This window comes from Streptomyces sp. LUP47B, from assembly GCF_001746295.1.
Taxonomy (GTDB): domain Bacteria; phylum Actinomycetota; class Actinomycetes; order Streptomycetales; family Streptomycetaceae; genus Streptomyces.
Genome location: NZ_MJAH01000005.1, coordinates 55,992 through 113,253, shown reverse-complemented (window position 1 = coordinate 113,253; position 57,262 = coordinate 55,992). Strand labels below are relative to the sequence as shown.

Below are 57,262 nucleotides of genomic sequence, written 5' to 3'. Positions count from 1 at the left end.
GCACTTGCCGCTGTTGCGGTTGACGAAGTGGTAGGCGCCGCCGCCCTCGTGCACGGGCAGCCACTGCTGGTTGGCGCCTCCGCCGTAGGCCCAGAGGTGGACAGGAGCGCTGTCGGCGGTGGAGACGTCGGCCACGTCCACGACCTGGCCGGTGTCGTTGCGGTTGTCGATACGGACGTAGCCGTCGCTCGTGGCGGTGAAACTCCACTGCTGGGCCGTGGTGCTGTTGCACGCGTACTGCTGGACGGCGGTGCCGTTGGCGGTGCCGGCCGACCTCGCGTCCAGACAGCGTCCACTTGCCGCGTTCATGACAGTAGAAAAGCCGGTGGGCAGCGCGGTGGCGGCACCGGCAGGCGTGGCGAGGAAGGTCAGGGCAGACGCGGCGGCCACCGTGGCGAGGGTGGCGGCGCCGGATCTGCGGAGGCGCGTGAGGGTGTGCATGCGCAGAGCCCTTCGTGGGGGGTGAGGGTGTCGCGAGGTGTCTGGCTGACCCGTGAACCTAAAGGTATGGACCACTTACGTCAAGGGATGAAGTAAGGTTTGATGGAAGGAGAGTTCGTCGGTCGGCTGTTCTGATTGGATGGCCGTCCGCGGGTACTCGCCGGGCATGAAGCTGCATCTTCCCGGACACAAAGAGCACCACGGCAGCGACGAGGCTGCGGAACGCGAGGTCCCGCCGGCCGAGGAGGTGGGCCCCGGGCCCGCCGTGGAGCGGCGTGCGCCGGACACGCCCTCGCAACTGCCGAAGCCGGCCTGGGGGGCGGTGCTGCGGGGCAGCCTGCGGGAGTTCAAGGACGACGAGCTGACCGACCGGGCCGCCGCGCTGACGTACTACGGCCTGTTGTCACTCTTCCCGGCCCTGCTGGTCCTGGTGTCGATGCTCGGCCTGACCGGCAAGTCCGCCACGGACACGGTGCTGCGCAATCTCAAGCAGTTCACTCCGGGTTCCGCCCGCGACATCATCACTGGGGCCGTCGAGCAGCTGCAGAACAAAGCGGGCGTCGGATCGCTCATGGCGATCGTCGGCATCGTGCTGGCGGTGTGGTCGGCGTCCGGGTACGTGGCCGCGTTCATCCGCGCGGCCAACCGGGTCTACGACATGCCGGAGGGCCGCCCGATCTGGAAGATCCTTCCGGTGCGGGTCGGCCTGACGGTCGTCCTGATGGTGCTCGCCGTCATCAGCGCCCTGATCGTGGTCTTCACCGGCGCTCTGGCCCGCAAGGCGGGCACGGCGATCGGGATCGGCGACACCGCCCTGACGGTGTGGTCGATCGCCAAGTGGCCCGTCCTGGTGGTCCTGGTCACGGTCATGATCGCGCTCCTGTACTGGGGCACGCCGAACGCCAAGGTGAAGGGGTTCCGGTGGATCACACCGGGCAGCTTCCTCGCCCTGGTCATCTGGCTGCTCGCGTCCGCCGGATTCGCGTTCTACGTCGCCAACTTCGCCTCGTACAACAAGACCTACGGCACCATGGCCGGTGTCATCGTCTTCCTGGTCTGGCTGTGGATCAGCAACCTGGCGATTCTCCTGGGTCTGGAGTTCGACGCCGAGACCGTCCGGCAGCGGGCGATCGCCGGCGGCCTGCCGCCCGACAAGGAGCCCTACACGGAGCCGCGTGACACCAGGACGTGGGACGAGCAGGACCTGCGCCGACTGGACGGCTCGGGACCGGCGCACAGCGGGTGACGGGCTGACCCGGACTGCGAGACCGGCGGGACCCGGGAAGCCGGCAAGTCCGTCGGCAACCTCATGACCGCCGGACGTGGCCGGGGCGCCGTCGGCGGTGGAGGAGTCCGAGGAGAGCAGCCAGCCGTGGTGCGGTGGAGTCCGAGGAGAGCAGCCAGCCGTGGTGCGGTGGAGTCCGAGGAGAGCAGCCAGCCGTGGTGCGGTGCCGCCGCCGCGATGGCGGGGTGGGGCGGGTGGAGGGGCCGCGGGCGCGGCGGCCGCCGGACTGGTCGCCCAACCGGCGTCCAACGGCCCTGCGAGCAACTCGCTGACCGGCCCAGGCCCGCGGACCGGATCCCGCACGATGAGGTCGCCGACCGCCCCGACTCGTCCTCGTTCCCCTCCGGGCACACGGCGGCTGCGGTCGCCTTCACCGCCGCCCCCACCTGGCCGGCCGCGGGCGCGTTGCGCGCGGTGCCGACCGCCCTGGTGGCTGTAAAGGGGTGCAGGGCGCCCACCAACCCAGTGATGTCGCCGACGGTGCGGCCGTCAGCCTGGCCGCTGCGCGACCGGCCCCGGCCCCAGAACTCGACGGCCCGGCAGACATGCGGGTGGGGCCAATGCGACGGTCGGCCCGCTCGAACCTGCCGAGCGGGCCGACGCAGCTGTGTGACCGCAGCCCCACACCGCGGACACACACGGGACAAGCCACTCGGGACCGCCGCCGCGGCTCCCCAGGGACCCACCGTGCAGGTAACCCGTATCCCACGGGGCAATCCTGCTGATCGGGGACGTTGACCGGAAAACACGGATCGCCCTACCGTCGTCACAAGATCTGCCGGAACGTTTCGGCATCGGTGAACGAGCGGCCCCTCGCCGCGGAAGCGGAGCGACCCATGGGCCTGCCGTCCACGGACTGGTTGGTGCGTCCCGTCGCGCCGATCGACGAAGCCGGCGCGTCGGCCGTGCTGGCGACCCGGTTCGGGGTACGGGGCACCACCGTGCGGAACCTCGGCAGCCAGCAGGACCGCAACTACGGGGTGCGCGGCGCGGCGGGGGAGTACGTCCTCAAGGTCGCCAACCCCGCCACGCAGACGGCCGAGCTGAGGTCCCAGTGTGACGCCGTGGAACACCTGGCCCGCGCGCTGCCCGGTCTCCGACTGCCCCGGGCACGCCCCGGCACCGACGGTGACGTGGTGCAGCCCTTTCTCGTGGACGGAGCGGCACTCTCCTGTCGGCTGCTGGACTTCGTGCCGGGTGAGCCGATCATGGACAGTCGCTACCTCGCCCCCGCCGTCGTCGCCCGCCTCGGCGAACTCGCCGGGCAGATCGCCGCGGCCCTCGCCGACTTCACCGCACCCGAGACCGACCGCTTCCGGCCGTGGGACCTGCGCAACGCCCTCGAAGTGATCGAGACCCTCGCCCCGCACTGGCCCGACCGGACCCGCGCCGACCGGGTGCTGCGCGCCGCCCGGATCGCGCACGCCCTCGTGGAGCCCCACGCGAAGGACCTGCCGGTCCAGTTCGTGCACGGCGACATCACCGACAACAACGTCGTCTGCGAGACGGCGAGGGACGGTCGGCGGATGCCCGTCGGGGTGATCGACTTCGGGGACCTCGGCACCGGCTGGACCGTGGCGGAACTGGCGGTCACCTGCACCTCCGTCCTGCATCACCACGGGTCCGGACCCGCCTCCGTACTGCCCGCCGTCCGCGCCTTCGACGCCGTACGCCCGCTCGCCGACGGGGAGGTGGCCGCGCTGTGGCCCCTCGTCGTGCTGCGGGCGGCCGTCATGGTGGTCAGTGGGCAGTACGACGTCCTCCAGGACCCCGGCAACGGCTACGCGTCCGCCGCCCTGGACCGGGAGTGGGCCATGTTCGAGTCGGCCGTCTCCGTCCCTGCCGAGGTGATGACGGCCCAGCTGAGGGAGACACTCGGCCGCCCCCAGCCCCCGGTCGCCGTCGTGGCCACGCACCGCATGCTGCCGGATCTGCCCGACGACGTACCGGCACTCGACCTTTCGGCGCAGAGCGACGACCTGCACACGGGCCGGTGGCTGGAGGCCGACGCCGAAGCGGCCCAGGCGTCCGGCCTGGCGGCGGCACGCACCCGGCACGGCGAGTTCCGCCTGACCCGCACCACGATCGACACCGCGCAGGCCCCGGCGACCTGCGCCCTCGGCGTGGACCTGCACCTCGCGGAGCCCTTGACGGTGCACGCGCCCTGGGCGGGCACACTCACCCGGCACCACGACGGCACGCTCGACCTGCGCGGCGAGGGTCCGGTCCTGCGGCTGTACGGGGTCGCCAGCCCGGCCGCATCCGGTCCCGTCGAAGCCGGACAGCCCCTCGGCACAGTCGCCGAACGGGACGGCAGGCACACCCTCGGCCTCCAGCTGTCCACCCTGGCCGACCGGCACCCACCCCGTTTCGCCACCCCCGACCTGGCCGCCGGCTGGCTGGCGGTCAGTCCCGATCCGACCCTGCTGATCACCGGCCGGGACCCGCTGGAGCCGTCCGCCGACAGGGACCTCCTCGCCCGCCGCGACCGCGCCTTCGCCGCCGTGCAGGAGCACTACTACGACGACCCGCCCCGCATCGAACGCGGCTGGCGCCACCACCTCGTCGACGCCCAGGGCCGCGGCTATCTCGACATGCTCAACAACGTGACCGTCCTCGGCCACGGCCACCCCGCGCTGAGCGACGCCGTGCACCGGCAGTGGCGGCGCCTGAACACCAACTCCCGTTTCCACTACGGCTCGGTCGTGGAACTCTCCGAGCGGCTCACCGCGCTCCTGCCCGAGGAACTGGACACCGTCTTCCTCGTCAACAGCGGCTCCGAGGCCGTGGACCTCGCCCTGCGCCTGGCCTGGGCAGCGACCGGACGGCAGGACACGGTCGCGGTCGAGGAGGCGTACCACGGGTGGACGTACGCCAGTGACGCGGTCTCCACCTCGATCGCGGACAACCCGAACGCCCTGTCCTCACGCCCGAGTTGGGTGCATACTGTGGCCGCCCCCAACTCCTACCGGGGCCGCCGGCGGGGTGCCGAGGCGCGACGGTACGGGCCCGAGGCCGCCGCCCGGATCACCGAACTCGCCGAACAGGGCCACCCACCCGCCGCCTTCATCGGCGAGCCCTTCTACGGCAACGCGGGCGGCATCCCCCTTCCGGACGGCTACCTCCGGCAGGTCTACGACGCCACGCGCGCCGTCGGCGGACTGTGCATCGCGGACGAGGTGCAGGTCGGCTACGGCCGACTCGGCACCCACTTCTGGGGGTTCGAGCAGCAGGGCGTCGTACCGGACATCGTGACCGTGGCCAAGGCGATGGGCAACGGGCATCCGCTGGGCGCCGTCATCACCCGGCGGGAGATCGCCGACGCCTACCGCACCCAGGGCTACTTCTTCTCCTCGGCCGGGGGCAGCCCGGTCAGCAGCGTGGTCGGACTCACCGTGCTCGACGTGCTGCGGGACGAGCGGCTCCAGGACAACGCCCTAGAAGTGGGCGGGTACTTGAGGCAGCGGCTGGAGGAACTCGCCGCCCGGCATCCCCTGATCGGTGCGGTGCACGGTTCGGGGCTTTATCTGGGCGTCGAGTTCGTCCGGGACCGTCAGACCCTGGAGCCGGCGACCGAGGAGACGGCGGCGATCTGCGGCCGGTTGCGCGAGCTCGGCGTGATCGTCCAGCCGACCTCGGACCGGCAGTGCGTACTGAAGATCAAGCCGCCGATGTGCCTGACCCGGCACAGCGCCGACGTGTTCGCCGCCGCACTGGACGACGTACTGACCAACGGCTGGTGAGAGCGTCGCGGCCGTCAGCGCCCCGGCACCGCCCCGCTGCTCGCGCGGATCACCAGGTCGACGGGGACGAGTGACTCGGGGTGCGGCGGTTTCACCGAGTCGTCGATCCGGCTCAGCAGGAGCCGCAGGGACCGGGTGCCGATCTCCGCGAAGTCGGTGCGCACGGTGGTCAGCGGCGGCAGCAGATGCGCGGCCTCGGGGATGTCGTCGTAGCCCACCACGCTGATCTCGCCCGGCACCGAGCGGCCCGCCTCGTGGAAGGCGTGCAGGACGCCGAGGGCCATCTGGTCGTTGGACACGAACACCGCGGTGACGTCCGTACGCCGGGCCAGCCGGCGCCCCAGGTGGTAGCCGGAGTCGGCGCTCCAGTCGCCGAACAACGGCTCGGGGATCCGCGCCCCGGCCGCCTCCAGAGTGGAGCGCCAGCTCGCCAGCCGGTGATCCGCGGAGGTCCAGCCGCTCGGCCCCGCGATGTGCCAGACGGTCGGGTGGCCGAGCCCCAGCAGATGCTCGGTGGCCTTGCGGGCGCCCTTGCGGGAGTCGCCGGTGAGCCGCTCGGTCTCCGGGTCGAAGCCGTTCTCCAGCACCACCAGCGGGGTGTCGAACCGGGTGTCCGCCAGAGCATGGCCCACCCACAGCTGCGGGGCGATGGCGATCACACCGTCCGCGCCCTCGGCCGAGAGCCGGTCGACGGCCTCGACGACCGTGTCGTGCTCGGCCGTGTCCAGGGAGATGGAGCTGAGCAGGTAACCGGCCTCCTGGGCGGCGGTGTTGATCGCGGTCAGGATCGCGGACGGTCCGTAGCGCGCCGCGTCGAAGGTGATGACCCCGAGCATCCGGGTCCGCCCGCTGGCCAGCGACCGGGCGCTGCGGCTGGGCCGGTAGCCGAGGGTCCGCATGGCCGTCAGGACCGCCTCGCGGGTCTCGGGGCGGACGGACGGATGCTCGTTGAGCACACGGGAGACGGTCTGCTTGGAGACACCGGCCAGCCGGGCCACGTCGTCCATCACCGGGCGCGAGCCGGCGAAGTTGCGTCGGCTGCGCCCCTTCGGGACGGCTCCCTCGGCGGCGCTTGGGGTCATGGTGGCGGTTTCCTCGACGTGTGGTGGCGGTGGCACGGCGGTCCCGGCCCGCCCCGGGAGCACAGCATAGGCGGGCCGGTCCCGGGGATCCGGGGGGCGGCACCGGGCTCCGGGGCAGGTCAGCCCGCCCGGACCGACCAGGTGTGCCTGGTGATCCACTCGGCGTGGGTGACGGCGGCCGTCTCCCGCTCACCGCGCGCCTGCTCCGGCAGATGTACCGGCGCCCCGGCGTGCAGGGGCAGCACCCGCAGTCGCAGACCCTCGGCCCGCAGGGCGTCGGCGGGCAGCCGGTCCAGGCCGATGTCCCAGACCCCTCCCGAGCAGAACTGGTCGGCGACGAGCGTGTCCCCCACGTACGCCCGCCCCACGTCCCCGCTCCAGTGCAGCCGCAGCAGTGTCCCGGGCGGCAGTGCGTCCGGCACCTCGACGCGGTACTCGGCGGCCACGGTGTCGAAGTACTTGTCGGCGGGAGCGCTCGCCCGGCCCTGGACCCCGGTGACGGTCTCGGGGGCGGGCCCGGCGGCCCGGACGAGGGTGACCTCCGCGGCGGAGCTCTCGCCCGCCGGCGCCTTTGGGACCGCGTAACGGGTGAACACCCCGTCCACGACCGCCTCCGCCGTCACCCCGTCCACCACGGGCGCCCGCTCGGGTGCGGGCAGCACGGCGAACGACGTCGCCGTCCCCGAACCGTGCAGCCGTACCTCGTCCCGGTCGAAGACCACACCGTCACCGCACAGCACCAGCCGCTCGGCACCCCAGGCCTCGCCCCGGTAGGCGGTTCGAGCCGTCGCCGCGTCCAGCACCAGCAGGCCGACCCGCCGGCCGTCGGCGGTGTCCACCTCCACCAGGGCGTCGGTGCCGGGACGCAGCCCGGTCACCAGCAGCCGGTCGCCGACCGGGGTGACGTCGCCGGTGGGCGTGCGCAGAGCCGACACCGTGGCGGTGTCCAGGGCGAGTTCGGGCGCGATGCCGTCCGTAGCGGCCAGCACCAGGACCGTACGGCCGTCGACGTCGACCGTGCACACCGGCTGGGCGGTGGCCCACTCCAGCCGCAGACCGGCCACCTCGAGACGCAGCGGCCAGCAGAAGTACGCGCCGCTCGGAACCGTGACAGGCACGCTGGGCAGGGTCAATTCGCCGCGGCTGGAAGGGAATTCGACCGTGAACGACGTCTCCGGGTGCTCCGGGAGCTGTTCGTGCGGCTGGTGGTTGTTGACGAACAGGAAGCCCGAGGCGCCGTCACCGCGCACCGCCCAGCGCAGGGTGTCCCGGTCGAACTGCCCCTCCGGCCGCCGCTCGGGCAGCGCCGACTCCATGGGGGCGATCAGGTGCCCGAAGTCGGCCAACATAAGGTGCTGGAGCCGGAGTTCGTGGTAGGTCCGCCGATACTGGCCGTACTCGCCGAGCGGTGCCTGGAAGTCGTACGTCAGGACGGGCAGGTCGTTCGGATAGCCGGTGACGTGCGACTCCTGAAGGGTGCTGAGCTCACCCGCGGGGTTGGTGCCGCCGTGGAACATGTAGTAGCCCTGCCAGACCGAGCCGCAGCCGATCTTGGTGAGGCCGAGTGCGCCGATGTCGTCGGGATCGACGTAGGGCCGACGGTGGTACGACACGGCCATGCCGCCGCCCAACTCGCAGGTGGCCCAGGGAAATCGGTCCGCGAAGGCGTCGGGCTCGCTGCCCCGCACACTGACCGGGCGCAGGTCGGATCCGATGCCCTCGTCGTCGCGCTGGTGGGTGAAGAAGAAGTGCTTGCGGCAGGTGTCGGGCCAGCCGCCGTCGGCCTCGGTCCAGAAGGCCTCGGTGTAGCCGCCGTAGAGCGGAAGCAGTTCGTCCGGCGGGAGTCGGACACCGCCCCAGGCGGTCGACGTCCACAGGGGTGCGCTCAGGCCGGCCTCCTGGGCCAGCCGCTTCAGCGTCAGCAGGTGGCCGGGCTGGTCGTAGAGCTCGTTCTCGATCTGGATCGCCACGATCGGGCCGCCGTGGGCCCGGTCGAGACCGCTCAACTGCTCGGCGATCGCCGCGAACCAGGGGCCTACGGCGTCCAGGTACACCGGGTCGTCGGTGCGGGGGGCGCAGTCGCGGGCCAGGACCCAGTCGGGCAGGCCGCCGTTACGGACCTCCGCGTGCGACCAGGGGCCGACGCGGGGGATGAAGTCCAGGTCGTGGCGGGCGCACAGCTCGGCGAAGCGGCGCAGGTCACGGTCGCCGTCGAAGCGGACGCGGCCCTCGATCTCCTCGTGGTGGATCCAGATGAGGTAACTGGCGACGGCGGTGACACCGCCCGCCTTCATCTTCAGCAGCTCCTCCTCCCACTCCGCGGCGGGGTAGCGGGAGTAGTGGAACTCACCGGAGACCGGGAACCAGGGCCGGCCGCCACGGGTGAGCCAACGGCTGGTCACCTCGATCGGGTCGGGCACCCCCGGGGCGTCCGCGAAGGGCAGGTGCCCGGTCGGCGGAGGCCCGGCGGGGGAGGGGACGCGCAGGTGGTGGGCCATCAGTCGATCTCCGGTCCGAGGTCGGGCGTGCCGGTGAGCTGGGCGTGGGTGCCGGTGGTGGCGTGCAGCTCCAGCAGGACCAGTTCGTTGGTGCCGGGGCGCAGGACGGGCGCGGGCACGTACAGGGTGTGCTGGGGGCCCCGGTTCCAGTAGCGGCCGAGATGGAACCCGTTGACCCAGGCCTGGCCCTTGGTCCAGCCGGGCAGGGCGAGGAAGGTGTCGGCCGGGGTGTCCACCTCGAAGGTGCCCCGGTGGAAGGCGGGTACGGCGTCCGTGGTCGCCTCGGACGCGCCGAACGGCACGGCGGCCAGGTCGTCCAGGGGCACGGCCCGGCACTCCCAGCCGTCCAGTGCGGCGCCTCGGAAGGACACCGGGCCGAGCAGCCCCTTGGGTGCCCCGATGCGCGGCCCGTAGTTGACGCCGCCCATGTTCTCCACGAGGACTTCGAGGACGGCACCGGCGTGCGGCACCCGCACGGACAGCGTCTCGTCGTGCCGTTCCCGCTCCAGTACGCCGACGCAGGCGCCGTCCACGAAGACCTGCGCGCGGTCGCCGACCCCGCCCGGGAAGTGCAGCAGACCGTCGCCCGAGCCGGGAAGCGCGGTGCGGTAGAGCACGTAACCGGTGTGCACACCCAGTTCGTTCATCGTCACCGGCGCCTCGGTACTCGTCGACGACAGCCCGCGGACGTACGGCAGCAGCGGCGCCCGGTGATCCAAGTACACGTCGGTGACCGGGAGTTTGGGGGCGGGTGAGGGCGCGGGCTCCTCGGGCGTGGCCGTGTGCCGGGCGATCACCTCGCGGAACGCGTGGTACTTGGGACCGGGGTCACCGCTCTCGGTGAGCGGGGCGTCGTAGTCGTAGGACGTGACGGTGGGCTGGTAGGCGTGTTTGTGGTTGGCGCCGTTGGTGAAGCCGAAGTTGGTGCCGCCGTGGAACATGTAGATGTTGACCGAGGCCCCCGCCGCCAGCAGCCGGTCCAGGTCGGCCGCGGCGTCGGCCGCCGGCCGTACATGGTGCGGACCGCCCCAGTGGTCGAACCAGCCGATCCAGAACTCCGAGCACATCAGCGGGCCTTGGGGCTGGTGGGCGCGGAGCGCGGCCAGGTGCTCCTCGACCCGGCTGCCGAAGGTGACCGTGGCGAGCGTGCCCGGGAGAGTGCCGGCCGCCAGGTGCTTGGCGTTGGCCTGGTCGCAGGTGTACAGCAGCTCCTCGACACCGCGCTCGCGCAGGGCCTCGTGGACATGCTTGAGATACGCGGTGTCGTCGCCGTACGCCCCGTACTCGTTCTCCACCTGTACGGCGATCACCGGGCCGCCGTGCGCGGCCATGAACGGCCTTAGCGCGGGCAGCAGTTGGTCGAGGTAGCCGTCGAACGCCGCTGTGAAACGGGGGTCGCTGCTGCGCAGCCGGATACCGGGGTCCGCGAGCAGCCAGGCGGGCAGACCGCCGTCGTCCCACTCGGCGCAGATGAACGGCCCCGGGCGCAGCAGGACCTGCAGACCCTCCTCCTGGGCTAGGCGCAGCCAGCGGGGCAGATCGAGGAAGCCGTCCAGGACCAGGGTGCCGGGTTCGGGCTCGTGGAGGTTCCACGGCAGATACGTCTCGATCGTGTTGAGACCCATCAGACGGGCCTTGCGCAGCCGGTCGGCCCACTGGTCGGGATGGATCCGGAAGTAGTGCATGGCCCCGGAGATGATCCGGAACGGCTCGCCGTGCAGGAGGAAACCGTTGGAGGACGTCGTCAGAGCGGGCATGCGGGGCATCCCTTCGAGTCAGCGGGAGTTCAGCGGGTCCGGGTGGTGCGGACGAGCCAGAGCGTGGCGGCGAGACACAGCGCGGAGACACCGCTCAGCAGCAGCGGAACGGCCCGGATGCCGGACCATTCGATGGCCTTGCCCAGCGCCGGGCCGGCCGCCACACCGCCGATCATCGAGGCGGCGATGACCAGCGCGCCGGCGCGTCGGGCGCCGGGGGTGGCCCGGTGCAGCCAGGGCAGACCGGTGGGGAAGATCGGCGCGATGAACAGACCCACACCGGCATACGCGTACGGCGCCAACCCCCGTACGGACGCGAGCAGAAGGCAGACCGTCATACCCGCGCAGGACACGGTGATGATGGCCTGCGCCGAGAACCGCAGCGCGATGGGGGCGACCAGGAAGCGGCCCACCGTCATCATCAGCCAGTAGACGGAGGTGGCGGTCGCGGCCACCCCGGCGCCGTATCCCACGGTCTGCAGATGGGTGGGCTCCCAGCCGCCGACACCGGCCTCGATGCCCACGTGCAGGACGTAGAGGGCGACGAACACGCAGAGCACCGAGGCCAGGCTGCGGCCGAGAGCGCCGGGGGAGTCGGGAGCGGTGCCGGACGGCTGGGGCGCCCGGTTCCGTACGCCCTTCAGGCACAGCAGCAACGGCAGGTTGACGAGCGCGAAGCCGAGGAAGACCGCCGGATAGTGACCGGCACCCACCACGCCGATCAGTACCGGGCCGAGGATCGCGCCCACGCCGAAGTGCGCGTTGAGAATGTTCAGCATCGCGGTGGAACGGTGGCCGAAGCCGACCGCGAACAGCTGGTTCAGGCCGTAGTCGATGCCGCCGAAGCCGAGACCGGCGAGCAGCGCGGCGGCCAGGGCGGTGGGCCAGTTCGGCGCGAGTGCGAAACCCGCCGCGCCGAGTGCCATCAGCAGGTACGAGGCGCCCAGGATCCGCCGGTTGCCGATCCGGCCGAAGAGCCGGTCGAACAGCAGGACCCCGGCGACCCCGCCGACGAAATGGGCGCTGAGACCGAGTCCGGCTCCCGAGGGAGACAGCCCGAACTCCTCGCGGAACGCGGGGATCGCCGGGCCGTACAGCGCCTGGAGCGCGCCGATGAGCACGAAGCCGACGCAGGAGGCGACCACGGCGGCCGGGCTGAAGACCGGAGCGCGCGCGGGCGCCAGTGTGGAGGACATGGACACCGATGTTACCGGTAACATGCAGACCGTCAAGATCCCCGGACGAATGGAGAGCGGAGATGGGTTGGACTGGTGGTCCAGTGCCTGGACTGCTAGTCTAGTGTCGGAGGTGGGAGGACGCGATGGAGGCCGAGCGGGACGCGATCATCGCCGCGCTCACGTCGGTCGTCGACGGGATCGCGGCGACCTTCGGGCCGGTGTGCGAGGTCGTGCTGCACGACTACCGCAGACCGGAGAACTCCGTGGTGGCCATCGCCGGCTCGGTGACCGGGCGCAAGGTCGGCGGGGCCATGAGTGAGATCGGCATGCGCATGGTCGCCCGTGGCGACGAGGCGGCCGACGAGCTGAACTACGTCACCCGGACCGACGCCGGCAAGCTGGTCAAGTCGTCGACGATGCTGCTGCGGGACTCCTCGGGCGCGGTCTTCGGCGCGTTGTGCGTCAATGTCGACGTCACCGCGGCGAGCGAGGTCCACGCCCTGCTGGGAGCCCTGGCCGGGATCGGCGCGGCGCCCGAGGAGCCTCCCGTCACCACCTTCGGCGACGACATCGACTCCGTCGTCGACGTCATGCTCGACGCGCACCGGCATCAGTCGTGGGCGCTGCTCGACCGCACCGGACGCCTGGACCTGTTCCGCAGCCTGGACGAACGGGGCGTGTTCGCGGTGCGGCGGGCGATCGAGCAGGTGGCCGGACGGCTCGGGATCTCGCGCGCCTCCGCCTACAGCTACCTCTCCCAGTCCCGGAAACAGGCGAACACTGGAGGGCACTCGTGACGACCACCACCCCGCCGGTCACCCTGGACGACGTCCGGGACGCGGCAACCCGGCTCAAAGGCGTCGCACACCGCACACCGGTGCTGCGCTCACGGACCCTCGACGCGCTGGTCGGCGCCGAGGTCTCCCTCAAGTGCGAGAACTTCCAGCGGGTCGGCGCCTTCAAGTTCCGCGGCGCCTACAACGCGGCCTCCCGGCTGACCCCGGAGCAACTGGCCCGGGGCATCGCCGCCTACTCCTCGGGGAACCACGCCCAGGCCGTCGCCCTGGCCGCCCGCGAGCTCGGCACCACCGCGGTGATCGTCATGCCCGAGGACGCCCCACCCTCCAAGCGGGCGGCCACCGAGGGCTACGGCGCCGAGGTCGTCACGTACGACCGCTACACCGGCGACCGCGAGGCCATCGCCGAGGCCCTGGGAGCCGAGCGGGGCCTGGCACTCATCCCCCCGTACGAACACCCGCACGTGATGGCGGGACAGGGCACGGCCGCCCTCGAACTCCTGGAGGAGACGGGCGAGTTGGGCGCGCTGCTCACGCCGATCGGTGGTGGCGGACTGATGGCGGGGAGCGCGACCGCCGCCAAGGGGCTGCACCCGGGGATCCGCATGGTCGGCGTGGAACCGGAGGCCGGCGACGACACCAAGCGGTCCCTGGAGGCGGGGCGGCGTGTCAGCATCGCGGTACCGAAGACCATCGCCGACGGACAGGCCCTGCACACACCGGGCGAGCTGACCTTCTCGGTCAACCGACGGCTGGTCGACGAGATCGTGCTGGTCTCCGACGACGAGATCCGCGGCGCCATGCGGTTCGCCTTCGAGCGGTTGAAGATCGTCGTCGAGCCGAGCGGCGCCACCCCGCTGGCCGCCCTGCTCAGCGGCCGGATGAGCGCCCTCCCGGACCGGATCGGTGTGATCGTCTCCGGCGGAAATGTCGACGCGGAGCGCTTCGCGCGGCTCTGCGCGGGCGGCGCGTGAGCGGGCGAGGTCTTTTGGGGCGTCCTCACTCGAATGGCAGGCCGCACTGGACAGGCGGACGATGGAGTGGTGGGGCTGGGCCGCCGCCGGCGCCGCCCGGGAAGGGCGGGAGACGGAGACCGGCCCCGGCCGTGCCGTAACACGGCCGGAAGGGAGAGTCGTCATGTTTGAGGTGAAGACGCTCGACAAGCCGGACGAGCGCCGCGATTTCCCGCGTGGCCACCTCGAAGCGGTCCACATGAGCGGGCTGGACTTCGCCGTGGGCACCTTCGAACCGGGCTGGCGCTGGTCCGAGTCCGTGGCACCCATCGCCGGCACCAAGAGCTGCCAGGTCCACCACAACGGCTATGTCGTCCAGGGCCGCATGCGCATCACCATGGACGAAGGCGGCGAGGGCGAACTGGGCCCCGGCGACATCTTCGTGGTGACACCCGGGCACGACGCCTGGGTCGTCGGCGACGAGCAGTGCGTGGTCTACGACTTCGCGGGCGACATGGCGAAGGACTACGCGAAGGGCAAGTGAGGCACACCCGTTGCGTACCGTCGCCTCTCACACCGTGACGACGACCTTCGCGCGTGCGTGCTCCACCTCCAGATGCCGGATGGCCTCGGCCGCCTCGCTGAGCGGGTAGTTCCGCTCGACGGCCGGGGCGATCTTTCCTGTCCAGTCATAGGCGTTCACCGAGGCCGCGTGCACCCGGACGAGCACCTCGTCGGCGACCGGCACCGGCTGCTCGACCTCTAGGCCTCGCCTTGCCATCGGAAACTGATCGGTCTACTCTGTCCGCGTAGGTAAACCGATCGGTTTCTCGACGTTTCTGGAGACTCGCATGACCACCATCGAAGGTTCCGTCGTCCTCGTCACGGGCGGCAGCCGCGGCATCGGCCGGGCCCTGGTGTCCGCCCTGTACGAGCGCGGCGCGAAGAAGGTGTACGCCACCGCCCGCGACCCGCGGACCGTCACGCACCCCGACGCCGTCCCGCTGGCGCTCGAGGTGAGTGACGAGGCCTCCGTCGCGGCCGCCGCCGAACAGGCCCAGGACGTCACCCTGCTGATCAACAACGCCGGCGCGTCCGTGAAGGCGAGCTTCCTGGACGCCCCCGTGGAGGACGTCCGCCGCGAGTTCGAGACCAACTTCTACGGCCCGCTCCTCGTCACCCGGGCCTTCGTCCCCATCATCGAGCGCAACGGCGGCGGCCACATCCTGAACGTCCACTCGGTGCTGTCGTGGCTCGGCATCGCCGGCTCCTACAGCGCGTCCAAGGCCGCCCTGTGGTCGCAGACCAACTCCCTGCGCCTGGAGCTGAAGCCGCGCGGCATCGAGGTCACCGGCCTGCATGTCGGGTACGTCGACACGGACCTGACCGCGAAGATCGACGCCCCGAAGGTCACCCCCGAGAGCGTGGCCGTACAGGCCCTCGACGGCATCGAGTCCGGCGCCTACGAGGTGCTCGCCGACGACCTGACCCGGCAGGTGAAGGCAGGACTCGCCGCCGATCTCGCGGCGCTGTACCCGCAGTTGGCGGCCTGACCCACGTGCACGTGCGCGGGACGGCCCGCCTTCTTCCGGGCCGCAGGGCTCGGGCCCGGCGCGGCCGGTCCTGGGGGGCGTGTCGCCGGCCGCGGCCATGGCCGTGAGTTCGCCGGCACCGCCCTCGGGTCAGATCGGCAGCAGTCGTCCCACCAGCGCGCTGAGTTGCCGGACATTGCGGCACTCGTGCATCTCCACCGACTCGGCGTACTCGTACGCCGCCGAGTCGCCCGTCCCCCACTGCGCACGCGCCTCCGGGTTCAACCAGTAGACGCGGCGCGCCCGTTCGGTGATCTCCCGTACGGCGGGCAGGTTCGGGTCGCTCATGTTGGTGCGGGCGTCACCGAGCACGAACACCGTCGTGCGGGGGCTCAGCGCATCGCCGTACCGCGACGCGAACTCGCCGACCGCCACGCCGTAGTCGCTGCTGCCGTGCCACCCCGTCAGCGTGGCCTCGGCCCGGATACGGGCGCCGAGTCCCTCCGGGTCGGCCGCGCCGTGTTCGAGGAGCCGGGTGATCTCGTCGAGCCGGTTGACGAAGGCGAACACCCGCACCTTGCTGAACTGATCGTGCAGCGCCTGCACCAGCAGCATCGTGAAGTCCGAGAACCCCGACACCGAGCCCGACACGTCGCACAGCAGCACCAGTTCGGGCCGGGCCGGCCTGCGTCGCCGCAGGACCGGTTTCATCGGCACCCCGCCCGTGGACAACGAACCGCGCAGGGTCCGCCGTAGATCGATACTGCCTCGCGCGGCACGGCGCCGACGGGCCGCGAGCCGGGTGGCGAGCTTGCGGGCCAACGGCTGCACCGTGCGCCGCAGTTCGGCCAGCCGGTCCTTCCCGGCGAACAGGAAGTCGACCCGGTCCGTCGTCGGGGCCACCGCCCGCCGGGCGATCTCGTCCCGGCCCCGCCGCTCGGCGACCCGCCGCCGGGCCTCCGCCGCCACCAGCGCGCGGAACGCCTCGATGCGCCGCCGGAGCTCGTCCTCCAGCAACCGGTCCGTGAACCCGGACATGCCCTGCCGGCCCCGGACGTCGTCGCGGACACGCGCGAGCAGCGTCTGCGGGCGCAGCCGGTCGAGGACCTGGTACGACGACCAGCCGTCCGACGCGGGCGAGTTGCCGTATCCGCCGAACCCGTCGACCGCCTCCACCGCCAGCCGGGCCATCAGGGCCTCGTCGTTCGCGGCGAGGGCCTTGGCGAGGCGGTCACGCAGGTCGTCCCGGTCCCCGGCGGTCCCTTCGGGGGCGCCGACGCCCCGGGGGAAGTACAGGTCGAAGACCGGGTCGAACACCTGCCGCTGGGCCGTGCCGTGCAGCAGGGTCGCCGCCAGTCCCTCCCGCAGCAGCTCCCGGTCCACGAGACCCAGCGCAGCCACCGCCCGGGCCGCGTCCACGGTCTCGCCCGTCCCGATGCGGACGCCGTGCGCACGCAGGGCGCCGACGAGGGAGGTGAGCCGCTCGGCGGTGCTCACACCGCGTCCAGGTCGAGCTTGGCCCCCGCCTTGAGGATGTCGTCCTGATGCTTGAGCAGCACACCCAGACTGTCCCGTACGACCGTCTCGTCGAGGTGGTCCGCGCCGAGCGCGAGCAGCGTGCGCGCCCAGTCGATGGTCTCCGCGACCGAGGGCACCTTGCGCAGGTCCATGGCCCTGAGCGCCCCCACGACCCGGACCACGGACCTCGCCAGCGCCTCGTCCAGGTCCGGCACCCGCAGCCGTACGATCCGCCGCTCCAGCTCCTCCTCGGGGAACCCGATGTGCAGGAACAGACAGCGGCGGCGCAGGGCCTCCGACAGCTCGCGGCTGGCGTTGGAGGTGAGGACGACGAAGGGACGGCGGGACGCGGTGATCGTGCCGAGCTCGGGGACCGTGACCTGGAAGTCGCTGAGCACCTCGAGGAGCAGGCCCTCGACCTCGACGTCCGCCTTGTCGGTCTCGTCGATCAGCAGCACCGTGGGCTCGTCGCCGCGGATCGCCGTGAGCAGGGGCCGGGAGAGCAGGAACTCCTCGCTGAAGATGTCCGTGCGCGCCTCGTCCCAGGTCTCGTCGCGCCCCGCGCTGATCCGCAGGAGCTGCTTGGCGTGGTTCCACTCGTACAGCGCCCGGGACTCGTCCACACCCTCGTAGCACTGCAAACGGACCAGCCGGGCCCGCGCGACCTCGGCCACCGCTTTGGCCAGCTCCGTCTTTCCGACCCCGGCTGGGCCCTCGACCAGGAGCGGCTTGCCGAGGCGGTCGGCGAGGAAGACGGTGGTCGCGACCGCGGGCGAGGCGAGGTAGCCGGTCTCGGCGAGGCGTGCGGAGACGTCGTCGACGGATGTGAACAGCAACGGGTCCTCCTGCGTGGCGCGAACTCGTGTTCGTCAACTATCTAAGCGCTTGTTCACCTCTTCTGTCACGTGGTCCGAGGGAAGGTGGACCCGGCCGGAGCGCAGCGAGAAGGGGCGTCACCGAAGCGACGCCCCCTGACCGGTGCTCCTCACGCCGCCGACCCCACCGCCTCCACCGCCGGAGTGCGCAGCACCCTGCGGGCCGTGACCAGACCGGTCCCGATCGTCGCGGCCGCCGCGATCGACGCCACCGCCAGCCAGATGCCGAGACCCTGGTGGGGCAGCACCGAGTCGCTGCGCACCACCGTGAACGGAATGATCCCGGCCAGCGCCGCCACCGTGCCGAAGCACAGCCCGACGGCCGTGAGGACCAGCCCTTCCACGCCCACCGTGCCCAGCACCTGCCCCGGCGTCGCCCCGGCGAGGCGCTGCTGCCCGAACTCCCGTCCGCGGTAGGTCGTCGCCGCGTACAGCGAGTTGACCAGCATCACGCAGACGAACACCACGATGATGCCGACGACCGTGAGGTTCAGTGTCTGAAGGTTCTTCGCGTCGACGGTCCTGACCGCGCCCGAGGCCCTCATGGCGTCGCTCTCCACACCCTGCATGTAGAGCGTGGCGACGGACACCGCCGTGAACAGGATCAGCGACATCAGGATCCCGGAGAGGTGGTCCGCCCGCCGGCGCAGGTTCCGCACGGCCAGCCAGCCGCTCGAGCCGGTCAGCGGCAACCGGTCCAGGACACCCTTCAGCAGCCGCGGCGCCAGCAGCGCGAACCCCACGGACAGCAGGATCGCCCCGTACGCCGGTGTCGCCATGAGCGCCTCGTCCGTCGCGGAGAAGGCGAAGGTGGAGGTCACCGACACGGCACCGATGCCGAGAGCCGCGTACGCGAGGACCGTCCGCGCCCGGCCGCGCCGTCGACGGGTGCGCGTGGCCCGCCGTACGGCGAGGAAGGCGGCGCCCGCCGCGGCGACCAGCGTGATGTCGACACCCGACAGCAACGCGACGGGGCCGAAGGAGTGGTCGACAGAGCCGGCGACCTGCCCGCTGTCCTGGAAGGCGTTCAGCAGGGCCCGTCCGCCGAGCATCGCCGGACCGATGGCCAGCACCGCACCGATCAGGGCGACGGCCACGGCCTCACCCACGACCATCCGCCTGATCTGCCCCGGAGTCGCCCCCGAGCAGCGCAGCAGCTCCAACTCACCCGCCCGCTGGCGGACGTTGACCGTCAGCGTCGAGGCCACGGCGAAGAACACCAGGAGGGCGCCGTAGCCGCCGACGACACTCGCCGACGTGGTCAGCGTGTCCGAGCTCACCTGGTCCACGCCCGGCCGGCCCGCCGTGTCGTACAGCGAGTTGAACGTCATGATGATCCCCGCGCCCAGGAAGGCGGCCAGCAGTGTCGCGAGGAACCGTCCGGGCCGTTGCCCTATCGACCGCATCGCCAGCATGAACATCGCTCACACCCCCGCTGTCACGTCGTCGCCCAGGTGCGCGAGGCGCTCGGCCACCGCGTCCGGTGTCGGTGCGTTCATCCGGCCCGCGATCCGGCCGTCGGCCAGGAACACCATGGAGTCGGCGTAGGAGGCGGCGACCGGGTCGTGGGTCACCATCACCACGGTCCGGCCGTGCACCCGCACCGCCTCCTGGAGCAGCCGCAGCACATCCCGCGCGCTGCGGGTGTCCAGGGCGCCCGTCGGCTCGTCCGCGAAGATCACCCGAGGGTCCGTGACCAGCGCGCGGGCGATGGCGACCCGCTGCCTCTGACCGCCGGAGAGCTGGTCGGGGCGATGGCCGAGGCGGTCGCCGAGCCCGACGGAGGTGAGGACCTCCTCCGCCCTCCTGCGGTCGACCTTTCGGCCCGCGAGCTTCAGCGGCAGCACCGTGTTCTGCGCGACCGTCAGCGTCTCCAGCAGGTTGTACTGCTGGAACACGAACCCGACCCGCCCGCGCCGGAACCTCGTCAGCTCCGCCTCGCCGCCGCCCGTCAGTTCCGTGCCGTCCACGCGCACGATCCCGCTGTCCGGCCGGTCGAGACCGGCCGCGCACTGCAGCAGCGTGGACTTGCCGGACCCCGACGGCCCCATCACCGCGGTGAAGGTGCCCCGTGCGAGGCTCAGAGTGACCCCGTCCAGGGCGGTCACGGCACTGTCGTCGGTGCCGTAGGTCCTGGTGACCTTCACCAGCCGCAGCGCCTCGGCGGCGGGTCCCGTGTCGTGCGTGCGTCGTGAGCCTGTGCGAAACATCGTCGTCCCCCTTCGTCCGGCACGCCGTGTGCCTCGCTCATGAAGCTACGGAGCCGCGGGCCGGGACACATGGGGCACAGAACCCGTCTTCCGGGGTGTAGTCAGTGACACCCCCGCGCGGATACGGCAGGGTTGATCGCCATGACCGACGGAACAGCCTGGCTCGCCGAGCCCCAGTCCATCGCCTACGGCGGCTACAGCGTGGTGATCGCCCCCGACCTCGAGTCGGAGTCGCTGGCGAGAAGGATCGCCGAGACGGCCCCGGGGCGATACCGGCCCCGCCCCATCGGGGAGTTGACCAGCCGCCAGGTGCAGGACCTGCTGGAGGGCCTCTACGGAGGAGTCCGCGAGGGCATCGCCCTGCGCCACGGCGAACTCGACGAATGGTCCTACGTCATCAAGTACGGCGGCTGGCAGGGCAGGTTCGGCTCCGTCGGCCGACCCGTCGACCGGGGCGGGCTGCACGTCTTCCACCTGGAGTACGAGGAGGAGAACGGCAAGCCGGTGCCGCCGCGTTTCACCTACCGCCACGACGAGAACCTGATGTGCGAGTTCAACCTGCACCTCGACGGCAGCTGGGCGCACGGCAGTCCCGAGGGCGACCCCGAGGTGGTCGCCGCCGTCCAGGAGCGGCTCACCGCCGCCGGACTGCCCGACGACGACCTGGACCGCCGTACCGTGCACAGGGCCTGCCTGGAGGTCGTTCAGCGGCACTTCGGCCTCACGCTGCCGCGCGAGCGGATTCTGGAGGACACCCTGCCGACGCTCCTGCTGACCGCTCCGTGACCCTCGAAGGCCTGCGGTGGCCTGCGTTGTCAGTGGGGCGCTGTACGTTTTTGGGCATGGGGATCTATCTGGTGAGCGTGGGTGCGCGGGAGTGGTTCGACGCGGACGAGGAGGAGGGCCGGGGGGCCGTCGCCGCGGGGCTGAACGAGGAACTGCGCCGCCGGGGGCTGCCGCCGTACGGGTCCGTGCCCGAGGAAACGGAGTTCGTCCGTGGGTCGGGGCTGCAGTTCGAGGAGAAGCTGGTGCCGTCCATGGACGGCCTCGTGCGGCTGGCGCGTGACCATCTGGCGATCTCCGAGCCTGAGGCCCTCCTCGACTGGTCGGTGCTGGTGCCGGTTTCGCTCGACGTGGAGGTCGAACTGCCCGTCGAGTCCTCCTATTCGGACACCACGGTGATCGCCGGAGCCCCGCAGATCCTCGGTCTCGCGCGACGGCTGGCCGAGGCCGTGCGCCTGCCCGTCGACGAGATACCCGAAGCCTGCGACAACCTCGACCTCACCACGTGGTTCCTCGACGGCGAGGCGAAGCGGGTCGCGGCCACCCGGCCCGGACCGTGGGGCGAGGACCTGGACGCCGCGTTCTATGTGGCGCTCTATCTGCGCGCCGCCCAGCACTCGCTGCGGCGGGGGTGTCCGATCGTCTACTGCTGAGGTCACCCCGGCTGTGCAGCAGAAATTGATACAACTCCGAACAGCCGAAGGGACAACGGCATGACCGACGGAGTCGACAGCACCAACCCGGCCGCCGACCGTACCGCCGTGGAGGGCCTCACGGTGGAGCACCGCACCAATCCGCTCGGCGTGGACGCGGCCCGCCCGAGATTCGGCTGGCGCACCGTGTCCCGGGTCCGTGGCCGGCGTCAGACGGCGTACCGCCTCCTGGTCGCGTCCACCCCCGACCGCCTGGCCGACGGCCGCGTGGACGTCTGGGACAGCGGCCGGGTCGACTCGGCGGACTCGGTGGCCGTGCGCTACGCGGGCCCCGGGCTGCGCGCCTCGACCCGCTACCACTGGACGGTCCAGGTCTGGGACGAGAACGACCGCAGGCTCCCCGAGGCCCCGACCGCGCGCTTCGAGACCGGCCTGCTCAGCACCGACGGCGTGACCGGCTGGGACGGCGCGAAGTGGATCAGCATGGCGGGCAAGGCGCCGAACAGCGAAGGCTCGCCGCTCCTGAGAAGGCAGACGGACCTGAAAGCCGGCCGCGTACGCGAGGCCCGGCTCCACATCTCCGCGCTCGGCGTGTACGACGCCTACGTCAACGGCAGCCGGGTCACCGTGCCCCAGGACGGCTCCACCACCCACGAACTCCTCACTCCCGGCTGGACCAACTACGACACCACCGTCAGCTACTTCACCTACGACGTGACGGGTCTGGTGGTGGGGAAGCCGCAGGTCACCCTCGCGGCTGTGCTGGGCAACGGCTGGTTCAACGGCCGCGTCTCCGCCAACAGCGTCTACTACTCCGAGGACGGCGACCGCCTCGCGCTCAAGGCCAAGCTCCTGATCCGTTATGAGGACGGCTCGACCCAGACCGTCGTGACCGCGCCCGGCGACGACTGGAGGGCCACGGACACCGGCCCCTACCGCGCCGACGACATCTACGACGGCCAGACCTACGACGCCCGCAGGGAACTGCCCGGCTGGACCGCCAGCGGCTTCGACGCCTCTACCTGGTCCGGCGTCCAGGAGCACGACTTCACCACCCGGTTCCCCGAGTCCCGCCTGGTCGCCTACCCCGGCGAGTCGGCCCGGCTGATGCCCGCATGGGACCGCAGGCCGCGGTCGATCACCGTCTACACCGGCGGCGGCGCATTCGTCCCCGACCCCGCCCGCACGGTCACCGATCCCACCCTGGCCGCCACCGCCCACACCACCCTGCACCCCGGCGACACCGCCGTGATCGACCTCGGCCAGAACCTGGTCGGCGTCCCCCGCTACACCCTCCGCGGTCCCGCGGGCGCCGAAGTGGCCTTCGCGCCGGGAGAGATGCTCAACGACGCCGGCGCGGGAGCGGACGGCCCGGAGGGTTCCGTCTACCGGGCCAACCTCCGTACCGCCAAGGCCACCAGCACGTACATCCTCAAGGGCGACCCGAAGGGCGAGACCCACCAGGACTCCCTGACCTTCTACGGCTTCCGCTACGTCTCCGTCACCACGACCGCCACCGTCACCCTCACCGAACTGACCGGCAGGGTCGCCACCTCCGCCCTCCGCGACATCGGCACCGTCGAAACGGACGACGCCGACGTCAACCAGCTGATCAGCAATGTCCGTTGGGGCCAGCGCGGCAACTACCTCTGGGTGCCCACCGACTGCCCGCAGCGCGACGAACGCTGCGGCTGGACCGGTGACACCCAGCTCTTCGCCCAGACCGGCCTCTACAACACCGACGCGGTCGCTTTCCTGAGCCACTTCCAGGACATCCTGATCGACTCGCAGCGCACCTATGGCGCGGACGGCGCCCAGTTCACCTGGATCGCGCCCGGCGCCCGGTTCAACGAGCCGGTCCCGGCGAGCGGTTGGGCGGACTGCGGGGTAGTCGTCCCCTGGACCGTGTGGCAGATGAGCGGCGACACCACCCTCGTCGACCGCAGCTGGGACGCGATGACGGCCTACATGGACTGGATCCGAGCGCGCACCGGAGACACCTACGCCGGACAGGGCGCGATCTTCGGCGACTGGCTGGCGTTCCAGGTGACCAGCACCCAGCTCATCAGCGACGTCTACTACGGCTACAGCGCCCGGCTCATGGCGGACATGGCCCGCGCCACCGGCCGCTCCGGCGAGGCCCACGCCTACGAGGAGCTCTTCTCCCACATCAAGCGGGCGTTCATCACCAAGTACCTGAGCACCGAGGGCGGCCGCCTCACCGTGCGTTCCAGCCTCGGCTCCCCGCCGCCGTGGACCCCGGGCGGCAGCCCCACCCGGACCGAGGACGACAGCCAGACCGCGCTGCTCTGGGTCCTCAAACTCGGCCTGTACGACACCGAGGACCAGCGGCGCGCCGTCGTCGAGCTCCTCGTCCAGAACATCGGCAACAGCGCCGCCTACAAGGCCGCCCACCCCGACAGCACCCGTGTCGGATACGCCGAGAACACCCTCTCCGTCGGCTTCCTCGGCGTGAACGTCCTGGCCCCCGTCCTCACCCAGGAGGGCCAGGTGGAGCTCGCGTACAAGGTGTTGCACCAGGACGCGATGCCGTCCTGGCTGTACTCGGTGAAGAACGGCGCGACGACGGTCTGGGAGCGTTGGAACTCGTACTCCGAGGAGGACGGCTTCGGGCCAGTCGAGATGAACTCGTTCAACCACTACTCCTACGGCGCGATCATGGAATGGATGTACGAGAGCATGGCCGGCATCGCCAGGGACCCGGCCCACCCGGGCTTCAAGCACTTCCACCTGCGGCCCCACCTCGACCCGACCGGCAGGATCACCCGGGTCTCCGGCTCGTACCGGTCGCCGTACGGCGAGATCGTCAGCGCATGGGCGGTGCGGGAGAGCGAGTTCGGGCACCGGGTCGCGGTGCCCGCCAACAGCACCGCGACCCTGCACATCCCCACGAGCGACCCCGACTCCGTGCGCGAGAGCCGCACACCCCTGTCACGCGTCAAGGGGGTGACGTACCTGGGCTTCGAGGACGGCACGGCGTCCTTCGAACTCCCCTCCGGGCGCTACGAGTTGACCTCAGCGCTCACCTGAGTGTCCACCAGCACCACCTCGAGGGTGCGCGGACCGTGCACCCCCTCGACCCGGTCCAGTTCGATGTCACTGGTCGCCGAGGGGCCCGAGATCCAGGTCAACGGGCTTACCGGGTCGAGGCGTTCGAGGGCCTGCGGCACGGAGGAGACGACCTGGTCGGGGACCCGTACGACACAGATGTGATGGTCCGGGACGAGGGTGATGCGGCGGCGGCCCTGGTCCGGGCCGCCGTCCAGCACGATGGTGCCGGTCTCGGCGACGGCCACCGCGCACGCCGTGACCACGCTGTCGATCCGGTCCAGCTCGTGCGGGGTGGTCTCGACCAGGTCCGGGACCTGCTCGGTGTCGGCCTCCGCCAGCCACGACCGCTCCAGCCCGGGCGGTACGAGGACCGTCTTCGAACCCCGCGCCGCCAGCATCCCGGCGAGCGTCGCCGGCAGGTCGGCCGCCGTGCAGCGGTGCACGATCGCCCGGTAGTCGGCGAGGTTCTCGGCCAGCAGTTCCACCGTCTCCTCGACGCTCCGGTCACCGTGCTCGCGCAGATACGCGCGCTCGATCGGGGTGTCCTCGCTCGGGGCATCGGCCAGCGCGCGCCGCACCCGGCCCAGGATCCGTTCCCTGCTGCTCACTTGCCGCCCTCCTTGCCGCCGCCTGTGCGCTGCCACCAGTCGCGGAAGGGTTCCGCGGGCACGGCAGGCAGATCCCGGGTGCCGCTCCACGCCTTGCCGGGACCCGGCAGAGTGCGCGGATGCAGGCGCCGGGTGCGTGAGGCCAGCCGCTGGCTGGTGCGCAGGGCGCCCGGGTGGGCGAACGCCCAGCGGGCCGCCCGCATCGCCGCCCGCTCGGCCGCGTGTCCCTTGGCGGGCTTGAGCACCACCTTGTTGCCCTCGCGGGTCACCGGCCCGCCCTCCACGATCCGCTCCCGCAGATGCACCAGCACCTCGGGGATGTCGATGGCGACCGGGCAGACCTCGTAGCAGGCCCCGCAGAGACTCGACGCATACGGCAGCGAGGCGTCGATCTCGCTTGCCGTACCCCGGAGTTGGGGGCTGAGGATCGCGCCGATCGGGCCGGGGTAGACCGAGCCGTAGGCGTGGCCGCCGGCCCGCTCGTACACCGGGCAGACGTTCAGGCACGCGGAGCAGCGGATGCAGCGCAGGGCCTGGCGGCCGACCTCGTCGGCGAGGGTGTCGGAGCGCCCGTTGTCGAGCAGCACCAGATGGAAGTTCTGCGGCCCGTCCTCGTCGGTGGTGCCGGTCCACGTGGACGTGTACGGGTTCATGCGCTCGGCGGTCGAGGAGCGCGGGAGCGTCTGGAGGAAGACCTCCAGGTCCTGCCAGCTCGGCACGATCTTCTCGATGCCGACGACCGAGATCAGCGTCTCGGGCAGGGTCAGACACATCCGGCCGTTGCCCTCGGACTCCACGACCACCAGGGTGCCGGTGTCGGCGACCATGAAGTTGGCGCCGGAGATGCCGACCTTGGCGCGCAGGAACTTCTCCCGCAGGTGCAGCCGTGCGGCCTCCGCCAGTTCGGCGGGCGTGTCGGTGAGGCCCTCGGGGGCCGGGCGGCCCCACTCGCTCATCTCCCGCTCGAAGATGTCCCGGATCTCGCCCCGGTTGCGGTGGATGGCCGGGACGAGGATGTGCGAGGGCCGGTCCTTGCCCAACTGCACGATCAGCTCGGCGAGATCGGTCTCGTAGGCCCGGATGCCCGCGGCCTCCAGGGCCTCGTTGAGCCCGATCTCCTGCGTGGCCATGGACTTGACCTTGACGACCTCGGACTCGCCGGTCATCTTGACGAGCCTGGTCACGATCTCGTTGGCCTCGTCGGCGTCGGCGGCCCAGTGGACGGTGCCGCCCGCCGCCGTGACCGACTCCTCCAACTGCACGAGATAGCGGTCGAGATGACGCAGCGTGTGGTCCTTGATCTGCTTGCCCGCCTCGCGCAGCTGGGCCCAGTCGGAGACCTCGGCGACGGCCTTCTCCCGCTTGGCGCGGATCGTGTGTGTGGCGTGGCGCAGATTGCCGCGCAGCGTTTGGTTGTTGACCGCCTCGTGCGCGGCTTTGGGAAAGGCCGGCATTCCTACGAACGTTCCGCTCATACGGCCGGTTCCTCCTCCGTGCTCGCCAGGATCTCCGCGATGTGCACCGGCCGCATGGCCGACTCCAGCCGGCCCATGGTGCCCCCGATGTGCATGAGGCACGAGTTGTCGGCGGCGCACAGCACCTCCGCGCCCGTCGACTCGGCGTTGCGCACCTTGTCCGCGCCCATCGCCGCCGAGACGTCGGCGTTCTTCAGCGCGAAGGTGCCCCCGAAGCCGCAGCACTCGTCGGCGCCCGGAAGCTCCTTGAGTTCAAGCCCCTTGACTGCCTGGAGCAGCCGCAGGGGCCGGTCCCCGAGCCCGAGGCTCCGCAGTCCGTGACAGGTCGGGTGGTACGTCACCGTGTGCGGGTAGTACGCCCCGACGTCCGTCACCCCCAGCACGTCCACCAGGAACTCCGTCAGCTCGTAGGTCTTCGGCACCACCGGCGCGAGAGTGGTCGCGAGGCTTTCCCCGCGCCCCTCGGCCCGGGCCCGCTCACCCATCCGCGGATACAGCTCCCGCACCATCGCCCCGCACGACCCGGACGGCGTCACGATCGCCTCGTAGTCCCGGAAGACATCGGAGAAATGCCGGACCAGCGGTTCCGCCTCATGCCGGTAGCCGGTGTTGTAGTGCGCCTGCCCGCAGCAGGTCTGGGACATCGGGAAGTCGACGTCGACGCCCAGCCTGGTCAGCAGTTTCACCACGGCGCGCCCGGTGTCCGGATAGAGCGTGTCATTGACACAGGTCAGGAACAGGGCGACACGCATCGCGGCTCCTTGTGGTCGATCATCGGATGAGTGAAGCGTAGTCCGGCGTTCAAGTCCGGGGGAGACCCCGGTCAGTCCCCGGCGAGCCGGGCCTGTGCCTCGCGCCAGCGCGCGGCGTCGCCCCGCGGTTCGTACCGTGTGAGCGGCTGGGTCCGGTTGAGCAGCTCGCGCCCGCCCGCGAGGTCACCCACGAGGCCGTGCGTCCGCGCCTGGACCAGGACGTTGCCGAGCGCGGCCGCCTCGGTCGGCCCCGCCACCACCGGCAGCCCGCAGGCGTCGGCGGTCAGCTGGCACAGCAGGGCGTTGCGGGTCCCGCCGCCGACGACGTGTACGACGTCGACGGGATGGCCCGCCAGCCGCTGCGCGTCGTCGACGGCCTTGCGGTGGGCCAGAGCGAGCGAGTCGAGGATGCAGCGCGTGACCTCGGCGGGGGAGACGGGCACCGGCTGCCCCGAGGCACGGCACGCCTCGGCGATCCGCTCCGGCATTCGGCCCGGCGCGAGGAACACCGCGTCCCCCGCGTCCACCACCGACCGCAGCGCCGGCACCTTGGCCGCCTCCAGCAGCAGCTCGCCCAGGTCCGGGTCGCCCCAGGCCCGTACGCACTCCTGGAGCAGCCACAGCCCCATGATGTTCCGCAGATACCGGACCGTGCCGTCGAGCCCCAGCTCGTTGGTGAAGTTGGCGGCCCGGCTCTCCTCGGTCAGCACCGGAGCGTCGAGCTCCAAGCCCGCGAGGGACCAGGTGCCGGTGCAGATGTAGGCGAACCGCTCGCCGGACGCGGGCACGGCGGCCACCGCGGAGGCGGTGTCGTGCGACCCGACGGCCGTCACGGGCACGGGCCCGCGCAGTCCGGTCTCCTCCAGAACCCCGGGCCGCAGCAGCCCGGCCGGATCACCCGGCTGCCGGAGCGGCGCGAACAGCTCCAGGTCGATCCCGACCCGCTCGGCGATGTCGTACGACCACGCCCGGGTCCGGGGATCGATCAGCTGGGTGGTCGAGGCGTTGGTCAGCTCGGTGCCCTGCTCGCCGGTCAGCCAGTAGGTGAGCAGGTCGGGGATGAGCAACAGGCGCCGCGCGCCCACGAGTCGGTCGGCCACGAGCTGGTACAGCGTGTTGAACGGCGCGTACTGGAGCCCGGTCGCCGCGTAGAGCTCCGGCGCGGGCACGGTCGCCCACACCTTCTGCGCGACCCCTTCGGTACGGGAGTCCCGGTAGTGCACCGGGTTGCCGAGCAGCGCCCCGCCGGCGTCCAGCAGCCCGTAGTCCACGGCCCAGCTGTCGATGCCGACGGAGTCGAGTCCTCCACCGCAGTGGGCACCGGCGGCCCGCAGCCCGTCCAGGACACCCCCGTACAGCGAGAGGATGTCCCAGCGCAGGCCCTCCGGGACCCGCACCGGCCGGTTCACGAACCGGTGTGCCTCGGTCAGCTCCAGGCTGTCGGGGCCGACGCGGCCGACCATGACACGTCCGCTGGACGCGCCGAGGTCGACCGCGGCGTACGACTTCACGGACGCGCTCATCGCAGGAAGGCGGCCGCGACGCCGGCGTCGACGGGGACGTGCAGACCGGTGGTGTGGGTCAACTCCCCACCGGTCAGGGCGAAGACGGCATTGGCGACATGCTCGGGGAGCACCTCGCGCTTGAGGATGGTCCGCTGCGCGTAGAACTCGCCCAGCTTCTCCTCCTCCACGCCGTACACGGCGGCCCGCTTGGCGCCCCACCCACCGGCGAAGATGCCGGAGCCACGCACCACACCATCGGGGTTGACGCCGTTGACGCGGATGCCGTGCTCGCCCAGCTCGGCGGCCAGCAGCCGCACCTGGTGGGCCTGGTCGGCCTTGGTGGCGGAGTAGGCGATGTTGTTGGGCCCGGCGAAGACGGCGTTCTTGGAGGCGATGTAGACGATGTCGCCGCCCAGCTTCTGCGCGATCATCACCCGGGCCGCCTCGCGCGACACCAGGAAGGAACCGCGCGCCATGATGTCGTGCTGGAGGTCCCAGTCCTTGGCGGAGGTCTCCAGGAGCGGCTTGGAGATGGAGATGCCCGCGTTGTTCACGACGAGGTCCACCCCGCCGAAGGCCAGCACCGCGGCGCGGAACGACGCGGCGATCTGCTCCTCGGACGTGACGTCGACGGTGACGGCGACGGCCTTGTCGGGCCCGCCGAGCTCCTCGGCGACCGCGGAGGCGTTCTCGGCGTTGAGGTCCGCGACGACGACACAGGCCCCCTCGGCGACCAGACGCTGCGCGATGGCCTTGCCGATACCGCTGCCGGCGCCCGTCACCAGCGCCACGCGCGTCGCGAGCGGCTTGGGCTTCGGCATCCGCTGGAGCTTGGCCTCCTCGAGGGCCCAGTACTCGATGCGGAACTTCTCGGACTCCTCGATGGGCGCGTACGCCGAGACGGCCTCGGCGCCCCGCATCACGTTGATCGCGTTGACGTAGAACTCACCCGCGACCCGGGCGGTCTGCTTGTCCTTGCCGAAGGAGAACATGCCGACACCGGGGATGAGCACGATCGCCGGGTCGGCGCCGCGCATGGCGGGGGAGTCGGGCAGCGCGTGCCGCTGATAGTAGGCGGCGTACGCCTCGCGGTACTCGGCGTGCAGGACGTCGAGCCGCGCGATGGCCTCCTCCAGCGGGACGGTCGGCGGCAGGTCCAGGACGAGCGGCCGCACCTTGGTCCGCAGGAAGTGATCGGGGCAGGAGGTTCCGAGCGCGGCGAGCCGGGGGTGCTCGGCGCGGGCCAGGAACTCAAGGACGGCCTCGGAGTCGTTGAAGTGCCCGACCTGCGGCTTGTCCTGGGAGGCGACGGCGCGGACATACGGCGCGAGGGCGGCCGCCCGCTCCCGCCGGTCGGCCTCGGGAAGGGCGCCGTAGCCCTCGATGAGGGGCCCGAAGGGTTCGGCCCTGCCGTGCTCCTCCAGGAACTTCTCGGCGGTCCGGATGATGTGCAGGGAGTTCCGCTCGCACTCCTCGGCGGTGTCACCCCAGGCGGTGATCCCGTGGCCGCCGAGGACGACACCGATCGCCTGCGGATTGGCGGCCTTGATGGCGGCGATGTCCAGCCCCAGCTGGAAACCGGGCCGCCGCCACGGCACCCAGGCGACGGTGTCGCCGAAGCACTCGGCGGTCAGCTTCTCCCCGTCGGCGGCACAGGCCAGCGCGATACCGGAGTCCGGGTGCAGATGATCGACATGGGCGGCCTCGACCAGCCCGTGCATGGCGGTGTCGATGGACGGAGCCGCTCCGCCCTTGCCGTGCAGGCAGTAGTCGAACGCGGCGACCATCTCGTCCTCGCGCTCGACACCCGGGTACACGTCGACGAGCGCCCGCATCCGGTCCAGCCGCAACACGGCCAGCCCCGCCTCGGTGAGCGTCCCGAGGTCACCCCCGGACCCCTTGACCCACATCAGCTCGACATCACCACCGGTGACGGGATCGGTGTCGGTCCCCTTGGCGGACGCGTTGCCGCCGGCGTAGTTGGTGTTACGGGGATCAGAGCCAAGCCGACGGGACCGGGCGAGGAGAGCGGCGGCTTCTGGGTGGATTGCCATGAACGTTCGTTCCTTCTTGAGAGAGGGGGGTGTTCCTACCTAGGGGCGCGGGGAACTGCGCGACCAGCCACATACGGCCCGCCCCCCGCAACGACACAGATCCCGGCAGACGCTTACGCCCCCCACCCGGCCTGCTCCCCACCAACCCGCTCGGCCACGATCTTCTCGGCCCACCCGGATCGCCGATACGCAGCCATGGGGTTGGCGTCCAGCCCCATCTCCTCACGGACCTCCGCAAGAAGCGGCCGCGCATCCGTGTTGTAGGCATCCATCAGCACGGCGTTGGCCTCAAGAACGTCACCCTCGCGCTGAGCCACGCCAAGCGCGTCCCGGTCGACCAGGAGCGCCTTGGCGGTCGCTTCCTGGACGTTCATCACCGACCGGATGATCGCCGGAATCTTCGCCTCGATGTTGTGGCACTGGTCGAGCATGAAGGCGACGTCGGGCGTATACCCACCGCCACGGATGACCTCGTACATGATCCGGAACAGCTGGAACGGATCGGCCGCCCCCACCATGAGGTCGTCGTCGGCGTAGAACCGCGAGTTGAAGTCGAACCCCCCGAGCTTCCCCTCCCGCAGCAGCGTGGCGACGATGAACTCGATGTTCGTGCCGGGAGCGTGGTGCCCGGTGTCGACGACGACCTGCGCCTTGGGACCGAGCTTCAGACAGTGCGCGTACGCCGTCCCCCAGTCCGGCACGTCCGTCGCGTAGAAGGCCGGCTCGAAGAACTTGTACTCGAGCAGCATCCGCTGCCCGTCACCCAGACGGTCGTACACCTCGGAGAGGCCTTCGGACAGCCGGTCCTGCCGAGCCCGCAGATCATCCTGACCGGGATAGTTCGTGCCATCGGCGAACCACAGCTTCAGGTCCTGGGACCCGGTCGCGTCCATGATGTCGACGCACTCGAGCAGGTGATCAAGAGCCTTCCGTCGCACAGAGGCGTCCGGATGACAGATGCTGCCCAGCTTGTAGTCGTCGTCCTGGAACGTGTTGGAGTTGATGGCGCCCAGCTTCACGCCCCGCTCCTCGGCGAACTTCGCCAGCGCGGCGTAGTCCTCGACCTTGTCCCAGGGGATGTGCAGGGCGACGGTCGGGGCCACCCCGGTGAACGCGTGGACCTGCGCCGCGTCCTCCAGCTTCTCCTGCGGAGTACGCGGTACGCCCTGCTGGGCGAAGACCTTGAAGCGGGTTCCGGAGTTCCCGTACGCCCACGACGGCGTCTCGACTGCCTGGGTCTTGAGAGCGGCCTTCACCGCGGCGAGCTCGGTCACTTGAGGGCTCCTGTGACGTCGGGTCCGAAGGGCTTGAGAACAGCTTCACTGTGAAACGATTCAAGAGGCGAAAGTATGGGGACCTCGAAGGGGTGTCAACCCCTGCGGCCAAGGCTGTTGCCCGTGACCCCGCCGTGACCTGAGTCCATCGAAACATTTTCGACACGAACCCATTGACGTGACATGCGCTCCGTGTCTAACGTCCCGGCAACCAAGTTGAAACCTTTCACGACGCCGTAAGGGTCGTCCCGCCGGCGTCGTCGAGGAGCCCCCAATGACCCACCCGTCCACCACGGGTCCGGCCCCGGTTCTCGCGCTCAGGGACATTTCGAAGTCCTTCGGCGCGGTTCGCGCCCTGCGGGACGTCTCCCTGGAGCTGTTTCCCGGGGAGGTACACGCCCTCGCCGGCGAGAACGGCGCGGGCAAGTCGACCCTCATCAAGACCCTCGCGGGAGTGCACCGGCCGGACAGCGGCCAGGTAGTGCTCGACGGCGAGCCGGTCCTCTTCCACGGTCCCGGTGACGCCCGCGACGCCGGCATCGCCGTGATCTACCAGGAGCCCACGCTCTTTCCCGACCTGTCGATCGCCGAGAACATCTTCATGGGCCGCCAGCCCCGGCGCGCCCTCGGCCGGATCGACCACAAGGCCACGCACGCCGCGACCCTGGCTCTGATGCAGCGTCTCGGGGTCGAGCTCGACCCCGACCGCCCGGCGCGCGGCCTGTCCATCGCCGACCAGCAGATCGTCGAGATCGCCAAGGCGCTGTCCTTCGAGGCCCGGGTCCTGATCATGGACGAGCCGACCGCCGCCCTCACCGGCAGCGAGGTGGCCCGCCTCTTCGGCGTCGTCAAGGCGCTGCGTGAGCAGGGCGCCGCCGTCCTGTTCATCTCGCACCGCCTGGAGGAGATCTTCCGGATCTGCCAGCGGGTCACCACCCTGCGCGACGGCGCCTGGATCGCCAGCGAGCCGATCGAGGGCATGACCGAGGACGATCTCGTCCGCCGTATGGTCGGCCGCGACCTCGACGAGCTGTACCCCAAGCAGGACGTACGCGCCGGAGAGGTCGCGCTCACGGTGAGCAGGCTGACCCGCGAGGGCGTCTTCACCGACGTCTCCTTCGAGGTCAGGAAGGGCGAGATCGTCGGCCTCGCCGGGCTCGTCGGAGCGGGCCGTACCGAAGTCGCCCGAGCCGTTTTCGGCATCGACCGCTGGGACGCCGGACAGGTTTCCGTGGACGGCAAGACCCTCGTCAACGGCGCCCCCTCCACCGCGATGGCCGCAGGACTCGCCCTGGTCCCCGAGGACCGGCGTGCCCAGGGCCTCGTGATGGACATGTCCATCGAGCGCAACATCGGCCTCACCGGACTCCGTACGACCGTCAAGGCGGGCCTCATGGACCGCGGTGCCGAACGCAGCCGTTCCCTCGACTGGGCCGTCAAGCTCCAGGTGAAGTACGCCCGGATCGCCGACACCGTCAACACCCTGTCGGGCGGCAACCAACAGAAGGTCGTCCTCGCCAAGTGGCTGGCCACCGGCCCCAAGGTGCTCATCGTCGACGAGCCGACCCGCGGCATCGACGTCGGCACCAAGGCCGAGGTGCACCGGCTGCTCAGCGAACTGGCCGCCGACGGGGTGGCCATCCTGATGATCTCCTCCGACCTGCCCGAGATCCTCGGCATGGCCGACCGCGTGCTCGTGATGCACGAGGGCCGCCTCACCGCCGAGATCCCGCGCTCCGACGCCACCGAGGAAACCGTGATGGCCGCAGCCACCGGGAGGGCCGCCGCATGACGGTCACCACCCCCCAGCAGGCCCCTCCCGCCGAGGTGCCGAAGGCCGGTGCCACCCGGCTCGTCGACCGCGTCTTCAAGATGCGCGAACTCGCCATCCTGCTCGTCTTCCTGGTGATGATCGTCGTCACCCAGATCGGGAACAGCGACTTCCTCACCGAGCAGGGCATCAAGGACCTGCTGCTGAACGCCACCATCCTGGTCCTGGTCGCCACCGGCCAGTCGCTGGTCGTCATCACGAGGAACGTCGACCTCTCGGTCGGCTCCACCCTCGGGATCAGCGCCTTCGCCGCCGGCAACTACCTCCAGGGCGGCGGGAACCCCGTCGTGGCGATCGGGCTCGCGGTCCTGTTCGGCATCGGCTTCGGCCTGCTCAACGGCCTCCTCGTCAGCCTCGGCCAGGTGCCCGCGCTCGTGGTCACCCTCGGCACGCTCTACATCATCCGGGGCATCGACTCCATCTGGGTCGGCTCCCGCCAGATCACGGCGGCCGACCTCCCGGACAGCTTCGTGAACTTCGGCTCCGGCGGCATCTCCGCGGTGCCCTACCTGGCCCTGATCGCGCTGGCGGTCCTCATCGCCACCGCCTACTACCTCAAGCACTTCGGCAGCGGACGCGAGCTGTACGCGCTCGGCTCCAACCCCGAGGCCGCACGGCTCGCCGGCATCCCGGTGCGCAAGCGGATCCTGGCCGCGTACACCTTCTGCGGCGGCCTCGCCGGTCTCGCCGGCGCCCTGTACCTGGCCCGGTTCGGCAACGTCGACTCGGGCACCGGAACCGGCTACGAACTGACCGTCGTCAGCGCGGTCGTGGTCGGCGGTGTCGTCTTCACCGGCGGCTCCGGCAGCGTCTACGGCGCGGCTCTCGGCGCCCTGCTGCTGACCTCCATCAACAGTGTGCTGCCCGCCCTCGGCGTCAGCTCGGTCTGGGTGCTCGCCATCAACGGCATCCTGCTCATCCTCGCCATCGCGGTCGACCGGATCGTCGCGCTGCGCGTGGCCTCCGCCCTGAAGAAGAGGAACGCCCGCCATGCCTGACTCCCTGACGCGTGCGATCCGCTGGGACACGGTCGTCGGTGCGCTGCTCATCGTCGTGCTCCTGCTGTCCTTCGGTACGGTCGACGGCTTCGGCAACGCCCTCAACCTGTCCTTCCTGATCGGCAACACCCTGCCGATCGCGCTGATCGCCCTGCCGATGACCATGCTCGTGGTCTCCGGCGAGATCGACCTCTCCGTCGCCTCCACCGCGGGTCTGTCCGGCGCGGTCATGGGCGCCCTGTGGAACCAAGGTCTGACGATCGAGGTGATCATCCCGATCTGCCTGCTGCTCGGAGTGGCGTGCGGACTGGTCAACGGTCTGCTCGTCACCCGGCTGGGCCTGCCCTCCCTCGCCGTCACCATCGGCACCCTCGCCGCCTACCGGGGCATCGCACAGATCGTGCTCGGCTCCGACGCGGTCACCGACTTCCCCACCCAGTACCTGGACTTCGCGGCGGGCCGGGTCGGGGACACGTTCATCCCGCAGGCCTTCCTGCCCTTCCTCGTCCTGCTCGCGATCGCCGTGGTCGTCCTGCACGCCACGCCGTTCGGACGGTCGGTGTTCGCGACCGGCGCGAGCGAGGAGGCGGCGCGGTTCGCGGGCATCCGGGTCAAGCGCCAGAAGCTGATCCTGTTCACGGTGACGGGCCTGATGGCCTCCCTCACCGGCATCTTCTGGGCCCTGCACTACGCCAGCGCCCGCTACGACAACGCCACCGGGCTCGAACTCTCCGTCGTGGCAGCCGTCCTACTGGGCGGCATCGACTTCGACGGCGGCAAGGGCACGCTCGGCGGTGCGATCGCGGGAGTCTTCCTGCTCGGCGCCCTGCAGAACGTGATGAGCCTCCAGGACGTCTCCGCCCAGTCCCAGATCGTCGTCACCGGCGTTCTCCTCGTCCTCTCCGTGCTCGGCCCCCGGGTCGCACGGCAGATCTCGGTTGCGAGGGCCGGCCGCCGAGCCGCGTAAACGCTCCGCTGGAAAGGCCGTCCCCAAACCTGCGGGCCGTCTGTGGCTGGTCGCGCAGTTCCCCGCGCCCCTGAGGGGCGCAACCGTTCACCTCCGTCACAAAGGACCCGACATGCGCAAGTCATCCCTCCGCCGTTCCTGCGCGGCCCTCGCCGCCGGCACCTCCCTCGCCCTCGCGCTCACCGCGTGCGGCGGCACCACCAAGAAGGACGTGCAGGACGAGGGCGCCTCGGCCGCCTCGACCGCCAAGGCCGACCCGAACGCGGCCACCAAGAAGGGCCTGACCGTCGGCTTCCTGCCCAAGCAGGTCAACAACCCCTACTTCACCTCCGCCGACAAGGGCGGCGAGGCGGCCCTGACGGACCTGGGCTCGAAGTACAAGGAGGTCGGCCCGTCCAGCGCCACCGACACCGCAGGGCAGGTCTCCTACGTCAACACGCTCACCCAGCAGCAGGTGAACGCGATGGCCGTGTCCGCGCAGGACCCGGGCGCCCTGTGCACCGCCCTCAAGCAGGCCATGAAGAACGACATCAAGGTCGTCACCTACGACTCCGACACCAAGGCCGACTGCCGCAACGCCTTCGTGTCGCAGGCCTCCGCCGAGGACCTGGGCCGCACCGAGGTCCAGCTGCTCGCCGAGCAGATCGGCTACAAGGGCGAGATCGCGATCCTGTCCGCCGCGCAGACGGCGACGAACCAGAACACCTGGATCGACTTCATGAAGGACGAGCTGAAGGACCCCAAGTACAAGAACATCAAGCTCGTCAAGGTCGCCTACGGCAATGACGACGCCCAGCAGTCCTTCCAGCAGACGCAGGGCCTGCTCCAGGAGTACCCGAACCTGAAGGGGATCATCTCCCCGACCACCGTCGGCATCAAGGCCGCCGCCCAGTACCTCTCCGGCTCCAAGTACAAGGGCAAGGTCAAGCTGACCGGCCTCGGCACCCCCAACGACATGCGCAAGTACGTCAAGAACGGCACCGTCGAGGGATTCGAGCTGTGGGACCCGTCCAAGCTCGGCGCGCTGGCCGCCCAGACCGCCGTCGCCCTGGTCTCCGGCCAGATCACCGGCAAGGAGGGCGAGACCTTCAAGGCCGGCGACACCACGTACACCATCGGCAAGGACGGCGTGATCAACCTCGGCAAGCCGACCGTGTTCACCGCCAAGAACATCGACCAGTTCAACTTCTAGTTGCGGAGCGGTACTTCATGCAGCGCGTCTGTTTCCTTCTCAAGGTCCGTCAGGACAAGCTCGCCGAGTACCGCGAACGACACGCCGCCGTGTGGCCGGAGATGCTGGACGCACTCTCGGCCACCGGCTGGCACAACTACTCGCTCTTCCTGCGCGACGACGGCCTGCTCGTCGGCTACCTGGAGACCGAGGACTTCGAGGCCGCCAAGGCCGGTATGGAAGCCACCGAGGTCAACGCCCGCTGGCAGGCCGAGATGGGCGAGTTCTTCGAGTCCCTCGACGGAGCCCGCCCCGACGAGGCGATGAAACCGCTCACCGAGGTGTTCCACCTCGCCTGAAAACTCCCCATCAGGACCGCAGGAGCCGCACCATGAAAAGACGCACGCTGCTCGCAGGTGCCATCGTGTCCGCCATGTCCACCACCGCGCTCACCGGCGGCACCGCCCGCGCCGCCGACCCCGGCCCCTCCGTCACCCGGACCGGCACCACCACGCTCGACAGCCAGGCCGTGTTCTTCGTCTCCTACGACGGCCTCGTCAACAACAACTCGTTCCAGAAGAACGGCCTGCTGACCTACAAGGGCTATCAGTACGCCGTCTGGTACACCGCCGACAAGAACGCCGTCGTCGGCCGCCGCGTCCTCGGTGGGAGCACCTGGTCCACCGTCCAGGTCGGACACACCCTCAAGACCAGCGACTCCCACAACGTCATCTCCATGGGCGTCTCCAAGGTGGACGGCCGCCTCCACCTCAACATGGACTCGCACAGCGACGGCTTCACCTACGTCAAGTCGGTCGCCGGCCTCCTGGACAACCCGTCAGGACTGAGCTGGACCACGGCCCGGTTCGGCGCACCCCAGTCCACGCTGGACGGCGTGGCCCTCACCTCGCAGTTCACCTACCCGCAGTTCGTCTCCACCCCGGACGGCAAGCTCCAGCTCAGCTACCGGCGCGGGATATCCGGCAACGGCCGCAACGCCCTCGCGGAATACGACGGTTCGGCCTGGACCGACCTCGGCGAGTGGTCCGCCTCCACCGGCACCTACACCAGCGAGCACGGCTCCTCGACGGCCCGCAACATGTACCTGCACGGCATCGACTACGACAAGAACGGCCGGCTGCACTCCTTCTTCACCTGGCGCGAGCAGAACGGCGCCGTGATGTGCTCGAGCGGCGGCATCACCAACCACGACACCGGCTACGTCTACTCCGACGACCGCGGCCGCACCTGGCGCAACAACGCCGGCACCGTCGTCGGCACCACCGGCGGCTCCGACAAGGTCGCCGTCACCGACAGCGGCCTGGTCATCGACGCGCTGAACCCGGACCACTCCCTGATGAACCAGGAGAGCCAGGCCACGGACTCCTCGGGCCTGCCGCACGCGATCATCTCGTACGTCCCCGGCCGCTTCGGTCAGTGCACCACGAACTACGTCTCCGACCGCACCGCCAACGGCCGCGCCTTCCACGTCCGCAAGAACGCCTCGGGCACCTGGCAGAAGACCGAGATACCGGTCGTGCTCGGCTCCAGCCAGCGCACCAAACTCATCCTGGACAAGTACGACAACGCCTACGCGATCTTCCCGTTCGGCCGGATCGCGGGTGCCTCCAAGGCGTCCGGGTACACCGACTGGAAGATCCTCTTCGACGGCAGCGGCCTCAACGCCTTCGGCGAGGTCGTGATCGACGAGCTGCGGGTCGCGCAGGACAACGTGCTGTCGTTCATGTACCAGGAGAAGTCCAGCGGTACGACTCCCTCGGCGCTCCACGTCGTCGACTTCGCACTGCCTGCCTGATCGTGACCGGTCCGGGGGCGACCCGACGATAATGTGAAGGTCGTCCTGTCGCCCCCCGTCTCCCTGGAGGTCCCTGCCCGATGGCCCAGTCGGTGGGTATCAAGGACGTCGCCCGCGCCGCCGGAGTCTCCGTCGGCACGGTCTCGAACGTCATCAATCGTCCGGACTCCGTCGCCACCGAGACCCGGGCGCGCGTCCTGTCCGCGATAGACCGGCTCGGCTATGTCCGCAGCGAGTCCGCGCGTCAGCTGCGCGCGGGCCGCAGCCGGATCATGGGTCTGCTCGTCCTCGACATGGGCAACCCCTTCTTCGTCGACGTCGCGCGCGGCGCCGAGCGGGCCGCCCGCGAGGACGGCCTGGGCGTGATGGTCTGCAACAGCGCCCAGAGCGCGAGCGAGGAGGCGGAGTACCTGTCCCTCTTCGCGGAGCAGCGGGTCCGGGGCGTCCTGCTCACCCCGACCGACGCCTCCGGCCGCAACATCGACTCCTTCCGCCGCCACGGCATCCCCTTCGTCCTCGTCGACCGGGTCGCCGAGGGCACCACCGAGTGCTCGGTCTCCGTCGACGACGTCGCCGGCGGCGCCCTGGCCGTCCGCCACCTCGTGGACGCCGGCCACCGCTCCATCGCCTACGTCAGCGGCCCGCCCGGCCTCAACCAGGTCCGCGACCGCCGCACCGGTGCCCTCAACGCTCTCGCCGAGGCGGGCCTGGGCCCCGAGAACCTGCGCGAGCTGCCCACCGAACGGCTCGACGTGGCCGCGGGCCGGGACGCCGGCGCCCGTCTCCTCGGCCTCGCCGCCCGCCCGACCGCCGTGTTCTGCGCCAACGACCTGCTCGCCCTCGGCGTCCTGCAGGCCATGTACGCGGCGGGGATCACGGTGCCCGACGACCTAGCAATCGTCGGCTACGACGACATCGAGTTCGCCGCCGCCGCGGCCGTCCCCCTCACGTCGGTCCGGCAGCCCGCCGTCACCATGGGCGCCCTGGCCGCCGAACTGCTCCTGGAGGAGTCGGAGGCGGAGACCACCGGCAAGCGGCACGACCACCGCCGGGTGGTGCTCCAGCCCGAACTGGTGGTGCGGCGCTCCAGCCTGGCGGCCCGCTGACCCGTGAGTCAGTAAGATTTCATGATCGAAGGGGTCGGACGACGGACGAACATGTGCTGAACTGGGACGCGTCCACAGAATGTCCGTCCGTCCCGGGAGCCCTGTTGACCGCGACCTACCGCCAGCCCGGTATCGTCCTCACCGACCGCCGCTTCACCGTCCCCCTCGACCACGACGACCCGGCCGGGGAGACGATCGAGCTCTACGCCCGCGAGGCCGTCGCGAGCGACAAGGTGGGCCAGAACCTGCCGTGGCTGGTCTATCTCCAGGGCGGACCTGGCTTCGGGGCGAACCGTTTCGTCGGCAAGGGGGCCTGGTTCGGCCGGGCCCTGAAGGAGTACCGCGTCCTCCTGCTCGACCAGCGCGGCACCGGCCACTCCACCCCCGCCAACCGCCAGACGCTCCCGCTGCGTGGCGGCCCCGCCGAACAGGCCGACTACCTGGCCCGCTTCCGTGCCGACTCCATCGTCCGCGACTGCGAGGCGATCCGCGCCCAGGTGACCGGCGGCGCTCCCTGGACCGTCCTCGGGCAGAGCTTCGGCGGTTTCTGCGCCACGACCTATCTGTCCCTCGCCCCCGAGGGCCTCGCCGCCGCCCTCATCACCGGCGGTCTGCCCTCCCTCGACGGCCACGCCGACGACGTCTACCGGGCCGCCTACCCGCGCGTGGAGCGCAAGGTCGCCGCGCACTACGCCCGCTATCCGCAGGACGTCGAGCGGGCGCGCCGTATCGCCGACCATCTCCTCACCCGCGACGTCACCCTGCCGAACGGCTACCGCCTGACCGTCGAGGCCTTCCAGTCCCTCGGCATCCTCCTCGGTGGCGGCGAGGGCAGTCACCGCCTGCACTTCCTGCTGGAGCACGCCTTCGTCCGCACCCCGCAGGGCCCGGAGCTCTCCGACGCGTTCCAGGAAGAGGTCCAGGGCCTCCTCTCCTACGCGGCCCACCCGCTCTACGCCCTCGTCCACGAGGCCACCTACGGCCAGGACGAGCGCCCCACCGCATGGTCGGCCGAACGGGTACGCACCGAGTTCCCGCAGTTCGACGCGGCCAAGACCCTCGCGGGCGACGAGCCGTTGCTCTTCACCGGCGAGTCCATCCACCCCTGGCTGTTCGACTGCGACCCGGCCCTGCGCCCGCTGCGCGGGACCGCCGAGCTCCTCGCCGCCCGCACGGACTGGCGGCCCCTGTACGACTCGGCCCGCCTCGCCGTCAACGAAGTCCCGGTCGCCGCCGCCGTCTACCACGACGACATGTACGTGGATACGGCCCACTCCCTCGAGACCGCCCGCGCGATCCGCGGTCTGCGCACCTGGGTGACGGACGAGTTCGAGCACGACGGAGTCCGCGCGGGCGGCCCCCGCGTGCTGGACCGATTGCTCGCCCTCGCCCGCGACGAGGCCTGACGCCGGACGGCCCGTGGCGGCGACATGCCCCACTCTCGATTCCGGCATAAGGTTCATTTCGACCATGGGTCGACGCCGGAGTCGAGAGGACGTCAGTAGATGAGCACACCGTCACCCCACGGACGGTCCCGGATCGCCGCCCTCGCCGTGGCCCTCGCCGCCGCGAGCGCGCTCACCCTGACGGCATGCGACGACGACTCCGGCGGCTCGTCGACGTCCTCCGCCACGCCCACGGCCCCCGACACCGCCTCCTTCTCCGGCAACGCCGCCTCCGCGCTCGCGTCCGTCGAGGCCTCGGTGCGGGCCGAGGCCTCGAAGCGGGCCGCGTCCGCCTCGGCTGCCGCCTCCTCCTTCGAGGCCTCCGTCTCCGCGGAGGTGGAGCGAGCCAACAAGGCCGCGCGGACCGAACTCGCCAAGGTCGACGGACAGGGCAACGCGATGTCCGACGTCACCATGAGCGGCAAGCCGCGCTCCGAGACCGGCGGTCTGCTCGCCGTCGTCGTCACCATCACCAACAAGACCGACAAGACGGCCTCGTACGCCGCCCAGGTCGACTTCCTCGACTCGGCGGGCAAGGTGGTGGAGACCCGGTACGTCGGCGCGGAGGACCTGAAGCCGGGGGAGAAGGCCCAGCCCGTCGCCGTCAGCCGCAAGCCCACCGAGCCGGTGCTGACGCCCAAGCTGGCGAAGGCGCAACGGTACTGACTCAGGCGGCCGTGGCCAGCGCGCCGGGTGTGCGGTGCGGGCTCACGACCCGTCCGTCCGGCAGGAGTTCACCGGTGTCGTCGAAGACGATGGTGCCGTTGCACAGCAGGCTCCAGCCCTGTTCGGGATGGGCCGAGACGATCACCGCGGTGTGGTGACAGGGGCTGTCGGCGGTGGGGCACGGGGGCTGGTGACTGCACATGACGTCTCCTCGATGCGTTCGGCTCCTGCCTCGGTTTTGCCGATGTCTCTGTGGTAGCCGAGCTTGTTTTCCGTTGGATGAGGAGACCCCCACATCGCCGGAAACTCGGCGGTGAGTTCTCGTCAGGTCTGCCGGTCGCCGGGGCCGTTAGGCTGGCGGCGATGCAAGAACAACTGATCGACCTCAGTGGCGACTGCGCGCGGTGCTTCGGCCTGTGCTGTGTCGCCCTGCCTTTCACCGCCTCCGCGGACTTCGCCCGTGACAAGCCGGCCGGCACTCCCTGTCCGAACCTCCAGGACGACCACCGGTGCGGCATCCACGCGAAGCTGCGCGTCGAGGGCTACACCGGATGCACGGTCTACGACTGCTTCGGCGCGGGACAGAAGGTCTCGCAGGTCACCTTCGGCGGCCGGGACTGGCGTGCCGGCCCGCGCGAGGACGCCCGCCGCATGTTCGACGTCTTCCCCGTCGTGCGTCAGCTGCACGAACTGCTCTGGTACCTCAACGAGGCGCTCACCCTGCCCGCCGCCCGCCCGGTCCACGCCGACCTGCGCCGTCTGCTGGAGCGGACCGACGCGCTCACCCGGGGGACCACCGACGAACTCGCCGCGCTGGACGTCCCCGCGCACCGGCAGGAGGTCAACGTCCTCCTGCTGCGGACCAGCGAACTGGTGCGAGCGGGCATGGGCGGCAAGAAGAAGAACCGCCGGGGCGCGGACCTGATGGGCGCCCGGCTCAAGGGCGCCGACCTGCGCGGAGCGAGCCTTCGCGGCGCCTACCTCATCGCGGCCGACCTCACCGGCGCCGATCTGCGCGGCGCGGATCTGATCGGTGCCGATCTGCGCGACGCCGACCTGACGGGCGCGGACCTGACCGGCGCCTTCTTCCTCACCCAGCCCCAGCTGAACGCGGCCCGGGGCAGCGCCGGCACCCGGCTGCCGGACTCAGTCACCCGCCCGGGTCACTGGACAGCGTGACTCCGTGGTGGCCGGGGCCTCGTCGGGATCCGCCACGGGGGCGGCCGCAGCGGCACCGCCCGACCGCCGTTCCAGGTGCAGCCGCAGCCCCTCCGGCATCAGCGTCAGCCGCTCGGTCACGCTGAGCCGGTAGCCGGGGTCGGCCCGCAGCTCGTAGCGGCGCAGCAGCAGACCGAGCACCAGCGTGGCCTCGTGGAGCGCGAACTGCCGCCCGATGCAGGCCCGGGCCCCGGTGCCGAACGGCTTGAAGACATGCGCGGGACGCGAGCGTACGGCCTTGGGGTCGAAGCGGTCCGGGTCGAACCGCTCGGCGTCGGCGCCCCACACCTCGGGGTCGCGCTGCAGCATCGGCGTGAGCACCAGCGTCCACGCCCCGCGGCGCATCGGGTGCCGCCCGGCCAGCACGGTGTCCTGGAGGGCCTCCCGGGCGAACGCGGGTGCCGTGGGCCACAGCCGCAGCGACTCGTCCAGCACCCGGCGCACATACCGCAGCTTCGCCACCTGGTCGTACCCCGGCACGGCGGCCGAGCCCCAGACACGGTCCACCTCGGCACGCGCGCGTGCCGCGACCTCGGGGTGTCGGGAGAGGTAGTGCAGGGCGAAGGAGAGCGCGCCCGAGGTCGTCTCGTGACCGGCCACCAGGAAGGTGATGACCTGCCGGCGGACGTTCTCCGGCGAGAGCCGCTCACCGGTCTCCGGGTGGGCCGTCTCCAGCATCCGGTCCAGCAGGTCACCGTCCCCGCCCGCCGCGCGCCGGGCCCGGACCAGGTCGTCGACCATGCGGTTGAGGTAGGCGATGTCGTCCGCGTTGCGCCGCGCGGCACGCCGTAGAAGAGCCGGGAAGGGCACGGAGTTGAGGCGCTGCGCGTAGGTCAGCGTGCCCACCATCGCCGTCACGAAGGGGTGCGGCCGGTCCCGCTCGAAGGAGCCGAAGTCATGGCCGAACCCGGTCCGCGCGATGGTCTCCAGGGTCAGCTTGGTCATGTCACCGGGGACGTCCACCGACCGGCCCGCCGCCTGCTCGCGGTCCCAGTGGTCCGTCAGCCGCCCGGCGACGTCCAGCATCATCGGGTGGTAGGCCTCCATCGCCTCGCGGGTGAAGCCCGGTGCCAGCACGTCGTGGGCCAGCTGCCAGTTCGGCTCGTGGTTGTACGCGGTGAACAGCCCGTCGCCGGCGACCGGCCGCAGGTTGGCGACTCCCAGACCGACATGTTTCGCGAACCGCGACTCGTCCGCCAGATCCGCCACCAGCTCGGCACCCCAGACGAACACGAACTCCCGGTTGAACGCCTTGCGCCGGTAGATCGGCCCCAATTGGCGGGCGAAGCGCAGGGAGTCCTGGAGCGGGGTCGCCCGGTTGACGCCGAGGACGTCACCGAGCAGGGGGATCCGGCGCGGCGGGTGCGGAATGCGGTGCAGCTCCGGCCAGCCCAGCTCGGCGCTGCGGAAACCCCTTGGCTCCGCAGCCCTTGTCGTCGTCTCCGCCATGACGAGATCTCCCTTGATCCAGCGGCAGGTGAGCGCGTTGTACGTGGGTTCAATAACGCGCCTCAGTCTGATCCCGTTGTTGAACCGACGTCAAGTAAAGTGCGGGCATGGCCGGGAGGCAGGGCGAGCGCGCGCGCCGCAGGCTCAGCACCGAGGAGCGCCGGGAGCAGCTGCTGTCGGTGGGGGCGAGGCTGTTCTCGGAGAGCCCGTACGACGAGGTGTGGATCGAGCAGGTCGCGGAGATCGCCGGGGTCTCGCGCGGGCTGCTCTACCACTACTTCCCGACGAAGCGGGACTTCTTCGCGGCGGTCGTCGAGCGCGAGAGCGGGCGGATGCTGGCCATGACCGCGGCCGTGCCCGGCATCCCGGTGCGCGAGCAGCTCACCGCGGGGCTGGACACCTATCTGGAGTACGTGTCGGCGCACGCGCACGGCTACCGCGCCTTTCACCGTGCCGACGCCGCCGGGGACCAGTCCGTCCGCAAGGTCTACCAGCGGGCGCTGGCCGCGCAGGAGCGGCAGATCCTGGCGGCCCTGGCCGCCGATCCGGAGTTCGGGGACCAGGCCGAGGAGCGCCCCGACCTGCGGTTGGCCGTCCGTGGCTGGCTGGCCTTCACCACGGCCGTATGTCTGGAGTGGCTGAGGGGCTCGGACCTCTCCCGCGAGCAGGTGCGCGATCTGTGCGCACGGGCCCTGCTCGGCGTTCTCAGGCCCTGACCGGGATACGCACGTTCGTCACGCTTCCCCTGGTTGGCTTCGCCGCCGATCTTCGATAGGTTAGGCAAGGCTTACCTTGGGAGGCAATGGATGGGTGACAGCCAAACCTGGACGGCCGCGCCTTCCGCGGCGGAACACGCCCGGTCGGTGCTCGCTGCCTCGTGGTCCTGCGCGGTGACCGCCGAGGGCGGCCGCGAGGAGTTCGTCGGCGCGCACACCGTCGGCGAGGACGGGCGGGTGACGCTGGACGTGCCCGAGGACAGCACCCTGGCCGCGGCCGCGATCTGCGCGCCCCGCGGCGAGCCGTCCGCCGTCCTGGAGTTCGCCGACGTGGCGCCCGTTCCCCTGCGCAGCCGTATCCGTGCCCGGCTGTGGATCGCCGGCTGGTTCGTCCCCGGGGACGGCCGGCTGGAGTTCAAGGCCACGCGCGTGGTGCTGCGCCGGCCGTCCGGCGCGGTGGTCGTCGACCTCGACGAGTTCGCCGCCGCCCAGCCCGATCCGCTCGCCACGGCCGAGGCCCGGCTGCTCACCCACCTCGCCGACTGCCACCCCGACGCGGTCGAGCGGCTCACCCGGCTCGTCGACGCCGACAGCCTGCACGGCGCGGTCCGCGTCCAGCCCCTCGCCGTGGACCGGCACGGACTGACCCTGCGCATCGAGCGCGCCCGCGCCCACGGCGACGTACGCCTGCCCTTCCACGCGCCCGCCGACGACGTGGCTCGGCTGACCGAGCGCATGCACGTCCTGCTGAACCAGGCGAGCGCCGCGTCCTGCCCGCGTGCCCTACAGCGGCAGCGCACAGACCGCGACGGGTGAGGCGAACTGCCGACCGGCGGCCCGCAGGGCACCGCTCGTCATGTCCACGTGGAACACGCTGACGCTGCTGGACCTCTGATTCGCCGTGAACAGCAGTGTCCCGTCCGGCGAGAAGGCGATCTGCCGCGGGAAGTCACCGTTCACCGCCACCGTGTCGAGCAGCCGGAGCCGGGCGCCGTCCGCCTCCACCGCGTATCGCGTGAGGCTGTTGTGGCCCCGGTTGGCGAGATAGGCGTACGAGCCGTTCGCGGTGACCAGCAGCTGCGCCGGGTAGTTCGTGCCCGAGCCCGTACCCGTGGACTGCGCCGCCCCGACGGAGAGGCGGCCGGTCGGGCGGTCGTAGGCGCAGACCGCCACCGTGTTGTCGTTCTCGTTGGCCAGGTAGGCGTACCGCCCCCCGGGGTGGAAGGTGAGATGGCGCGGTCCGGCCCCGGGCCGGGTGCGCGCCCGGGAGACCTCCGTGAGCGCGCCGGTCCGTTCGTTCAGGCGATAGCTGTAGACGGTGTCCGTGCCCAGGTCGACGGCGAGCACATGTCCGCCGTCGGGACTGGTGAGGAACTGGTGGGCGTGCGGACCGTCCTGGCCGGGCCCCGGCGCCGGACTGGAGTGCGTGACCGTGTCCCTGCGCTCGCCGAGCGCTCCCGAGGAGTCGATCGGATGCACGGCCACACTGCCGGAGCCGTAGTTCGCGCTGAGCAGCCAGCGGCCGCCCGGATGTACCGAGAGATGGCACGGCCCCGCCCCGCCGGTGCCGCGGCTCCCCAGGACCTTGCGGTCGGACAGGCGCACGGCGGTCACGGCACCGGCGTCCTGCTCGGCGACCGCGTACAGCGTGCGGCCGTCGGGGTGCAGCGCGAGATACGACGGGTTGGTGACACCGGTGATCGTCCCGGCGCCGGTGATACGCCCGCTGTCCGGGTCGTACCTGGCGACGCCGATGCCGTTGCCGCCGCCCTCGGCGGAGGTGTAGGTGCCGAGGTAGAGGGGCCGGGGGCCGGTAGGAGCCGGAGCGGACGGCGCTTTCGTCACGCTCGGCGAGACCGTCCCGAGGGAGCCGGGAGTCCGTGCGGGCACGGCCTCCGACGACGATCCGGACGACGTCGAGCAGCCGACGAGTCCCGAGGCGGCTCCCGCGAGAACGCCGACGAAGCCGCGCCTGCTGCAGCCGCCGTTCGCACTGGCCATCCCTGCGCACCCCGGGTGATCGATCGTCGCGGTCGAGACAGCCACCTTCACCCGGATCGCGCGCCCCGTGCAACCCGAGCCCGCGCAACCCCCTACCAGTCGCCGTCCTCGACCGGCTTGCCCGGTGCGTCCCCCAGCTTCTTGACCTGATGCGATCCCGGCGGCTGCCAGGGCTCGTGATCGTCCCCGAGCCAGTCGCCGACCGGCTTCACGCCCTCCAGCGGATCCGTCGGGGCGAGGTCCTCCGCATCCTGGTCGTAGTAGTCGAACCAGGGCAGCCCCGCGTTGGTGTACGCGGCGCGGTCCACCGGCGAGGGCGGGGGAGCCTCGCCGGTGATGCGGCGCCACTCGGGCGGTGTCACCAGGTGCACGAACACCCGGCCGGCCGGGGTGTCCGCCCAGTCCGACAGCGGCCGGTCGTCCCGGTAGACCTCCTGGCGCATGGAACCGCCGACGCCGAGTCCCATGGCCGGAGCGCTGCGGGGCGCCCCCGCCGGAGCGGGAGGCGCGGCCATCGCGATGGGCACGGCAGCGCCGTAGCCCGTGGCGGACCTGCTCACCGACCGCAGCCGCCGCTGCGCCTCCCGCCATTCGGTCAGCCGCTCCTCGACCAGCGGGAAGGACTGCAGCTGGACGCCGCCCCAGACCTCCTCGCCCGTGACCTGCCCCTCGACGGTCGCGCCCAGCCCGAGCGGCACGGCGACGAACTGGCGGACCGTCCCCTTGCCGGAGTTGATGCCGTCCAGCCACGGCTGGCGGGGCAGCACCACGTAGTTCTGCGGGTCACGGGTGAGCCGGTCGCTCCAGGGCTTCCCGGAAACCGCGCACACCTTGCCCACGCCGACCTGGAGGGCGGCGGGTTCGGTGGTGCTGCCGAAGCTCAGCCACATCGCCTCCCGCAGATACACCGGCAGCATCACCCCGCCGCGGGCCCGCCACTGCTCCGGCACGGTGTCGGGGTAGTCGGAGACGCGGCGCACCGGGAACTCGCCGAGCCCCGGCGGCAGCGGATGCGTACCCGTCTCGGGCAGCCGCAGGGTGCGGATGAACCGCACCGCCGCACCGCCCGGCAGCCGCAGTGTGTTCCCGTCGATCCGCACGCTCGTGCCGGTCATCGGCCCGCCCCCCTGTGTCTCGATGCGCCTGTCTCACCTGGAACGACGGGAGAGCACCGGGCGGTTCCCGCGCCACCGCTCCTGGAGCCGGGTCAGCTTCGGCATCCGCTCGCGTTGCTCGCGGGCGGCCCGGTCCAGCTCCTCCAGCAGGCGGCGGGAGCGGTGCTCGGTGTCGAGCTCGTCGAGGATGCGGTTGACCTCGGTGAGGACGGCGCCGTGCAGCTGCCAGTGACGGGAGTCGCGCTGGATCTCCTCCAGCAGCAGCTGGGCCAGTTTGTCGCGGGTCGCCGTGGCCTGGCGCAGCTCGGCGGTGAGCCGGGCCTCCGCGGACTCGGCGCTCACGCTGACATGGGTGGTGACCAGAACCGCGAAGCTGACCACGGCGTCGCCGATCTCGGACAGCAACTGCTCCACCGTCCGGCCGGTCTCGGGCCCGAACAGCGGCTCGGGATCCTGTCCCTCGTCGATCGCGTAGGGCTCGTCGGCGAAGGGGTCGCGTTCCTTCGCGAGGTCGGTGAGGGTGCGGGCGAGGACCCGCAGCACGACCGTGCAGATCTCCAGGGTGTCCAGGCCGGTGCGCAGCACCACCCGGTGCAGCAGCCCCTCCTTCACCCTGGGGTTCAGTTTGAGACTGTCCTCGGCCTGCCGGAGGGCCGCGTCCACCTCGACGATGTCGTGGTCGAGCTCGCGCGCCTCGTACAGCCGGGCCGTCGCCAGCTCCACGGGCGTACGGCCCGCGGCCTCCTCGCCCATCCGCAGCATCAGCTTCCGCACCCGGCGGGCCAGCCCCTCGATCGACTCTCCCGCCTCGCCCACCCACACCGGGGGAGCGAGCAGCAGATTGAAAGCGAGGCCGACGACCGCGCCGATCAGCGTCTCCACCACGCGCGCCCAGGCGGTGTCCCCGACGGTCGTCACCCCGAGCACCAGCATCGCGCTGATCGCCACCTCGGGCACGAACTCCTCGACCCGCACCAGTCGTCCGACCACCAGTGACGCCACGATCAGCAGCGCCAGGCTCCACCAGGTCAGACCCACCAGCAGACTGAAGGCGATGGCGACGAGGACACCGGTCACCACCGAGTTCACCCGGCGGATGCCGGTGGTGAGCGTGGAGTAGAGGGTGACCTGCACGACCAGCAGCGCGGTCAGGGGAGCCGTGAGCGGCGCCGCTTCGGGGCTGAGCCGCAGCGCGATGACGTACGCGATCGTCGCCGCGCCCGCCGACCGCAGCGTCTGCACGACGACAGGATCCCGGTGCCGCTTCACAAACCGCACCAGGGACGCCGTCCACTCACGTACATCTAGCATCCTCAGTGTGTTCCTCTTCCACGTAGGCGTCCGGTGCACTCCTTGCGGACCGTAACTGTCCGCAAGTGTGCCCACATTGTGGGGTGCGGCCGGTTGACGGCAAGCGGCCAGGGTGGTGACGGCGGACACCCGGCACGACCTCGGGCGATGGCGGGGGAAATCCCCGGCGCCGGGGGTGGACCGGGTGAGGGACCGCGATTACGCGCTCGATCTGCGGACCGCCGGGTACCGGCGCGCGCGTGGCTCCGCCGGGCCCGCCCTACCTAGGAGGCGGCCCGGCTGCGGGACCGGTAACCGGCGATCTTCGCGAGGTTGCCGCAGCGGTCCATCGAGCACCAGCGGCGGCGGCGGGCCTGCGAGTCGTCCAGGAACAACAGGGAACAGTGCGGGTTCTCGCACTCCTTGACCCGCTCCAGCAGCGGGCCCCGCACCAGGAGTACGGCGTCCCGCGCCACCGTCGCCAGGGCCGCGCGGGCCGGACTGCGCGCCGTCCAGCGGACCGGACCCAGCTGGGGCGCGAGATCCGGCAGGGCGGCGACCGTGTTGACCCGCTCCACGTCGGCCGGGTCAGGTTCCCGGCCCGCCATCGCCGCGCGCACCAGGCCGTACAGCGCCTCGCGCAGGAGGCGGGCGTCCGTCAGGTCCCGAGCGGTGACCCGCACCGCACCCTCGTCGGTGGCCAGCTCCGCCTCCGTGAACCAGCGTGCGAGAGCCGCGGTGTCGGGGAGTCGCTCCAGCGGCGTGGCGTGCCGTTTGCCGAGGGTGGCCGCGAAGTCCAGACAGGGGCGGCCGCCGATGAACGGGAACGCGAGCGCGGGGTCGGCGGGGGCGGGGCTGCCGGTCATGCGCCGAGCGTACACCGGTTGATGGGGTGTCGGGCCGGTACGCCAACCCGCTTGACACCGGTTCATGGGGTGTCGGATGGTGACACCACTTCAACCGGTGTCAGTCGTCCGGGTGGCCGGGCAGAGAGCAGGTGCGGTATGCGTGCGGTGCGGATCGACAGGTTCGGCGGACCGGAGGTACTGGTGCCGGTCGACGTCCCCGACCCGGTGCCGGGCCCCGGAGAGGTGCTGATGCGGATCGCCGCGGCCGGGGTGAACCGGGCGGACGCCCTTCTCCGCGCGGGCCTCTACCACCGGGCCGGACACCCGCCGCTCATCCCGGGCGCCGAGGCGGCGGGGATCGTCGTGGAGGTGGGAGAGGGGGTGACAGACTTCGCGCCCGGACAGCGGGTCATGGCCCTGGACGGCGGCAAGTCCTCAGGTTTCTACGCCGAGTTGGCGACGGTGCCCGCCTCCCAGGTGGTCGGGCTCCCCGACGGCGTGGACCTGGCCCGGGCGGCCGCCCTGCCGATCGCCTGGCTCAGCGCCTGGTACTGCGTGCGGCACCTCGCCCGTGTCTCCAAGGACGACACGGTCGTGGTGAAGGCGGCGGCGAGCGGTGTCGGCACCGCCGCCGTGCAGATCGCCGCCGAGACGGGCGCGCGGGTCCTCGCCCTCGCCGGCTCGGCAGACAAGGCCGCCTGGGCCGGGGAGTTCGGCGCCGACGTCACCGTCGACACCTCCGCCTTCCCCGACGACGCCGAGGTCGAGGAGGTGCTCCGGCTCACCGACGGCCGCGGCGCCGACGTGGTCCTCGACACCGTCGGCGGCCGGGCCTTCGGGCGCAGTCTGCGTGAAGTGGGCCACGGCGGCCGGGTCGTGGCCCTCGCCAACGTCGCCCTGGAACCGAGCACCGTCGACACCCGCGACTTCTATCCCAAGAACGCCTCGATCCTCGGTTTCCAGCTCACCAACCTCCAGATCCACGGCTACGACCCGCGCCCCGACCTGCGGGAACTGGCAGACCGGGTCGCCGCCGGCGGCTATCGCGTGCCGATCGAGACCGTCGTACCCCTGGAAGAGGCGCGAACTGCCCACGAGCGGCTGGAACGGCGTGACAACCGCGGCAAGATCGTGCTCTCGACCGGGCCGGAATCCACCAAATGAGATGCGGCCGCCCTCCCCGCCAGGTGATCATCCGATGAGTCGTGGGTGAGTCGCGAGGGAGGAGACGCCGGTGAATCCAGTGGAGTCGGCACGAGCACGGGCGGCGCTGAACCATGTGGCGGCCGTCTCGGAGGGGCCGGCCGTCGCCCCGGACGTGCGCATCACGCTGAACTTCCATCCGGATCGCATGGCGCGCGGCCTGCCTCTCCTGGAGGCCCTGGCCCGGGACGGCGCCTATCACTCACAGTTCGTCACCGGCACGAGCAACGGCGGGCTGACCGCGCACCCCGGCGGCGACCGCTGGCGCTGGGAGAGCCGGATCTTCGGCGGCGCCTACGACGACGCGGACGCCCATGACCGGCCCGTGTACGGCGCGTTGAACTTCCGTCGTCAAGTGGTGGGCGCGGCCCCGCGGTTCGGCTCCTCGCACTTCCGGCTGACCGGCGAGCCGTCGGCCCGCGCCACCTTCTGCTACCCCGACAGCGCCGCCGAGCCGGTCCACTTCGGGGTCGCCGCGGGCATGTCCCTGATCGCCCTCGCGGAGGCGGACGAGCAGGACGCCCTCGACGACTACATCGAGGCCCAGGTGCACGGCGGCGTGGACCTGGCCCGCGATGTGGAGGCCCTGGTCCTGGACGCGAGCTACCGGAACACGCCCGTCGAGGCGGCGGCACACCTGCTGTCCGTCCCCGTCGAGTGGCACCCCGGCTACCGGATCACCGTCGCGGAGCTGCACCGCCACGCCCACTACCGCGGGCAGGAGTACGCCGACCTGGGCGCGAGCATCGCCGAGGACGGCCTGGTGGACCCGCGCATCATCGGCGACGCCGCCCGGACGGGCCGCTACGAACTCCAGCACCTGAAGATGGTCTGGCACACACTGGCCCGCTTCGGGGCGCCGGGGGCGACGGCTCATGCGGGGGAGGCCGCGGGGGGCGGGACGCCTGCGGTGAGCACTCCGAGCGGGTAGGCCCGCGAATGGACCCCGGGGTGCGGGACGCGTTCCGTACCCTGTTCCGGGAACACATGACCGACGGCGACCGGACGGCTGCCGAGCGGAGAGATGGGGGCGGGACGTTGGTGGACTCCTGGGAATGGGCCCGACGGGTACTGGAGGGCGCGGGTCTCGACCCCGGCCGCCTCGTCGGGCTGCGGCCGCTGAGCGGCGGCACGTACAACGCCGTCGAGGAGCTCCTGCTGACCGACGGCACCCGGTACGTCCTCAAGGTCCCGCCCGCGTCCACCGTCCCCGGTCTGCGCTACGAGCGTGAACTCCTCGTCTCCGAGGCGGAGTTCTACCGCGCCGCAGCCGTGGCCGAGGTCGCGGCCCCGCACGTCGTGGCCCTCGGTGAGGACGCCGCCGTACCCCATCTGCTGATGACCGCGTGTCCCGGCGAGCCCTGGGACGGCTCCGTTACCGAGGCCGAACGGACGCCGCTGCGAAGGGAGTTGGGCCGCCAGGTGGCCAGGCTGCACACGGTGACCGGGCCGGGCTTCGGCTACCCGTCCGGTGCTCTCGGCCCGCTCGCCCCCGACTGGCGAACCGCGTTCACGGCCATGATCGAGGCCGTCCTGGACGACGCCCGGGACTACGGAGCACGACTGCCTCGCTCCGTCGACCAGGTGGCGAGCACCCTGAGCGCCGGCTTTCCCGCCCTCGACGAGGTCACGGTCCCGGCCCTGGTCCACTTCGACCTGTGGGACGGGAACATCCTGCTGGACCGCCGGGCGGACGGGGAACTCCGCATCGGTGGGCTCATCGACGGGGAGCGGATGCTCTGGGGCGACCCCCTCGCCGACTTCGTCTCCCTGGCGCTGCTCGGGGACATCAAGAAGGACGAGGCGTTCCTCGCGGGCTACCGGGAGGAGGGCGGCCGGGCCGAGTTCGACGTGCCGGCCCGGGTGCGCCTGGCCCTCTACCGCGCCTACCTCTACCTGATCATGCTCACCGAGACCGTCCCGCGGGCGGTCGACGGCGAGAAGGAACGCTGGGTCCAGTCGGCGGTGGCACCGGAACTCGTCGCCGCCCTGGACGAGATCGAGGCCCTCGCCCGGATCGCAGGAGCCTGAAATCCCTTGAACGGACGCACCGTACGCGATCTCAGACGCGCCAACCGCACTGCCGTACTGCAGCGCCTCTACTTCGACGGCCCCCTCAGCCGCTTCGAACTCGGACCGGTCACCGGGCTCAGTTCCGGCTCCGTCAGCAATGTCGTCGCCGACCTGGTGGCCGACGGCCTGCTGGAGGAGGCCGGCAGCGTCGGCTCCGACGGCGGACGGCCCCGCACCCTGCTGCGAGTGGCGCCCGGCAGCGGCCACATGATCGGCGTCGACGTCGGCGAGACCCGGGTGCGGGTCGAGCTGTTCGACCTGACCCTCACCGAACTCGCCCGCGCCGAACGGCCGTTGACCCAGCGGAGCTACGACGTCGAGGCCATCGTCGGACACATCCGCGACGGCATCGCCGAGGTGCTCGCCGGTACCGGAACCGAGCCCGAGGCGCTGCTCGGCGTCGGCATCGGCGTGCCCGGCATCGTCGCCCACACCCCCCGGAGCGGGGCCGTCGTGCACGGCCAGACCATCGGCTGGGACGCCGTCCCGCTGGAGGCGCTGCTGCGTACCGGCTCCGCGCTGCCCGGCAGCGTCCGGTACTTCATCGACAACGGCGCCAAGACCCTCGGCCAGGCCGAGATGTGGTTCGGCGGCGGCCGCGGTGCCCGCAGCGCCGTCGTGGTCCTCTTCGGCTCCGGCGTCGGCGCCTGTCTGGTGACGCCCGAGGTGGAGCACGGCCGGGCGGTCGAATGGGGGCATTTGACCGTACGGGTCAGGGGGCGCCGCTGCCGCTGCGGTGCCCTCGGCTGCCTGGAGGCCTACGCGGGCGCCGAGTCACTGCTCGAGCGCTGGCGGGAAGCGGGCGGCCGCCCGCCCGAGGGCGTCGACGAGGAGACCGCGCTGGCCGCGATGCTCGCCGCCGCCCACCCGGCCGAGGGCGCCGAGGCCGACCCGGTGGCCCTCGCCGTCCTGGAGGAGACCGCCGAGTACCTGGGCGCGGGCCTGTCCGACCTGATCAACCTCTTCCAGCCCGAGCGGATCATCGTGGGCGGCTGGGCCGGGCTCCAGCTCGGCGCCCGGTTCCTGCCCGCCGTACGGCGCCACGCGACGGCGTATGCGTTGCGGTATCCGGCCGAGAAGGTCACCGTCGACCTCGGCAGGCTCGGGCCCGACGCGGTCACCGTCGGCGCGGCCATCCTTCCGCTCGCCGACTTCTTCGCCCGCGGCGGCCGGCGGCCCGAACCCGCGCCCGAGGGACCGGCACCGGCCTGGCGGACGGCCCTGGAGGAGCGGGCCCCGCACTGACGTTTCGCCGACCTGCGCGGAGGTACTCGCGCTCCCGCCATGAACGCGAAGGGAGGACGCCGTGGACCACCGTCACGAAGCACCCGGCGAGAACGGTGACCCCGTCCCGCGGGATCTGCCGGACCAGCAGGCCGGCGAGGGCGAGGACCCCTGGGAGGTCGCAGACGTCCCTAACGAGAAGCCCGGTACCGACGACGATCCCGGGACCGTCCCCGACACCGACGAGGCGGGCACCGGCCGGCAGGGGGCGACGCGGTCGGACACCGTCCACCCCGAGCACCCGGGAGCCGAGGAGTCCACCGGCTGACGCCGGGGCCGCATGGGCGCAAGGGCCGCAGGGGTCGCTCAGCCGACCTTGCGGCCCTTCATCGGTTCCGTCCGCGCCCCCGCGCCCTGCTGCATCCCGTGCAGGAACTCCTCCAGCACCTCGGTCGCCGTGTGCTCCGGGTGCCAGCCGAGTTCCGTACGCGCACGCGTGCAGTCCATCAGCGGCAGCCGCAGGACCGCGTCGAACAGATGCGGGGACGCGGGCAGCAGATGCAGACCCCACGCGGCCGCGATCGCCGAGCGGGCCGCGGTGCGCGGCAGCCGTACGGGACGGGCGTCGAGCATCCCGGCCAGCAGCTCGGCGTCGACCGTCGGCTCGCCCGCCAGGTTGAAGGCGCCCCGCACGTCCGAGCGCACCGCCAGTACGTAGGCCTGAGCGGCGTCGTCGGTGTGCAGCGCCTGCACCCGCAGACCCGGAATGTCGGGGAGGAAGGGCAGCAGATCGGGCCGGGCCAGCTGGCCCGGCAGGAAACGGCCGCCGAAGATGCGGCGCTGCTCGCTCGCCGACTCCCGCTTGAAGAGGAACGCCGGACGCATCCGTACGACCCGGACGGCGGGGTGGTCGCGCTCGAACGTGTCCAGGGCGCGTTCCAGATACGCCTTCTCCCGGCAGTACGCGGCGTCCGGCCAGCCGTGCGTCGGCCACGACTCGTCCACCGCGTGCTCCTTCGGCCCCGGGGAGTAGGCGCCCACGGACGAGGCGTGCACCAGCGTCGGCACCTTGGCCGCCGCGACCGCCTCGAACACCCGGATCGAGCCGAGGACGTTGGTGCGCCAGGTCGTCGCCGGGTCGTGCGTCGGCTGGAACGCCCACGCCAGATGGACCACCGCGTCGGCGCCGGCGAACTCCTCGGTCAGATCGATGTCCTCCGATGCCAGGTCCACCGCGGACCACTCGGTCCGCGCGGGCGACCAGTCCGGGATCCGTCGGGCCAGGCCCCTTACGGAGCCGACCTCCGGATCCTCGGAGAGAAGGCGCACCACGCTCGTTCCCACGTTGCCGGTGGCGCCAGTGACCACAATCCTGCTGCCGGTTGAAGTGCTCACCTGAGGCTCCTTCGGGGCGCTGGGGCGGGGAGACGCCCGAGTACCCGCCCTCCGGTGATGCACGCGGTGCACGGCACGGTCCGCGGCCACGAGATGATCACCCCATGAGTGAGATCATCCTGATGTCCGACGTCCGTGTCGCCGCCGTCCCCGTCGAGGAGAACGGCGAACCCCTCGTGGACGTCAGCGCCCACCTGCGCGTCGACGACCGCAAGCACGAGGACTCCCGGGGCGCCGAGGTCCAGCTGCGCCAGGGTGTCCTCGACCGGCTGCTCCGGGCGCAGGCCCTGCTGCCCGACGGCCTGCGCCTGCTCTTCGTCGAGGGGTACCGCCCGCCCGCCGTCCAGCGGCGCTACTTCGAGACGTACGCCGACGAACTGCGCGCCGCCCACCCGGACTGGTCCGCCGACCGGATCCGCAGCGCGGCCAGCCGCTATGTCTCCCCGCCCGAGATAGCCCCGCACAGTGCCGGCGCGGCCGTCGACCTCACCCTCACCGACGCCGACGGCCGCGAACTCGACCTGGGCACCGCCATGAACGCCAACCCGGAGGAGAGCGACGGCGCCTGCTACACGGGCGCAGGCAACATCACCGAGGAGGCCAGGGCCAACCGGGCCGTGCTGGGCGAGGCGCTGAGCGCGGCGGGCCTGGTCAACTATCCGACGGAGTGGTGGCACTGGTCCTA

49 protein-coding genes and 1 pseudogene (2 of these 50 only partly in view) are annotated in these 57,262 nt (G+C 71.3%); 27 read left to right on the top strand and 23 right to left on the bottom strand.

All coding sequences use genetic code 11. From position 1 onward, the window contains the following. Positions 1 to 441, bottom strand: partial view of an RICIN domain-containing protein gene (locus BFN33_RS16680; protein WP_069760849.1) — the beginning only. The gene continues 1,746 nt to the left of window position 1, outside the view; only the first 441 of its 2,187 coding nucleotides appear in the window; it begins with the start codon at positions 439 to 441; its stop codon lies off the left edge, out of view. A gap of 166 nt (positions 442 to 607) precedes the next feature. On the opposite strand from BFN33_RS16680, the gene BFN33_RS16675 reads away from it, so the two are divergent. Beyond that, on the top strand, positions 608 to 1,687 hold the full coding sequence (locus BFN33_RS16675) for a YihY/virulence factor BrkB family protein (RefSeq protein WP_069761124.1): 1,080 nt from the start codon (positions 608 to 610) through the stop codon (positions 1,685 to 1,687). 836 nt (positions 1,688 to 2,523) lie between these two features. Further along, positions 2,524 to 5,469, top strand: a complete 2,946-nt coding sequence (locus tag BFN33_RS16670; protein WP_256122769.1) for an aminotransferase — start codon at positions 2,524 to 2,526, stop codon at positions 5,467 to 5,469. 14 nt (positions 5,470 to 5,483) lie between these two features. On the opposite strand, the gene BFN33_RS16665 is transcribed toward BFN33_RS16670, so the two are convergent. From BFN33_RS16665 to BFN33_RS16650, 4 genes are all read right to left on the bottom strand, one after another. Continuing rightward, positions 5,484 to 6,551 (bottom strand): LacI family DNA-binding transcriptional regulator, encoded by a 1,068-nt coding sequence (locus BFN33_RS16665; protein WP_069760847.1) that lies wholly within the window; start codon positions 6,549 to 6,551, stop codon positions 5,484 to 5,486. Between the two features lie 119 nt (positions 6,552 to 6,670). Then, positions 6,671 to 9,049 (bottom strand): beta-galactosidase, encoded by a 2,379-nt coding sequence (locus tag BFN33_RS16660; RefSeq protein WP_069760846.1) that lies wholly within the window; start codon positions 9,047 to 9,049, stop codon positions 6,671 to 6,673. Continuing rightward, entirely contained in the window at positions 9,049 to 10,806 is a 1,758-nt protein-coding gene (locus BFN33_RS16655; RefSeq protein ID WP_069760845.1) for a beta-galactosidase, read from the bottom strand. The genes BFN33_RS16660 and BFN33_RS16655 overlap by 1 nt, the downstream gene beginning before the upstream one ends. A gap of 29 nt (positions 10,807 to 10,835) precedes the next feature. Beyond that, a complete protein-coding gene (locus BFN33_RS16650; protein ID WP_069760844.1) occupies positions 10,836 to 12,002 on the bottom strand; it encodes a sugar MFS transporter in 1,167 nt (388 codons plus the stop codon). A 125-nt stretch (positions 12,003 to 12,127) separates the two neighbouring features. Here BFN33_RS16650 and BFN33_RS16645 point away from each other — a divergent pair, with 125 nt between their 5' ends. From BFN33_RS16645 to BFN33_RS16635, 3 genes are all read left to right on the top strand, one after another. Continuing rightward, positions 12,128 to 12,781 (top strand): transcriptional regulator, encoded by a 654-nt coding sequence (locus tag BFN33_RS16645; protein WP_069760843.1) that lies wholly within the window; start codon positions 12,128 to 12,130, stop codon positions 12,779 to 12,781. Then, the gene (locus tag BFN33_RS16640; RefSeq protein WP_069760842.1) at positions 12,778 to 13,755 is read left to right on the top strand and encodes a threo-3-hydroxy-L-aspartate ammonia-lyase; all 978 of its coding nucleotides are present in this window, start codon (positions 12,778 to 12,780) and stop codon (positions 13,753 to 13,755) included. The genes BFN33_RS16645 and BFN33_RS16640 overlap by 4 nt, the downstream gene beginning before the upstream one ends. A 163-nt stretch (positions 13,756 to 13,918) precedes the next feature. Beyond that, on the top strand, positions 13,919 to 14,278 hold the full coding sequence (locus tag BFN33_RS16635) for a cupin domain-containing protein (protein WP_069760841.1): 360 nt from the start codon (positions 13,919 to 13,921) through the stop codon (positions 14,276 to 14,278). Between the two features lie 27 nt (positions 14,279 to 14,305). On the opposite strand, the pseudogene BFN33_RS49790 reads toward BFN33_RS16635, so the two are convergent. Beyond that, positions 14,306 to 14,416: pseudogene (locus BFN33_RS49790) on the bottom strand (zinc-binding dehydrogenase); the annotation flags it as partial. 169 nt (positions 14,417 to 14,585) lie between these two features. On the opposite strand from BFN33_RS49790, the gene BFN33_RS16630 reads away from it, so the two are divergent. Further along, complete coding sequence (locus BFN33_RS16630; protein WP_069760840.1) at positions 14,586 to 15,287, top strand: SDR family oxidoreductase; 702 nt, start codon at positions 14,586 to 14,588, stop codon at positions 15,285 to 15,287. A gap of 129 nt (positions 15,288 to 15,416) precedes the next feature. On the opposite strand, the gene BFN33_RS16625 is transcribed toward BFN33_RS16630, so the two are convergent. From BFN33_RS16625 to BFN33_RS16610, 4 genes are all read right to left on the bottom strand, one after another. Then, positions 15,417 to 16,763 (bottom strand): VWA domain-containing protein, encoded by a 1,347-nt coding sequence (locus BFN33_RS16625; protein ID WP_069760839.1) that lies wholly within the window; start codon positions 16,761 to 16,763, stop codon positions 15,417 to 15,419. Further along, entirely contained in the window at positions 16,760 to 17,617 is an 858-nt protein-coding gene (locus tag BFN33_RS16620) for a MoxR family ATPase (protein ID WP_069761123.1), read from the bottom strand. Before BFN33_RS16620 ends, BFN33_RS16625 begins: the two co-directional genes overlap by 4 nt. Before the next feature lie 152 nt (positions 17,618 to 17,769). After that, positions 17,770 to 19,080: an ABC transporter permease gene (locus BFN33_RS16615; protein WP_069760838.1), complete on the bottom strand. Its 1,311-nt coding sequence runs from the start codon at positions 19,078 to 19,080 to the stop codon at positions 17,770 to 17,772. Between the two features lie 3 nt (positions 19,081 to 19,083). Continuing rightward, complete coding sequence (locus BFN33_RS16610) at positions 19,084 to 19,869, bottom strand: ABC transporter ATP-binding protein (RefSeq protein ID WP_069760837.1); 786 nt, start codon at positions 19,867 to 19,869, stop codon at positions 19,084 to 19,086. Between the two features lie 141 nt (positions 19,870 to 20,010). On the opposite strand from BFN33_RS16610, the gene BFN33_RS16605 reads away from it, so the two are divergent. Genes BFN33_RS16605 through BFN33_RS16595 form a run of 3 tightly spaced genes read left to right on the top strand, consistent with a single transcriptional unit; the run spans position 20,011 to position 24,356 of the window. Next, positions 20,011 to 20,655, top strand: a complete 645-nt coding sequence (locus BFN33_RS16605) for a hypothetical protein (protein WP_069760836.1) — start codon at positions 20,011 to 20,013, stop codon at positions 20,653 to 20,655. A gap of 56 nt (positions 20,656 to 20,711) precedes the next feature. Beyond that, entirely contained in the window at positions 20,712 to 21,305 is a 594-nt protein-coding gene (locus BFN33_RS16600) for a hypothetical protein (protein WP_069760835.1), read from the top strand. Between the two features lie 60 nt (positions 21,306 to 21,365). Further along, positions 21,366 to 24,356, top strand: coding sequence for an alpha-L-rhamnosidase (locus BFN33_RS16595; protein ID WP_069760834.1), 2,991 nt, complete (start codon positions 21,366 to 21,368; stop codon positions 24,354 to 24,356). On the opposite strand, the gene BFN33_RS16590 is transcribed toward BFN33_RS16595, so the two are convergent. The 6 genes from BFN33_RS16590 to rhaI form a co-directional block, all read right to left on the bottom strand. Continuing rightward, positions 24,329 to 24,985 carry an LUD domain-containing protein gene (locus tag BFN33_RS16590; RefSeq protein ID WP_069760833.1) on the bottom strand — a complete coding sequence of 219 codons (657 nt, stop codon included), beginning with the start codon at positions 24,983 to 24,985 and terminating at the stop codon, positions 24,329 to 24,331. The genes BFN33_RS16595 and BFN33_RS16590 overlap by 28 nt on opposite strands. After that, entirely contained in the window at positions 24,982 to 26,460 is a 1,479-nt protein-coding gene (locus BFN33_RS16585) for a LutB/LldF family L-lactate oxidation iron-sulfur protein (RefSeq protein WP_079140852.1), read from the bottom strand. Before BFN33_RS16585 ends, BFN33_RS16590 begins: the two co-directional genes overlap by 4 nt. Beyond that, positions 26,457 to 27,212, bottom strand: a complete 756-nt coding sequence (locus BFN33_RS16580; RefSeq protein ID WP_069760831.1) for a (Fe-S)-binding protein — start codon at positions 27,210 to 27,212, stop codon at positions 26,457 to 26,459. Before BFN33_RS16580 ends, BFN33_RS16585 begins: the two co-directional genes overlap by 4 nt. A 71-nt stretch (positions 27,213 to 27,283) precedes the next feature. Next, complete coding sequence (locus tag BFN33_RS16575) at positions 27,284 to 28,735, bottom strand: rhamnulokinase family protein (protein ID WP_079140851.1); 1,452 nt, start codon at positions 28,733 to 28,735, stop codon at positions 27,284 to 27,286. Next, entirely contained in the window at positions 28,732 to 30,771 is a 2,040-nt protein-coding gene (locus tag BFN33_RS16570; protein WP_069760829.1) for a bifunctional rhamnulose-1-phosphate aldolase/short-chain dehydrogenase, read from the bottom strand. Before BFN33_RS16570 ends, BFN33_RS16575 begins: the two co-directional genes overlap by 4 nt. 113 nt (positions 30,772 to 30,884) lie before the next feature. Then, a complete protein-coding gene (gene rhaI / locus BFN33_RS16565; RefSeq protein WP_069760828.1) occupies positions 30,885 to 32,045 on the bottom strand; it encodes an L-rhamnose isomerase in 1,161 nt (386 codons plus the stop codon). Positions 32,046 to 32,319: 274 nt separating this feature from the next. Here rhaI and BFN33_RS16560 point away from each other — a divergent pair, with 274 nt between their 5' ends. The 9 genes from BFN33_RS16560 (at position 32,320) to BFN33_RS16520 (ending at position 42,045) form a co-directional block, all read left to right on the top strand. Beyond that, positions 32,320 to 33,837, top strand: coding sequence for a sugar ABC transporter ATP-binding protein (locus tag BFN33_RS16560; RefSeq protein ID WP_069760827.1), 1,518 nt, complete (start codon positions 32,320 to 32,322; stop codon positions 33,835 to 33,837). Continuing rightward, entirely contained in the window at positions 33,834 to 34,874 is a 1,041-nt protein-coding gene (locus tag BFN33_RS16555) for an ABC transporter permease (protein WP_069760826.1), read from the top strand. Before BFN33_RS16560 ends, BFN33_RS16555 begins: the two co-directional genes overlap by 4 nt. Next, entirely contained in the window at positions 34,867 to 35,841 is a 975-nt protein-coding gene (locus tag BFN33_RS16550; RefSeq protein WP_069760825.1) for an ABC transporter permease, read from the top strand. Before BFN33_RS16555 ends, BFN33_RS16550 begins: the two co-directional genes overlap by 8 nt. Before the next feature lie 112 nt (positions 35,842 to 35,953). Beyond that, the gene (gene rhaS, locus BFN33_RS16545) at positions 35,954 to 37,033 is read left to right on the top strand and encodes a rhamnose ABC transporter substrate-binding protein (RefSeq protein WP_069760824.1); all 1,080 of its coding nucleotides are present in this window, start codon (positions 35,954 to 35,956) and stop codon (positions 37,031 to 37,033) included. A 17-nt stretch (positions 37,034 to 37,050) separates the two neighbouring features. Continuing rightward, positions 37,051 to 37,371 carry an L-rhamnose mutarotase gene (locus tag BFN33_RS16540; protein ID WP_062040203.1) on the top strand — a complete coding sequence of 107 codons (321 nt, stop codon included), beginning with the start codon at positions 37,051 to 37,053 and terminating at the stop codon, positions 37,369 to 37,371. 32 nt (positions 37,372 to 37,403) lie between these two features. After that, a complete protein-coding gene (locus BFN33_RS16535) occupies positions 37,404 to 38,828 on the top strand; it encodes a BNR repeat-containing protein (protein WP_069760823.1) in 1,425 nt (474 codons plus the stop codon). Positions 38,829 to 38,908: 80 nt separating this feature from the next. Continuing rightward, positions 38,909 to 39,934: a LacI family DNA-binding transcriptional regulator gene (locus BFN33_RS16530; RefSeq protein WP_069760822.1), complete on the top strand. Its 1,026-nt coding sequence runs from the start codon at positions 38,909 to 38,911 to the stop codon at positions 39,932 to 39,934. A 104-nt stretch (positions 39,935 to 40,038) separates the two neighbouring features. After that, positions 40,039 to 41,340, top strand: coding sequence for an alpha/beta fold hydrolase (locus BFN33_RS16525; protein WP_069761122.1), 1,302 nt, complete (start codon positions 40,039 to 40,041; stop codon positions 41,338 to 41,340). Positions 41,341 to 41,439: 99 nt separating this feature from the next. Further along, positions 41,440 to 42,045 (top strand): FxLYD domain-containing protein, encoded by a 606-nt coding sequence (locus BFN33_RS16520; RefSeq protein ID WP_069760821.1) that lies wholly within the window; start codon positions 41,440 to 41,442, stop codon positions 42,043 to 42,045. A 1-nt stretch (position 42,046) separates the two neighbouring features. Here BFN33_RS16520 and BFN33_RS16515 read toward each other — a convergent pair whose 3' ends face one another. Further along, positions 42,047 to 42,247, bottom strand: coding sequence for a DUF5999 family protein (locus BFN33_RS16515; RefSeq protein WP_057612914.1), 201 nt, complete (start codon positions 42,245 to 42,247; stop codon positions 42,047 to 42,049). A gap of 161 nt (positions 42,248 to 42,408) precedes the next feature. Here BFN33_RS16515 and BFN33_RS16510 point away from each other — a divergent pair, with 161 nt between their 5' ends. After that, a complete protein-coding gene (locus BFN33_RS16510) occupies positions 42,409 to 43,224 on the top strand; it encodes a pentapeptide repeat-containing protein (protein ID WP_069760820.1) in 816 nt (271 codons plus the stop codon). Here the strand turns inward: BFN33_RS16510 and BFN33_RS16505 are convergent. Beyond that, positions 43,192 to 44,712, bottom strand: a complete 1,521-nt coding sequence (locus BFN33_RS16505) for a cytochrome P450 (protein WP_069760819.1) — start codon at positions 44,710 to 44,712, stop codon at positions 43,192 to 43,194. The genes BFN33_RS16510 and BFN33_RS16505 overlap by 33 nt on opposite strands. Before the next feature lie 107 nt (positions 44,713 to 44,819). On the opposite strand from BFN33_RS16505, the gene BFN33_RS16500 reads away from it, so the two are divergent. Together BFN33_RS16500 and BFN33_RS16495 are read left to right on the top strand one after the other, a co-directional pair. Next, positions 44,820 to 45,428, top strand: coding sequence for a TetR/AcrR family transcriptional regulator (locus tag BFN33_RS16500; RefSeq protein WP_069760818.1), 609 nt, complete (start codon positions 44,820 to 44,822; stop codon positions 45,426 to 45,428). 90 nt (positions 45,429 to 45,518) lie between these two features. After that, the gene (locus tag BFN33_RS16495; protein WP_069760817.1) at positions 45,519 to 46,244 is read left to right on the top strand and encodes a DUF2470 domain-containing protein; all 726 of its coding nucleotides are present in this window, start codon (positions 45,519 to 45,521) and stop codon (positions 46,242 to 46,244) included. On the opposite strand, the gene BFN33_RS16490 is transcribed toward BFN33_RS16495, so the two are convergent. The 4 genes from BFN33_RS16490 to BFN33_RS16475 all read right to left on the bottom strand — a co-directional run bounded on the left by BFN33_RS16490 (position 46,212) and on the right by BFN33_RS16475 (position 50,700). Continuing rightward, positions 46,212 to 47,429, bottom strand: coding sequence for a lactonase family protein (locus BFN33_RS16490; protein WP_069760816.1), 1,218 nt, complete (start codon positions 47,427 to 47,429; stop codon positions 46,212 to 46,214). The genes BFN33_RS16495 and BFN33_RS16490 overlap by 33 nt on opposite strands. 92 nt (positions 47,430 to 47,521) lie before the next feature. Beyond that, entirely contained in the window at positions 47,522 to 48,544 is a 1,023-nt protein-coding gene (locus BFN33_RS16485) for a hypothetical protein (protein ID WP_069760815.1), read from the bottom strand. 33 nt (positions 48,545 to 48,577) lie between these two features. Beyond that, complete coding sequence (locus tag BFN33_RS16480; RefSeq protein WP_069760814.1) at positions 48,578 to 49,855, bottom strand: aromatic acid exporter family protein; 1,278 nt, start codon at positions 49,853 to 49,855, stop codon at positions 48,578 to 48,580. Between the two features lie 263 nt (positions 49,856 to 50,118). Next, the gene (locus tag BFN33_RS16475; RefSeq protein ID WP_069760813.1) at positions 50,119 to 50,700 is read right to left on the bottom strand and encodes an ABATE domain-containing protein; all 582 of its coding nucleotides are present in this window, start codon (positions 50,698 to 50,700) and stop codon (positions 50,119 to 50,121) included. Between the two features lie 138 nt (positions 50,701 to 50,838). On the opposite strand from BFN33_RS16475, the gene BFN33_RS16470 reads away from it, so the two are divergent. The 5 genes from BFN33_RS16470 to BFN33_RS16450 all read left to right on the top strand — a co-directional run bounded on the left by BFN33_RS16470 (position 50,839) and on the right by BFN33_RS16450 (position 55,510). After that, complete coding sequence (locus tag BFN33_RS16470) at positions 50,839 to 51,846, top strand: zinc-binding dehydrogenase (RefSeq protein ID WP_069760812.1); 1,008 nt, start codon at positions 50,839 to 50,841, stop codon at positions 51,844 to 51,846. 70 nt (positions 51,847 to 51,916) lie between these two features. Next, the gene (locus BFN33_RS16465; RefSeq protein WP_069760811.1) at positions 51,917 to 52,816 is read left to right on the top strand and encodes a DUF3626 domain-containing protein; all 900 of its coding nucleotides are present in this window, start codon (positions 51,917 to 51,919) and stop codon (positions 52,814 to 52,816) included. A 56-nt stretch (positions 52,817 to 52,872) separates the two neighbouring features. Next, positions 52,873 to 53,916, top strand: a complete 1,044-nt coding sequence (locus BFN33_RS16460; protein ID WP_256122768.1) for a phosphotransferase family protein — start codon at positions 52,873 to 52,875, stop codon at positions 53,914 to 53,916. Positions 53,917 to 53,922: 6 nt separating this feature from the next. Further along, a complete protein-coding gene (locus BFN33_RS16455) occupies positions 53,923 to 55,203 on the top strand; it encodes an ROK family protein (RefSeq protein WP_069760810.1) in 1,281 nt (426 codons plus the stop codon). Between the two features lie 61 nt (positions 55,204 to 55,264). Then, positions 55,265 to 55,510, top strand: a complete 246-nt coding sequence (locus BFN33_RS16450; protein WP_069760809.1) for a hypothetical protein — start codon at positions 55,265 to 55,267, stop codon at positions 55,508 to 55,510. Positions 55,511 to 55,548: 38 nt separating this feature from the next. Here BFN33_RS16450 and BFN33_RS16445 read toward each other — a convergent pair whose 3' ends face one another. After that, positions 55,549 to 56,577: an SDR family oxidoreductase gene (locus BFN33_RS16445; protein WP_069760808.1), complete on the bottom strand. Its 1,029-nt coding sequence runs from the start codon at positions 56,575 to 56,577 to the stop codon at positions 55,549 to 55,551. Between the two features lie 104 nt (positions 56,578 to 56,681). On the opposite strand from BFN33_RS16445, the gene BFN33_RS16440 reads away from it, so the two are divergent. Then, positions 56,682 to 57,262 carry the 5' portion of a M15 family metallopeptidase gene (locus BFN33_RS16440; protein ID WP_069760807.1) on the top strand. It continues 76 nt past the right edge of the window, so only the first 581 of its 657 coding nucleotides appear in the window; it begins with the start codon at positions 56,682 to 56,684; the stop codon falls past the right edge of the window.

Bases quoted from the DNA above. Each gene is read 5' to 3' on its own strand.
- BFN33_RS16630 (WP_069760840.1), top strand. From the start codon at position 14,586: ATGACCACCATCGAAGGTTCCGTCGTCCTCGTCACGGGCGGCAGCCGC.
- BFN33_RS16540 (WP_062040203.1), top strand. From the start codon at position 37,051: ATGCAGCGCGTCTGTTTCCTTCTCAAGGTCCGTCAGGACAAGCTCGCC.
- rhaS (WP_069760824.1), top strand. From the start codon at position 35,954: ATGCGCAAGTCATCCCTCCGCCGTTCCTGCGCGGCCCTCGCCGCCGGC.
- BFN33_RS16605 (WP_069760836.1), top strand. From the start codon at position 20,011: ATGACCGACGGAACAGCCTGGCTCGCCGAGCCCCAGTCCATCGCCTAC.
- BFN33_RS16610 (WP_069760837.1), bottom strand. From the start codon at position 19,869: ATGTTTCGCACAGGCTCACGACGCACGCACGACACGGGACCCGCCGCC.
- BFN33_RS16585 (WP_079140852.1), bottom strand. From the start codon at position 26,460: ATGAGCGGAACGTTCGTAGGAATGCCGGCCTTTCCCAAAGCCGCGCAC.
- BFN33_RS16485 (WP_069760815.1), bottom strand. From the start codon at position 48,544: ATGACCGGCACGAGCGTGCGGATCGACGGGAACACACTGCGGCTGCCG.
- BFN33_RS16650 (WP_069760844.1), bottom strand. From the start codon at position 12,002: ATGTCCTCCACACTGGCGCCCGCGCGCGCTCCGGTCTTCAGCCCGGCC.
- BFN33_RS16600 (WP_069760835.1), top strand. From the start codon at position 20,712: ATGGGGATCTATCTGGTGAGCGTGGGTGCGCGGGAGTGGTTCGACGCG.
- BFN33_RS16480 (WP_069760814.1), bottom strand. From the start codon at position 49,855: ATGCTAGATGTACGTGAGTGGACGGCGTCCCTGGTGCGGTTTGTGAAG.
- BFN33_RS16470 (WP_069760812.1), top strand. From the start codon at position 50,839: ATGCGTGCGGTGCGGATCGACAGGTTCGGCGGACCGGAGGTACTGGTG.
- BFN33_RS16595 (WP_069760834.1), top strand. From the start codon at position 21,366: ATGACCGACGGAGTCGACAGCACCAACCCGGCCGCCGACCGTACCGCC.
- BFN33_RS16490 (WP_069760816.1), bottom strand. From the start codon at position 47,429: ATGGCCAGTGCGAACGGCGGCTGCAGCAGGCGCGGCTTCGTCGGCGTT.
- BFN33_RS16555 (WP_069760826.1), top strand. From the start codon at position 33,834: ATGACGGTCACCACCCCCCAGCAGGCCCCTCCCGCCGAGGTGCCGAAG.
- BFN33_RS16615 (WP_069760838.1), bottom strand. From the start codon at position 19,080: ATGTTCATGCTGGCGATGCGGTCGATAGGGCAACGGCCCGGACGGTTC.
- BFN33_RS16495 (WP_069760817.1), top strand. From the start codon at position 45,519: ATGGGTGACAGCCAAACCTGGACGGCCGCGCCTTCCGCGGCGGAACAC.
- BFN33_RS16570 (WP_069760829.1), bottom strand. From the start codon at position 30,771: ATGGCAATCCACCCAGAAGCCGCCGCTCTCCTCGCCCGGTCCCGTCGG.
- BFN33_RS16635 (WP_069760841.1), top strand. From the start codon at position 13,919: ATGTTTGAGGTGAAGACGCTCGACAAGCCGGACGAGCGCCGCGATTTC.
- BFN33_RS16515 (WP_057612914.1), bottom strand. From the start codon at position 42,247: ATGTGCAGTCACCAGCCCCCGTGCCCCACCGCCGACAGCCCCTGTCAC.
- BFN33_RS16510 (WP_069760820.1), top strand. From the start codon at position 42,409: ATGCAAGAACAACTGATCGACCTCAGTGGCGACTGCGCGCGGTGCTTC.
- BFN33_RS16665 (WP_069760847.1), bottom strand. From the start codon at position 6,551: ATGACCCCAAGCGCCGCCGAGGGAGCCGTCCCGAAGGGGCGCAGCCGA.
- BFN33_RS16460 (WP_256122768.1), top strand. From the start codon at position 52,873: ATGACCGACGGCGACCGGACGGCTGCCGAGCGGAGAGATGGGGGCGGG.
- BFN33_RS16530 (WP_069760822.1), top strand. From the start codon at position 38,909: ATGGCCCAGTCGGTGGGTATCAAGGACGTCGCCCGCGCCGCCGGAGTC.
- BFN33_RS16645 (WP_069760843.1), top strand. From the start codon at position 12,128: ATGGAGGCCGAGCGGGACGCGATCATCGCCGCGCTCACGTCGGTCGTC.
- BFN33_RS16535 (WP_069760823.1), top strand. From the start codon at position 37,404: ATGAAAAGACGCACGCTGCTCGCAGGTGCCATCGTGTCCGCCATGTCC.
- BFN33_RS16575 (WP_079140851.1), bottom strand. From the start codon at position 28,735: ATGAGCGCGTCCGTGAAGTCGTACGCCGCGGTCGACCTCGGCGCGTCC.
- BFN33_RS16520 (WP_069760821.1), top strand. From the start codon at position 41,440: ATGAGCACACCGTCACCCCACGGACGGTCCCGGATCGCCGCCCTCGCC.
- BFN33_RS16675 (WP_069761124.1), top strand. From the start codon at position 608: ATGAAGCTGCATCTTCCCGGACACAAAGAGCACCACGGCAGCGACGAG.
- BFN33_RS16475 (WP_069760813.1), bottom strand. From the start codon at position 50,700: ATGACCGGCAGCCCCGCCCCCGCCGACCCCGCGCTCGCGTTCCCGTTC.
- BFN33_RS16580 (WP_069760831.1), bottom strand. From the start codon at position 27,212: ATGCGTGTCGCCCTGTTCCTGACCTGTGTCAATGACACGCTCTATCCG.
- BFN33_RS16500 (WP_069760818.1), top strand. From the start codon at position 44,820: ATGGCCGGGAGGCAGGGCGAGCGCGCGCGCCGCAGGCTCAGCACCGAG.
- BFN33_RS16550 (WP_069760825.1), top strand. From the start codon at position 34,867: ATGCCTGACTCCCTGACGCGTGCGATCCGCTGGGACACGGTCGTCGGT.
- BFN33_RS16560 (WP_069760827.1), top strand. From the start codon at position 32,320: ATGACCCACCCGTCCACCACGGGTCCGGCCCCGGTTCTCGCGCTCAGG.
- BFN33_RS16505 (WP_069760819.1), bottom strand. From the start codon at position 44,712: ATGGCGGAGACGACGACAAGGGCTGCGGAGCCAAGGGGTTTCCGCAGC.
- BFN33_RS16655 (WP_069760845.1), bottom strand. From the start codon at position 10,806: ATGCCCGCTCTGACGACGTCCTCCAACGGTTTCCTCCTGCACGGCGAG.
- BFN33_RS16660 (WP_069760846.1), bottom strand. From the start codon at position 9,049: ATGGCCCACCACCTGCGCGTCCCCTCCCCCGCCGGGCCTCCGCCGACC.